Raw genomic sequence first — 57,671 nt, 5'->3', positions numbered from 1 at the left:
CGAGACCCTGAACCGCTCCAGCCTCGGCGCGCTCACCGTCGGCTCCCGCGTCAACCTGGAGCGCCCCATGGCCGTGGGCGCGCGCCTCGGCGGGCACATCGTGCAGGGCCATGTCGACGGCACCGGTGCGGTGCTGGAGCGCAAGCCCTCCGAGAACTGGGAGATCGTGAAGATCTCGCTCCCCGCGGACCTCGCCCGCTATGTGGTCGAGAAGGGCTCCATCACCGTCGACGGCATCAGCCTCACCGTCGTGGAAGCCGGCCCGGACCACTTCTCCGTCAGCCTCATTCCGACCACCCTCGACCTGACCACACTCGGCGTGAAGCAGCCCGGCGACCCGGTCAACCTTGAGGTCGACGTCGTTGCCAAGTACGTCGAGCGCCTCCTCGGCGACCGCGCCCAGGGAGCGGGCAAGTGAACTGGCTGAACTCCGAGGCCTTCACCCTCTTCGGCCAGCGCATCATCTGGTCGGACATGGTGGGCAACATCCTCGGCCTGATCACCCTCGCCCTCGGCTGGCGCCGCTCCCTGTGGACCTGGCCCGTGCAGTTCCTCTCCGGGCTGGTCCTCTTCGCCGCCTTCTACGGCCATCTGACCGGCAGCGCCGGCAAGCAGACCGTCGTCATGGCCGTAGCGCTGTACGGCTGGTGGCAGTGGCAGCGCAGCAAGGGCGGTTCCGCCGACGGCCACATCGCCCCCCGCTTCGCCACCTGGCGCGAGCGCGCGGCGATGCTCGGCACGGCCGCCGCCGGCACGGTCGCGGTGGCCCTGCTCTTCACGGCCTACCCGTCCCTGTCCTGGGACCCCTGGCCCGACGCCTACATCTTCGTCGGCACCGTCGTCGCCATGTACGCCCAGGCCAAGGGCATGGTCGAGTTCTGGATCGCCTGGCTGCTCGTCGACCTCGTCGGCGTCCCCCTCAACTTCGCCAACGGCTACGCCTTCTCCGGCTTTGTCTACGTCATCTACGGCGCACTCGTCCTGTGGGGCATGCGCGACTGGTGGCTGCGCTCCCGCCGGAGCCCGCAGCCCGTCCTGGAAGGAGCCCCGGCATGACCTCGGCACCGCCCCTGTACGCCACGGACACCATCGAGAACTTCGGGCTCGACCCCGTCGAGCAGGCCATCGCCGACATCGCGGCCGGCCGCCCGGTCGTCGTCGTGGACGACGAGGACCGGGAGAACGAGGGCGACCTCGTCGTCGCCGCCGAGAAGGCGACCCCCGAGATCGTCGCCTTCATGATGAGCGAGTGCCGGGGACTCATCTGCGCCCCCATGGAGGGCCCGGAACTGGACCGGCTGCGGCTGCCGCAGATGGTCGAGGACAACACCGAGTCGATGAAGACCGCGTTCACGGTGTCGGTCGACGCCTCCGCCGCGCACGGCGTGAGCACCGGCATCTCGGCCGCCGACCGCGCCACCACGCTCCAGCTGCTCGCGAGCGGCACGGCCGAGCCGACGGACTTCGTCCGCCCCGGCCATGTCTTCCCGCTGCGGGCCAGGTCCGGCGGTGTCCTCGTCCGCAACGGCCACACCGAGGCCGCCGTGGACCTCGCCCGGCTCGCGGGGCTCCGCCCGGCCGGTGCCATCGTGGAGATCGCCGGCGAGGACGGCCGGATGCTCCGGCTGCCCGAGCTGATCCCGTTCGCCCGCAAGCACGGCCTGACGATCATCTCCATCGAGGACCTGATCGCCTACCGCCGCAGCAGCGAGCCCACCGTCCGCCGCGAGGCCGAGACCCGACTGCCCACCCGGCACGGCACGTTCACCGCCTACGGCTACCGCTCCACCGTCGACGGCGTCGAGCATGTCGCCCTGGTCCACGGCGAGATCGCCGACGGCGAGGACGTCCTGGTCCGGGTCCACTCCGAATGCCTCACCGGCGACGTCTTCGGCTCCCTGCGCTGCGACTGCGGCCCCCAGCTGGACACCGCCCTGGCACGCATCCAGGACGAGGGCCGCGGCGTGGTGGTCTATCTGCGCGGCCACGAGGGCCGGGGCGTCGGCCTGCTGTCCAAGCTCCGGGCGTACGAGCTCCAGGAACAGGGCCGCGACACCCTCGACGCCAACCTCGAACTCGGCCTGCCCGCCGACGCCCGCGACTACGGCGCCGGCGCGCAGATCCTCGCCGACCTCGGCGTGCGCAGCGTCCGGCTGATGACCAACAACCCCGACAAGACCGACGCGCTGCTTCGCCACGGCCTCAAGGTCACCGGCCGCGAGCCCATGCCGATCCAGGCCGGCGAGCACAATCTCCGGTATCTGCGCACCAAGCGCGACCGGATGGGGCACGACCTGCCCTGGCTGGACACGCCTGCCGTGACCGCCTCCGCGGCCGCGGTCGCGGCCACCTGCGGCAACAAGTAGGCAGTAAGCAGTAAGCAAGAAAGCACAAAGGCACGAAGGAGACACGTGAGCGGCAAGGGTGCACCGGAGCTGTCCGTACGCAACGCGAGCGACCTCAGGGTCGCCGTCATCGCGGCGCAGTGGCACGTGCAGGTGATGGACGGTCTGGTGAACGGCGCCCTGCGCGCCCTGCACGACCTGGGGATCGACGAGCCGACCCTGATCCGGGTCCCCGGCAGCTTCGAACTGCCGGTCGCCGCCAAGGCGCTGGCCGGGCGCGGCTACGACGCCGTGGTCGCCCTCGGCGTGGTCATCCGCGGCGGCACCCCCCACTTCGACTACGTGTGCCAGGGCGTCACCCATGGCCTCACCCAGGTCAGTGTCGAGACCGGCGTCCCCGTCGGCTTCGGCGTGCTCACCTGCGACACCGAGGAGCAGGCCCTGGACCGGGCCGGCCTGGAGGGCTCGAACGAGGACAAGGGCCACGAGGCGGTGACCGCCGCTGTCGCGACCGCCGCCACGCTCCGCTCAGTATCTGAACCCTGGCACTGAGGTACGGACCGGAGCGCGTAGGGTAAGGACCACCATGTCCAAGAAGACGTTCGAGGAGCTCTTCACCGAGCTCCAGCAGAAGGCCGCCCACGGCGATCCCGCCACCTCCCGCACCGCAGAGCTGGTCGGCAAGGGTGTCCATGCCATCGGCAAGAAGGTCGTCGAAGAGGCCGCAGAGGTCTGGATGGCCGCCGAGTACGAGGGCAAGGAGGCGGCGGCCGAGGAGATCTCCCAGCTGCTGTACCACGTCCAGGTGATGATGGTCGCCCGCGGGATCTCCCTGGACGACGTCTACGCCCATCTGTGAACCGCCCGCTGTGCAAGCCGTACGAGCCGTAGAAACCCCTTCACGCAAAGGAAGCCGACCTCATGCTGCGCATCGCCGTCCCCAACAAGGGTTCACTGTCCGGCCCTGCGGCGGACATGCTGCATGAGGCCGGCTACCAGCAGCGCCGCGAGTCCAAGGAACTGCGGATCGTCGACCCGGAGAACCAGGTCGAGTTCTTCTACCTCCGCCCCCGCGACATCGCGATCTACGTCGCCTCCGGCCGCCTCGACATGGGCATCACCGGCCGCGACCTGCTGATCGACTCCGGCGCCGACGCCGAGGAGATCCTGCCGCTCGGGTTCGCCCGCTCCACCTTCCGCTTCGCCGCCAAGCCGAACACCGCGAACGGCATCCAGGACCTCAAGGGCAAGACGGTCGCCACCTCCTACGAGGGCATCGTCGCCGGGCACCTCGCCGACAGCGGCATCGACGCCTCCGTCGTCCACCTGGACGGCGCCGTGGAGACCGCGATCGAGCTGGGCGTCGCCGAGGTCATCGCCGACGTCGTGGAGACCGGCACCAGCCTGCGCAACGCCGGCCTGGAGGTCTTCGGCGAGCCGATCATGAAGTCCGAGGCGGTCGTCATCCGCCGCAGCGGCGCCGACACCGAGGAACCGAAGGTCCAGCAGTTCCTGCGCCGCCTCCAGGGCGTCCTGGTCGCCCGGACGTACGTGATGATGGACTACGACTGCCGCGTCGAGCAGCTGGAGAAGGCCGTCGCGCTCACCCCCGGCCTGGAGTCCCCGACCGTCTCCCCGCTGCACAACGAGGGCTGGGTCGCGGTCCGCGCCATGGTCCCCGCCAAGGAGGCGCAGCGGATCATGGACGACCTGTACGCCATCGGTGCCCGCGCCATCCTCACCACGGCCATCCACGCCTGCCGCCTGTAAGGGACACGCACAAGATGTCCGAGACTCCCACCCTTCCCGTCACCTTCCGGCCGGGCCACACCCGGGCGATCCTGCTCACCGCCGGCGTCGTGATCTTCCTGACCGTCTCCTCGATCGGTCTGCTGCTGGAGCAGCTCGGCCCGGGGGAGCGGGCGAGCTTCGCCGTCACCGGAGCGCTGATCTTCTGGGTCCTGGCCCTGCTGGCCCGGGTGAAGGTCGTCGCCGACGAGTCCGGCGTCACCGTGGTGAACATCGCCAGCAAGCGGCACCTGGACTGGGCGGAGATCCTCCAGGTGAACCTCCGTCCGGGCGATCCCTGGGTGTTCCTCAACCTCAGCGACGGCACCAGCCTGCCCGCGCTCGGCATCCAGCCGGGCCTCGCCAAGCAGCGCGCCATCGCCGACGCGCAGGCCCTGCGGGCCCTCGCCGACGCCCGCTCCACGGCCCGTCCGACGGAAGATCAGGGCTGACTGGGGGGTGCCTACCCTGCCCGAGCGGCCCGTGTCTTGATTAATCTGGTGGCGGAGGCCCTTTCGCTGCGCCTCCGCCCCTTGACGCCACCCGGTGCACAGGGGTTCCTGCTACCCGAGGAGTGACTCCCTCCAGCGATGGACGGATCGTCCTGTAGTACCTGCGCCGCCCCGACCCGACATACCGGGAAGGCGGTGGCAGCGTGACCATCTCCCTGCTGCTCCTCGGAGCAGCTTTCCTGTTGATCCTCGCCAACGGCTTCTTCGTGGCGGCCGAGTTCGGCCTGGTGACGGTCGAGTCGACGGACGCCGAGCAGGCCGCCGCCGACGGCGACCGACGGGCCCGCCGGGTCGCCGAGTCGCTCAAGGAGCTGTCCTTCCAGCTCTCCGGCACCCAGCTCGGTATCACCATCACCTCCCTCGTCGTCGGTATGCTCGCCGAACCGGCGCTGGCCCGGCTGCTGCGCGGCCCGTTCGCCGCCCTCGGCATCCCCGACGGAGCCGTCTCCGGCATCGCCGTGGTCGTCGGCATGCTGCTGGCCTCCGCCGTCCAGATGGTGGTCGGCGAGCTCGTGCCGAAGAACTGGGCGGTGTCCAAGCCACTGCAGGTCGCCCGGTTCGTGGCCGGCCCGCAGCACCACTTCTCCCGGCTGTTCCGCCCGGTGATCGCCGCGCTCAACACGGTCGCCAACCGGCTGGTGCGCGCGCTCGGAGTCGAGCCGGCCGTGGAACTGGCCTCCGCCCGTACCCCCGGCGAACTGGTGTCCCTCGCCCGGCACTCCGCCCAGGCCGGTGCCCTGGAGCAGGACACGGCCGACCTGTTCGTACGCACCCTGTCCCTGGGCGAGCTGACCGCGCAGCACGTCATGACCCCGCGGGTGAAGGTCAGTGCCCTGCAGGACTCGGCCACCGCCGAGGACGTCGTGAACCTCACCCGGGCCACCGGACTGTCCCGCTTCCCCGTCTACCGGGAGAAGATCGACGAGATCGTCGGCATGGCCCACCTCAAGGACGCCCTCGCCGTCCCGGTGCACGACCGGCTGCGCACCCCGGTGACCCGTATCGCCCGCAAGGCACTGCTGGTCCCCGAGACCCTGCCGGTCCAGCCCCTGCTCGCCCGGCTCCGCTCCGAGCAGCCCATCGCCGTCGTCGTCGACGAGTACGGCGGCACGGCGGGCGTGGTCACCCTGGAGGACATCGTCGAGGAACTCGTCGGCGAGGTCCGCGACGAGCACGACGCCACGGACGTCCCCGAGCTGGCCGCCGCCCCGCCCGAGGACGGCAGGCCCGCCTGGGACGTCGACGGCAGCTGTCGCGTCGACATCCTCCAGCGCATAGGCCTCGACGTACCCGAGGGACCTTACGAGACGGTCGCCGGACTCGTCGCCGACGTACTGGGCCGCATCCCGGCCCCCGGCGACCGGGCCGAACTGCCCGGCTGGCGGCTCTCGGTCCGCCAGGTCGGCCACTACCGCGCCGAACGGGTCCGCCTGGTCAGGACGGCCCCGGCGGCGAACGTGATGGAGGCCGCCCGATGAGCGTCCTCCAACTGGTCTTCGCCGCACTGCTCGTGCTCGCCAACGGCTTCTTCGTCGGCGCCGAGTTCGCGCTCGTCTCCGTCCGCCGCAGCCAGATCGAACCGCTGGGCACGGCGCGGGCCCGCCAGGTCCTCTACGGCCTGCAGCGCCTGCCCCAGATGATGGCCGCGGCCCAGTTCGGCATCACCGTGTGCTCCCTGACGCTCGGCGCGGTCGCCGAGCCGACGGTGGCCCATCTGCTGGAGCCGGCATTCGAGGCGGTCCACCTCCCGGACGGCATGGTCCACCCGCTCGGGTATGTGATCGCGCTGGCAGCGGTGGTCTTCTTCCACCTGGTCATCGGCGAGATGGTGCCGAAGAACCTGGCGATGGCGGCACCCGAGAAGGCCGCGCTCTGGCTGAGCCCCGGCCTGGTGGCGTTCGCCCGCCTGTGCAAGCCGATCACGGTGGCCCTCGGCGCCTGCGCCCAGGCCATCCTGCGCCTCTTCCGGGTCGAGCCCAAGGACGAGGTCGAGGCCGTCGTCACCAGCGAGCAGCTCAACCGTCTGCTGGAGGACTCCGGCCAGGCGGGTCTGCTCGACCCCGAGGAGCGGGAGCGCCTGGAGGACGCCCTGGAGCTGGGCTCCCGCCCGGTGACGGACGTTCTGCTGCGCCGCGAGTCCCTGGTCACCGTGACCCCTTCGGTCACCCCGGGCGAGATCGTCGCGCTGACGGCCCGCACGGGGTACTCCCGCTTCCCGGTCGCCGCGACGGACAAGGGCCCCTTCATGGGGTACGTCCACGTCAAGGACGTCCTGGACCTGGAGGAGTCGGACCGCGCCGTCCCGCAGCACGTCTGGCGCCCCATGGCGACCCTCCGGGCCGAGCTTCCGCTCGACGACGCCCTGACCGTCATGCGCCGAGCGGCCACGCACCTGGCCCAGGTCGCCGGCAGCTCCGGCAAGGTCCTGGGCCTGGTCGCCCTGGAGGACGTCCTGGAGCTGCTGGTCGGAGAGGTCCGAGACCCGGCCCACCGGGCGACGGCGGACGTGACGGTGGCGGAGCCGAGGGTGAGCGGCGAGCCGGAGGAGGCGCTGGCCACGTAGACCGTTGTCGCCTGCGGGTGCGTGGGGGGCTGGTCGAGCCCGTGCGGCGGAGCCGCATATCGATACAGCCCCGCGCCCCCCGGGGGGTGCTGCCCGCCCCCTACATCGCCGACGGATCCTGGGGCCCCCGCCCCGACAGCACTTCCCCGTACGCCTGCATCAGGTCCGGCAACCGAAGCGTGGCCAAGTCCTCCCTGGACAGGGAACCCGCATAAGTGGACAGCCGAAGATCCCGATACGCACAGCTCTTCTCGTACAGCGTCCGCAGAAACCGCCCGTTGCCCAACTCGTCGATCCACCCCTGCTCGACCACATGCCCGGCGATCGAGCGCAGCTCGTCCTGTGCCTCCTCGTCCCAGACGTCCCCGTTCTCCGCCGCCAGCACCTTCCCGATCTCGGTGAGTTCCTGCGGCCGGTAGGAAGGGAAGTCGACGCGGGTGGTGAAACGCGAGGACAGCCCGGGGTTGGCGGCGAGCAGCCGGTCCATGCCCTCCGGATAGCCGGCCAGGATCACCACCAGATGGTCCCGGTTGTCCTCGGCCCGCTTCAGCAGCACCTGCAAGGCCTCGTCGCCGTACGCGTCGCCCTTGCCGTACCCGGAGTTGGACAGCGAGTACGCCTCGTCCACGAACAGCACCCCGCCGATCGCGGAGTCGATCAGCTCATTGGCCTTCACGGCCGTCTGCCCGAGATACTCGCCGACCAGATCGGCCCGCTGGGCCTCCACCAGGTGGTCCCCGCCGAGCAGGCCCAGCGCGTAGAAGACCCGGCCGAGGATCCGGGCCACCGTGGTCTTCCCCGTCCCCGACGGCCCCGAGAAGACGAAGTGCCGTTTCGGCGGCTGTACCGGCAGCCCCTGCCCGGCCCGCAACCGGGCCATGTTCAACTGCGCGGACAACGCCTTGACCTGGCGTTTCACCGGCTCCAGCCCCACCATGCGCTCCAGCTCGGCGAGCGCCTCCTCCAGCAGGGCGGGATCGGTCGGTCCGGCCGGGATCGGCGACGAGGAGGTCCCGGTCTTCAGCCGTACCGTCGGGTCCGCCACCGACGGCAGCGGTCCGGTCGGCAGATCCGGCTCCGGCAGCCGCAGATCACGGCCCTCGGTGCCGAAGAGCGGATCGAAGCCGTCCGGCCCGTCCACGCTGTCCTGCCCGGCACCGGTCAGGGTGATCGCGGCGAGGTCGGCGGTGTCGTCGTACCCGTCGCCCTCGGCGATCGCCGCCAGCCGCGCCGAGGTGTCCATGAAGGCGGGGTCGACGCGGTGCACGGCCCGGTACAGGGGGAGCGCGGCCGCCGAGCGCCCCGTGCCCTCGTGCGCCCGGGCCAGCCAGTAGCGCAGTTCCTTGCGCTGCGGCTGCTCGCTGCGGCAGCGCATCAGTGCCGCCGAGAGCAGCGGCTCGGCCTGGCCGTACATCTCCAGCCGGACTCGGGCCATGCCACCGAACAGACCCGCCTCGATGCCGAGCATGGCGTCGTCCAGCAGCGGGTCGGTGTGCCGTACCAGCTGCTCCCAGTCCTTGACCAGATAGGCGCGGCAGGCGTGCAGGAAGCGCACCTGGGGGTCGGTGTCCACCGGCGGGAGTCCGGCCAGGGCGCGGTCCAGCTCCGGTACGTGCCGGCCGTCCAGCCAGTGCGAGGCGTGCGCGAGTAACAGATCACGTGGGCTCTCCAGCACCGGCTGCACCCACCAGCCCAGCCAGTACCAGGAGTTGAGCGTCCTGCGGTGCCGGGCGCGCTGTTCGCCGAAGCGATCTCGGTGCCGGAACATCCTGAGCAGCGAGGTCGTCGTGTCGACCCGCAGCGCGTGCAGCCCGAGCCAGCCGTCCGCCATCCCCGGATCCATCCGCACCGCGGCGCGGAACTCCTCCTCCGCCTGCGGATAGGCGCCCATCGTGTAGGCGTCCACCCCCCGCAGCCAGGCCAGGTCGGCCGGGGCCTCGGGGCCCTGCGTGCCGAAGTCCATCCCGTCCCCCCACAGACCGTGCCCCCGTGGTTCACCACCGGGCGATCGCCCGGCTGCCGCCGCGGCCGAACCACCGTGCCGCGGACCGGAGTTACCGGTGCAAGGCATTCTCGAAGGTCGCACCGAGGGCATCGTACCCGCGCGACGACCACGTGCCGAAGGGGGCCGCACAGGCCGTTTGACGAGGTGGGAGCAGACGGGGCGCGCGCCGCTTCGTGACCCAGGGTGAGCGGATCGGTGCGGGGGGCGCCTGGAAAAGTGCGGACAAGCAGAACGAAGCCCCCGATCACGGGGGAACAACCGGGGGCTTCGCGTCTTTGGGCGGCTCCGAATCACCGCACATTGAGAACGTAAGACCTGTACGGCCCCCGGGTCAAGCCGAGTTGGAGCACTCGGAGAAGTTCCCCCACAAGGGTCTTCACAACTTCACCACAACGGGGAGGGTCCGTCACTCTGGGTCACGCTTTGGTTCGAACCAGGGGTTGACCCGGGCCCCGGAAGCACCTCGTACCCCGTCGATGTCTGCAGCACCAGGAGATCGGCATGGGGGCGCGAGGGGTCCGAGGAGAAGTGTGCGCGCTCCGCCGCGACCCATCCGTCCCAGAACTCCCGCTGCTCCGCCCCGTCCCGCGACTGCCCCCGCGTCCAGGACTCCTCCCGGGGCAGCTCCATCCACAGCAGCAGGGCCAGATACGGCCGCAGTGCCCGGCGGCCGGCGCCGACGCCCTCGACGAGGACCACGGGTGCGGCCGGCAGCGGGCGCGGGGCGGTGAACCTGCGGGCACGCCAGTCGTAGGGCGTGTAGTGCGCGCTCACGCCGCGGGCGAGCGGCCGGATCGCCTGGGCCGTGAGCCGGTCGGTCCACGTGAAGAGCTGCTCGTGGCTGGCGATGTCGTCGAGATGCAGCACCGGAGCCCCGCCGAGGGCCGCGGCCAGGTGCCCGGCGAAGGTGGACTTTCCCGAGCCGGCGTGCCCGTCGACGCCGATCAGCCGGACCGGCCCGAGGGAGGGGGGAAGCCCGCGCAGCCGGGCGGCGAGGTCGCGAATGGTGGTTCCCCAGGGGTGGGTCGATGCGGGCGGTTTTCCGGAAACAGTGTAGTGGTGGCCCATAGCGGCAGGGCCGTGCGGGCCGGCGGGCCGGAAAGGTCGTGGTTTGAATCATCGGCTGGCAGCCAGTCAATCGCACGGATAAACATTCGCGAATCCCCTGACCGATATGTCGAATTCGGCGTTCCGGGGCTGCCCGCCGCTGAGTATGGTGCCTCCAGCGCAACTGCTGTGCGTCGTACGGGGACTGGCAGGGGGACATGGTCGCGGAGTTATTCGAAGGGCACTATGTGTGGCATCCGGCGGCCGACGACCGTGTCCTGGCGAGCGTATGCGTCGATGTGCGCGCCGGACGTTATCGATACGCGCACGAGGCGCTCGCCGAGACGCGTTCCGACTTCGCCCTGCGCGCGCATCGCTCGCTGGTCCTCGCCTCCGAGGCGGCCGGCACCGATCTCGTCGAGCGCTGGCTCACCGAGGAGCCGACGCCCGAGGCCGCGCTGATGTGGGCCCGGGTCGCGGTGCAGCGCGCGCTGCGGGCCGCCGACGCGCGCGACGAGCGGGCCGAGGCGCTGGAGCGGATCGCGCTGACCGCCTGTGACCGGGCCGCCGCCATGGCCCCCGAGGACCCCACGCCCTGGGTCGCCAAGCTCGCCATGGCCCGGTTGCACCGGCTGCGCGACCCGGCTCCGCAGGGCCTGCTCACCGCCCCGCCCGGCCCCTGGCGGCTGTTCTCGCACATCCTGTCGCTGGACCCGTGGCACCGTGAGGGCCACCACCGCTTCCTGTCGTGCTTCTTCACGCGGTACGGCGGCTCGGTCAACGCGGCCTGGGACGTGGCCGCCTTCCTCAGCCAGCGGGCGCCCGCCGACTGCCCCCTCCGGCTGCTGCCCCTGGTGGCCCTGGTGGAGAGCTACAACCCCACCCAGCTGCTCGCCGACCGCATCTGGGAACAGCCGCAGTGGCGCTCGACCGCGCTGGCGATCTACCAGAACTGGCTGCCCGCGGTGGCCGATTATCGCTTCACTCCGGTGCTCGACCTGGCCTACCTGGCGCATGCGCTGGTCATGGCCCAGCGCGAGTTCGAGGCCCGGGCGGTGTTCATGGCGATGGGTCCGTACGCCTCGCGCATGCCCTGGAGCGCCTTCGGTGATCCGGCCGAGCAGCTCTCCCGGGCCCGGCGCGCCTGTGGCCTGCCCGTCCCGCGCCCGGACTGACCCCTGTTCGTCCCTTTTTCCACCCCCCTCGAGAGAAAGGCCGATCTGTGTCGGAACGGATGTCGACCCCACGGGCGAAGGCCCGCGCGGGAGAAGGCGCGGTCGTGCTGGACGACGACGCGACCCTGCACGCGATGGGCTATCCGCGGAAACTCACCCGGCGCTTCCAGGCGTTCGACAATTTCGCGATCTCCTTCACCATCATCAATATCCTCTCGGGTATTTTCTCGTCCTTCGGATTCGGTATGAATGCGGGTGGACCCCGCATTCTCGTATTCGGCTGGATCGGTGTCTGCGTCATGGTGCTGCTCATCGGTGCGGCCATGGCGGAAGTCGCCTCGGCCTTTCCGACGAGCGGCGCCCTGTATTTCTCCGCCGGTAAACTTGCAAAGCGGCACAAGGGTGCCTGGTCCTGGTTCACGGGCTGGCTGAACTTCGTCGGCCAGATCGGCGGCACCGCGGCCACCGGGTATGCGGCCGCCACCTTCATCCAGGCCTTCATGCATCTGCAGTGGCCCTCCTACCAGCCGACCGCGCACCAGACGGTGCTGATCACGGCCCTGATCATCGTCGTGCAGGGCCTTGCCAACACCTACACCGTCCAGCTCGTCGCCGTACTGAACCGCATTTCCGTGTGGTGGCTGCTGATCGGACTCGTCGTGATCGTGGGCGCACTCATAGTGATGCCCGATCACCATCAGCCTGCGTCGTTCGTGACCCATTTCGAGAACAACACCGGCTTCACGAGCGGGCTTTACGGCGGCATGCTCGGCCTGCTGGTCACGAGCTGGACGTTCACCGGGTTCGACGGCAGCTTCCACATGTCCGAGGAAACGGTCCACGCGACGGTCAACGCGCCCAAGGGGATCACGCGGGCCATCGGCTATTCGGCGATCACCGGCCTGATCCTGATGCTGGCATTGGTCTACAGCATTGGCGACTACGCCAAGGTGGCCGGTTCGGACGCGCCGCCGGTCCAGATTCTCATCGACGGCCTCGGACTCGGCACGGCGAAGGTGATGCTGCTCATCGTCATCGGCGCGATGCTCTTCTGCGGTCTCGCCAATCTCACCAGCAACACCCGGCAGATCTTCGCGTTCTCCCGCGACGGTGCCATGCCCGGCTCCCGCTGGTGGCACTCGGTCTCGCCGCGTACCCGTACACCCGTGAAGGCGGTGTGGCTCGCCGTGGTGTGCTCGCTGGCCCTGGTCGTGCCGGGCTGGTGGTCCCACACCGCCTTCACCGCGATCGTCAGCGTCAACGTGGTCGGCCTCTTCCTCGCCTACGCCGTGCCGATCTTCCTGCGGCTGCGGCTCGGTGACGAGTTCCAGCCCGGGCCGTGGCACCTGGGCCGCTGGGGCCGGCCGGTCGGCTGGCTCGCGGTGATCTGGATCGTGCTCAGCAGCGTCCTGTTCATGCTGCCACAGGCCTCGCCGATCACCGTCGACTCCTTCAACTACGCGCCGATCGCGCTGGCCGCGGTCCTGGTCGTGGCCACGGTGTGGTGGTTCGCCACGGCCCGCCGCCGCTTCCAGGGGCCGATCAGCTATGGCCGCCCCGACGAGGTCGCGGCGATGGATCTCATCTGACAGCGCCGCTGCCGCCGCGGGCGGTCGTGCCTCCCCCAGTGCCTCAAGGGCCTGGGGTACCCCCTCTGGGGGAGGCACCCTGCCCGCGCCGGCCAGCGATCCGACCCCGGTCGGTATCCGGACGGGGCTCCTTCCAGTGGCCCAGACCAATATTCATCGCGCCGCATGTGCCGAAGTGCTGGCAGGGCCATGCTGCCTGCTCCATAGTTGGCGCAAAACCGTGCAGCAGCTCAGCCCCGACCCGGACACCTGGGGGTATTCGCGCCCATGAGCAGAGCCCAACAGCCGTCCCGCAGAACCGTCCTCGCCGTCGCCGTCGCCGCGGCGGTGGCCGGCGGAACGGCCCCCGCTGCCGCCACCGCGCAGCGCCCCGCCACCGACGCCGACGACCCCGCCCCGGCGCAGGCCCGCCCGATCGACTACCACGCCTGGACCACGTACCGCGAGTGGCGCCTCGGCACCGCCCAGGGCACCCGCGCCGTCTCCGGCGCACGCCCCGGCGTGGTCATCGGCGCCCCCGCCGGCCGCAGCGACTACACCGACCCGCACACCGGTACCACCGCCACCTGGGAGTACGCCGTCTGGACCTCCCCGGTGCACCGCCTCACCGTCCCCGCCACCGAGGTCGTCGCCTCCTGGAACGCGCACACTCCCGACGGCTCCTGGCTCCAGGTCGAGCTGCGGGGCACGTACTCCGACGGCACCGAGACCCCCTGGTACGTGATGGGCCGCTGGGCGGCCGGTGACCAGGACATCAAGCGGACCTCGGTGGACGGCCAGAGCGACGGCAAGAGCGCCATCTCGACCGACACCTTCGCCATCGACGACGCGAGCACCGGCCTGCGCCTGGCGTCGTACCGGCTGCGCCTCACCCTCTATCGCAAGCCCGGCACCCGTCTGACCCCCACCGTGTGGCGGCTCGGCGCGATGGGTTCCGACGTCCCCGACCGCTTCACCGTGCCCGCCTCCGTCCCCGGCCTCGCCCAGGAACTGTCCGTCCCGCGCTACTCGCAGGAGATCCACAAGGGCCAGTACCCGCAGTACGACAACGGCGGCGAGGCCTGGTGCAGCCCCACTTCCTCGCAGATGATCGTCGAGTACTGGGGCGGCCGGCTCACCCCCGGGCAACTCGCCTGGGTGGACCCCTCCTACGCCGACCCGCAGGTCGACAACGCCGCTCGCTTCACCTACGACTACCAGTACGAGGGCTGCGGCAACTGGCCGTTCAACGCGGCCTACGCGGCCACGTTCCAGGGACTCCAGGGCGTGGTCACCCGGCTCGCCTCGCTCACCGACCTGGAGACGCTGATCGCGGCCGGCATCCCCGCCATAACGTCCCAGTCGTTCCTGAAGACGGAGCTGACCGGTGCCGGCTACGGCACCGCGGGCCATCTGATGACCGTGATCGGCTTCACCGCCGACGGCGACGTGATCGCCAACGACCCGGCCTCGCCGAACGACGACGCGGTACGGCGGGTCTATCTGCGGCGGGAGTTCGAAAACATCTGGCTGCGCACCAAGCGGTACAACGCCTCCGGCAAGGTCGTCTCCGGCACCGGGGGAGTCTGCTACCTCTACTTCCCGGCCCACCCGAGCCCGCGCCAGCGCAAGGCGCTCGCGGCGGTGGGTGTGCGCTGACCGTGTGAGCAAGCTCATCGCCGCAAAAGGCGCCGAGGGTGGCAAGGTGGACAAACGGGTGGGGCCCGCTCCGTACATCCGACGGATGGGGGTCCGCTCCGTGCATCCGATCCGTACACGCGTTCCGTACGTCCGACCTCTGCGAGTGACACCATGACCGCACACCCGGCCACCGCCACCCGCGCCCGCACCGGCGGCCCTCAGGAAGACGGCCCGAAGATCATCGAGCACGTCATGGGCTGGGTCCTCGTGGCGGTCCTCGCGATGCTCGTGACCCGGCTCGGCCTGCTCTGACTCCGCTGCTCGCGCGACCGCTCACGTGTGCGGCATGTTCTGACATACTGCGGATGTCCCGCCGACCGCCTGGAACAGGGTCGAAATTGAACATGCCGCATCAGCGTGCCGCCGTCCGTCCCCGGATGCGCGGCACCGAGCGCTCGATGGCACGTCGCGCCGAACTCATCGCCATCGGGCGGAAGTTGTTCGCCGACACGTCCTACGACGCGCTGTCCATGGACGACATCGCCCGCCAGGCGCATGTCGCCAAGGGGCTGATCTACTACTACTTCCAGTCCAAGCGCGGCTATTACCTGGCGATCGTCCAGGACTCCGTCGCCGATCTGGTCACCTCCGCCGCGAGCGGACTGGAGCTGCCCGCCGTGGACCGTGTCCACCGCACCATCGACGGCTATCTGCGCTACGCCGAGCACCACCAGGCCGCCTACCGCACCATCGTCAGCGGTGGTGTCGGCTTCGACGCCGAGGTGCACTCGATCCGGGACGGCGTGCGCGAGGCGATCATCGCCACGATCGCCGAAGGTGCCTACGGCCGCAGTGACATCGCTCCGTTGCCCCGGATGGGCCTGCTCTCCTGGGTGTGCGGCGTCGAGGGCGCGACCCTGGACTGGATCGACCGCCCCGAGCTGTCCCGCGACGCCATGCGCGACCTGCTGGTGAAGACACTCGGCGGAGCCCTGCGCGCCGTCGAGGAACTGGACCCGGCCTACCCGGCGCCACAGCCGGCCCGCCGCGACGGCTGACACACCTGGGAGCGGGGGCTCGTGGTTCCCCGCTCCCAGGTCCTCCACCGCCTCAAGGGCGTGGGGCCCCCGGCGCCACCGCTCACCTGCGCTGATGAGGCGTCACCGATGCCCTGCGACCTGATCCGCCGGACAGGCCCTAGCCGATGGCCTTGATCAGCTCACCGTTCGCGGTGTCGCCGCTCAGCTCCCAGAAGAAGGTGCCGCCGAGGCCCTGCTGGTTCTTGTACGTCATCTTCGTGGCGATGGTCGCCGGAGTGTCGTAACTCCACCAGTCGCTGCCGCACTTGGCGTAGGCCGTGCCGCCCACGGTGCCGGTCGCCGGGCACTTGGTCCTGAGCACCTTGTAGTCGTCGATGCCCTGCTCGTACGTCCCCGCCGCCGGGCCGGTGGCGGTGCCGCCGGGTGCCGCCTGGGTGACCCCGGTCCAGCCGCGGCCGTAGAAGCCGATGCCGAGCAGCAGCTTGGACGCCGGGACGCCGAGGCCCTTGAGCTTGGCGATGGTCGACGAGGTGTTGAAGTCGGCTTTCGGGATGCCCGAGTAGGAGGTCAGCGGGGAGTGCGGCGCGGTCGGGCCGCTCGCGTCCCAGGCGCCGAAGTAGTCGTACGTCATCGGGTTGTACCAGTCGACGTACTGGGCGGCGCCCGCGTAGTCCGCCGCGTCGATCTTGCCGCCGCTGGAGGCGTCCGCCGTGATCGCGGCCGTGACCAGCTTGCCGGAGCCGAACTTCTGCCGCAGTGCGGCCATGACGTTCTTGAACGCGTCCCGGCCGCTGGTGTCACAGCTGTTGCCGCAGGCGTTCGGGTACTCCCAGTCGATGTCGATGCCGTCGAACAGCCCAGCCCACTTGGAGTTGCTCACCAGGTCGTAGCAGGACTGGGCGAATGCGGCCGGGTTCTTTGCGGCCTCACCGAAGCCGCTGGACCAGGTCCAGCCGCCGAAGGACCACAGGATCTTCAGGCCCGGGTGCTTCTTCCTCAGCTTCAGCAACTGGTTGAAGTTGCCGCGCAGCGGCTGGTCCCAGGTGTCGGCGGTGCCGTCGACGGACTCGTCGGCGGTGTAGGCGCGGTCGGTGGCCGCGTAGGAGTCGCCCATGGCGCACTTGCCGCCGGTGACGTTGCCGAAGGCGTAGTTGATGTGGGTCAGCCTGGCCGCCGAGCCCGAGGTCTCGATGTTCTTGGCGTAGTACTTGCGGTCGTAGGTGCCCCATTCGGTGAAGTAGCCGACGACCTTCGAGCCGGCCTTGACCTGCGGTGCGGCCGGTGCGGCCGCGGTGGCCGTGCCCGCGCCGGCCAGCAGCCCGGCGCCGAGGGCGGTGGTACACGCGGCGGCCAGGAGCGCCCGGAGCCGGGAGCGGTGGGGAGAGTGCATCGGGTGTCTCCTCGTGGGGGGAGGGGAACGCGCGCCGATTGGCATGAACGCGGTAAAGCGTTGGTCATGCACAGTAGGAGGACTAGACCACTCCGTCAATGGTTCGGACCAATTTCGGTGGCGACTCCGGCGGTGATTCCGGTAGCTCGGAAGGTTCCGGCTGGATTCTTGAAGTAAGCGGTCGTTAACTGGTGACTGGAGGTCGCTGATCGGGCATACTCACAGCGCACAGCCGCTGGTCAGCCGCTTCCGAGACCCGGGAGCGGGCGCCTTCGGCCATCCGGAAAGACCAGGCGGAGCCGCCCCCACCCGATGGGCCAGACCGCCGGTGCCCGACCAGGGAGGAGACCCGACGCCATGTCCGACCGCGACCCGCAGCCGGTGGAGCGTCAGCTGCCGACGGAGGAGGCGCGGGATCTGCTCGCCCTCGTCCGCGACATCGCCCAGCGCGAGATAGCGCCGAAGGCCGCCGAGGAGGAGGACGCGGGCCGCTTTCCGCGCGAGGTCTTCACCCTGCTCTCCGAGTCCGGCCTGCTCGGCCTGCCGTACGACTCCGAGTACGGCGGCGGCGACCAGCCCTATGAGGTCTACCTCCAGGTCCTGGAGGAGCTGGCCGCGGCACGGCTCACCGTGGGCCTCGGCGTCAGCGTGCACACGCTCGCCTCCTACGCCCTCGCCACCTACGGCACCAAGCAGCAGCAGGTCGAGCATCTGCCCGCCATGCTCGGCGGCGGCCTCCTCGGCGCGTACTGCCTCTCCGAGCCGTCCTCCGGCTCCGACGCGGCCTCCCTGCGGACGAAGGCCGTCCGGGACGATGGGGGCCCCTCCCGCGCGAGCGAAGCCGAGCGTGGGGGTGGGTGGGTGATCAACGGCACCAAGGCCTGGATCACGCACGGCGGCATCGCCGACTTCTACACCGTCATGGCCCGCACCGGTGAGGACGGCCCGCGCGGGATCACCGCCTTCCTGGTCCCCGGTGACGCGCCGGGGCTGAGCGGGGCGGCGCCCGAGAAGAAGATGGGCATGAAGGGCTCACCCACCGCCCAGGTCCACTTCGACGGCGTCCGCGTCGGCGACGAACGGCGGATCGGCGAGGAGGGCCAGGGCTTCTTCATCGCCCTGTCCGCCCTGGACTCCGGGCGGCTCGGCATCGCCGCCTGCGCGATCGGCCTCGCCCAGGCCGCGCTGGACGAGGCGGTCGGCTACGCCACCCAGCGCCGGCAGTTCGGCCGTCCCATCGCCGACTTCCAGGGGCTGCGCTTCATGATCGCCGACATGGCCACCCAGATCGAGGCCGGCCGGGCCCTCTATCTCGCCGCGGCCCGGCTGCGCGACGCCGGCAAGCCGTTCGCCAAGCAGGCCGCCATGGCCAAGCTGCACTGCACCGACGCGGCCATGAAGGTCACGACGGACGCCGTGCAGATACTCGGCGGATACGGCTACACCGCCGACTTCCCGGCCGAGCGCTATATGCGCGAGGCCAAGGTCCTGCAGATCGTCGAGGGCACCAACCAGATCCAGCGGATGGTCATCGCCCGTCACGTGGCGGGACCCGAAACTCGCTGAACTGCCCCGTGCGGACCGTCGGGGCCGCCAGCCTGATCCACTCCGGGTCGTGGCGGCCCGGCAGGGTCCGGCCGCGGTCGGCCCAGGTCCGCATGAGATCGAGGTAGATGGGCGGGTCCTGCGGCACGGGCGGCGGAAGCGATTCTGCGGGGCGGGGGACGAAGACGCGGCTCTGACGCCCGGTGGCCCAGTACGTGGGGGTCATACCTGGGCAACGCGGAACCGGTCGGACAGGTCACCGTCTGCCGGAATCGGGCGTCAGTTCAGGCGCATCCCGTCCGTGCTCTGGCCCCCTGAGGTCAACTGACGTACCGTCAGCCGACCATCGCTCAGGGGGTGCCCGTGGCCGACGACCGTCCCGTACCGCTCGACGAGTACCCGGTGCACCAGGTGCCGCTGTCCATGAAGCACGTGGCGACCGGCGACCGCAACGCCTACGACCGCTGCATCTTCCACGTCTTCGACCACACCGGCCGCGCCCTGCTCATCCTCGGCCTCGGCGTCTACCCCAACCTGGGTGTGATCGACGCCTACGCCACCCTGCGCACCGGGGACACCCTGCACGCCGTCCGCGCCTCGGACGCCCTGGGCGAGGACCGGCTGCGGCTCGCCGTCGGCCCGCTGCGCATCGAGGTGCCGCGGCCGCTCGAGAAGCTGCGCCTGATCTGCGAGGACGAGCAGCTGTCGTACGACCTCACCTGGACGGCCGCCTTCCCCGCCCTCTGGGAGCCGCACCATCTGCAGCGCCGGGGCGACCGGCTCACCCTGGAGGGCCGCCGCTTCGTCCAGGCCGGCACCGCCGAGGGCGTGATCCGGGCCGGGGGAGCGGAGTTGCGGGTCACCGCGGACGACTGGACCGGCACCCGGGACCGCAGCTGGGGTGTGCGGCCGGTGCCGGGTGAGGACGGCGGGCGGCTCGCCGCCGACCATCCCGCCGAGGGCTTCCACTGGATCTGGTGTCCGGTCCGCTTCACGGACCGCTTCCTGATGGTCATCACCCAGGAGGACGCCGACGGCTACCGCTCCCTGAACGACGCCACCCTGGTCCGTCCCGGCCACCGCGACCGCCAACTGGGCTGGCCCCAGTCCGAGATCGACTACCGCTCCGGCACCCGCCACCCGGAACGGGCGGTCATCCATCTGGGGGACCCCCTGGGGCCGCGGAAACTGGACGTCGAGATCCTGGCCTCCTCGCCGCTCGCGCTCGGCGCGGGCTATCCGCCGGCGGACGACTGGCAGCACGGGACCTGGCGGGGCCCCGGCTGGACCGACCGCCGCACCTACGACCTGACCCTGCCCCACCCCCTGGCCGGCTACGGCGTCACCGACCACTCCGCCCGCTTCCGGCTCGACGGGCAGACCGGTCACGGCATCTTCGAGCACGGCTCGTTCGGCCGGCACGACCCGAGCGGCTTCACCGGATTCGACTCGGTCGCGCCCTGAGGGAGGAGCCCGCCATGGCCACGGCACCCCGTCCCCGCACCACGACCCGGGATCCCGGGGAACTGTCCCGCCGGCTCACCGCCTGGCTCGGCACCCGACTGCCCGGCGCCAGGGCCACCGGCGTCACCGTCCCGGCCTCCAACGGCATGTCCAGCGAGACCCTGCTGTTCGACATCGAGCACCCCGAAGCGCCATGGCGGGCCTGCGCGTTGCGGCTGGCGGCGGACCCGGCGGCGTACACCGTCTTCCCCGCGTACGACATGGCCCGCCAGTACCGCACCCTGCGGCTGGTCGCCGAGCACACGGACGTGCCCGTGCCCCGCGTCCTGTGGCTGGAGGAGGATCCGGGCCCGCTCGGGGCGCCGTTCTTCGTCATGGAGCGGGTCGCCGGGCGTGTGCCGCCGGACGTCATGCCGTACACCTACGAGGGCAGCTGGCTGCACGCGGCGAGCGACGCCGAGCGCGCACACCTGGAGGCCGCGACCGTCGCGCTGCTGGCCCGTCTGCACGACCAAGTGCCGCCCGCGCAGGCCGAGTTCCTCGCACCACCCGGTGCCGGGGACACCCTGCGCCGGCACGTCACGGCCCAACGCGCCTACTACGCCTGGGTGATCGACGGGCTGCCCCGCTCACCCCTCATCGAGGCCGCCTTCGACCGGCTGGAACAGCTGTGGCCGAGCGATCCCGGCGCACCCGTCCTCAGCTGGGGTGACGCACGCATCGGCAACATCGTCTACGACGGGTTCGACCCCGTAGCCGTCCTGGACTGGGAGATGGCGGCACTGGCCCCGCGCGAGGTCGACCTCGGCTGGGCCGTCTATCTGCACCGCTTCTTCCACGACCTCACGGTCGCCTCCGGACAGCGCGGACTGCCGGACTTCCTGCGCCGCGACCGGGTCGAGGCCCGCTACGCCCGCCTGACCGGCCACACCCCGCGCGACATGGACTTCCACACCCTCTACGCCGCCCTGCGGCACGCGATCGTCATGCTGCGCATCGCCTACCGCCAGGCGTACTTCGGGGAGGTCGCCGTCCCGGCGGACCCGGACACACTGATCCTGCACCATGACAGCCTGCGCGCCATGGTGCGGGGCACGTACTGGGATTGAGCCGGGCCCTGTCGGGCGGGGCTCAGGCGGCGGCCTGGCCGCGCATCGCCGGTACGCGCATCGGGCGCGAGCCCGGGCCGCCGACGTGCGAGAACGGCTGCGTGCGCCAGTTCAGACCCTGGGGGAGCGTCAGCAGCAGGGCCATGTCCTGCTCCTGCGGTTCGGCGGACTCGTCCGCGGGGCGGGCCGCGGTGGCCGAACGGCCCGTGCCGGCACAGACCGTGAGTCCGAACGGGTTCCACGGCGAGGCGCACAGCGCGTGCTCCGGCAGGACCTCCTCGTCCGCCAGCAGCGCGATCGGCTGCGCGCAGTCCGGGCAGATCACCCGGTACCCCTCGAAGGTGTCGTAGGCGTCCAGTTCGTCGTCGAGGGCGTCGGGTTCGACACCCTCCGGTTCGGGCTCGACGGCCTGCTGCTGGCGCTTGGACGTGGATCGACCAGGGTGATGGACAGTCTGCATGGGATTCTCCCCCTAAGGCTGGGCCGTGAAGGCACTGCGGCCTCGACCACAGCAAGCACTTCCCGTCCGCTCTCGGCGGTAATCACGAGAACATCACGGAGGCCGTTCGGGGTGTGTGTCGTTCGTCACATGCCGTATGCAGGTGCGCGGTGCGGGCCTTATGCGGCGCTTTTTGTATCGAACCGGCTATGACCTGCGCTCTCGGCTATCCCAGGGGATCAAGCGCACTGTAGGTTTTGGCGCCATGGAGGAGCTGGACCGACAGATCGTGCAGCTGCTCGTCAAGGACGGGCGGATGAGCTACACAGACCTGGGCAAGGCCACGGGCCTGTCCACGTCGGCCGTGCACCAGCGGGTGCGCCGGCTGGAACAGCGTGGCGTCATCCGCGGCTACGCCGCGGTGGTCGACCCGGAGGCCGTCGGGCTGCCGCTCACCGCGTTCATCTCGGTGAAACCGTTCGACCCCAGCGCCCCCGACGACATCGCGGACCGCCTCGCCGACGTCCCGGAGATCGAGGCCTGCCACAGCGTCGCCGGCGACGAGAACTACATCCTCAAGGTCCGCGTGGCGACCCCGCACGAGCTGGAGGAACTCCTGGCCCGGCTGCGATCCCTGGCGGGCGTCTCGACCCGGACCACGGTCGTGCTGTCGACACCGTACGAGGCCCGCCCGCCGCGGATCTGACCACCGCTGTGGGCAGCCTCGGGTGCCTCTTCGAAACGCCCCAGGTGCAGCCGGCTCCCGGCGGCGAGGGAAACTGTCCGCCATGAGCGACCGCACCGCCGACCCCGAGCCCCCCAAGACCGTCCTCCTGCGCCGAGGAGAGGTGCACAGCCCCGCCGACCCGTTCGCCACGGCGATGGTGGTGGAGCGCGGCCAAGTCGCCTGGGTCGGCTCGGAGGGCGCCGCCGACGCCTTCGCCGACGGCGTGGACGACGTGATCGACCTCGACGGCGCCCTGGTCACCCCGGCCTTCACCGACGCCCATGTGCACACCACCGCCACCGGTCTCGCCCTGACCGGCCTGGACCTGTCGACTGCCCCCTCGCTGGACGCGGCCCTCGCCCTGGTCCGCGACTTCGCCGCCGCCCGCCCGGACGACCGCGTTCTGCTGGGCCACGGCTGGGACGCCGCCCGCTGGCCCGGCGGCCGCCCGCCGACGCGCGCCGAACTCGACGAGGCGACCGGCGGCCGTCCGCTGTACCTCTCCCGTATCGACGTGCACTCGGCGGTCGTCACCACCGCCCTGCTGGACCTGGTCGCCGGCGATGTCCCGCGCACGGACGCCCCGCTCACCAAGGACGACCACCACGCCGTACGCCAGGCCGCGCTCGCCGCGATCACCCCGGCCCAGCGCGCCGAGGCCCAGCGCACCGCCCTCGCCCACGCGGCCTCCCTCGGCATCGGCTCGGTGCACGAGTGCGGCGGCCCGCGGATCTCCTCCGAGGACGACTTCACCGGTCTGCTCAGGCTCGCCGCCGAGGCGCCCGGCCCCCGAGTGGTCGGCTACTGGGCCGAGCAGAACGTCGACAAGGCACGGGAACTGGGCGCCGTGGGCGCCGCGGGCGACCTGTTCGCCGACGGCGCCCTCGGCTCGCACACCGCCTGCCTGCATGAGCCGTACGCCGACGCCGACCACTCCGGCACCGCCTACCTGGACGCCGAGGCCGTCGCGGCCCATGTCGTCGCCTGCACGGAGGCGGGCCTGCAGGCCGGCTTCCACGCCATCGGCGACGCCGCCGTGAGCGCCGTCGTGGAGGGCGTGCGCGCCGCCGCCGAGAAGCTCGGTCTCGCCCGGATCCGTGCCGCCCGCCATCGCGTCGAGCACGCCGAGATGCTGACCCCCGAGACGGTCGCCGGCTTCGCCGAGCTGGGCCTGATCGCCTCCGTGCAGCCCGCCTTCGACGCGCTGTGGGGCGGCGAGGACGGCATGTACGCCCGGCGGCTGGGCGCAGAGCGGGCCCATACCCTCAACCCCTTCGCGGCCCTGCTGCGCGCGGGCGTGCCCCTCGCCTTCGGCTCCGACAGTCCGGTCACCCCGCTCGACCCGTGGGGCACGGTCCGCGCCGCCGCCTTCCATCACACGCCCGAGCACCGGGTCTCCGTCCGGGCCGCCTTCACGGCGCACACACGCGGCGGCTGGCGGGCCGTGGGACGGGACGACGCGGGCATCCTGGTGCCGGGCGCACCCGCCGACTACGCCGTCTGGCGCACCGACGAACTGGTGGTCCAGGCCCCCGACGACCGGGTGGCCCGCTGGTCGACCGACCCGCGCTCCGGCACGCCCGGCCTGCCCGACCTCACCCCGGGCCACGACCTGCCGGTCTGCCTGCGCACCGTGGTGGGCGGACGGACGGTGTTCGTAGGGCCGGGCGAGTGATCTACGGGCGGGGCGCGGTGGCGATCGGCCGCCGGTGCCCCGCCGCCCGACCTGCGCATCCTCGCCGACGAACCCGGTTTCTGGGCCGTCGTAGCAGCTCAGAGGGCTGTTGACAGTCGACGGCCGAGGGCCGGTAGGTTCGGCCGGGTCCACCACCGGACGCCCGACCGGGGAGCGTTCGTGCAACTCGTCGCAGCGCCGCTGGGTCAGGGACGGTGTGCCGCACCGGGGCACCGTCGCTGGGAGCCAGGCTCAGCGCCCGCGCCGCCGAGGGAACGTTCCGGCCCGGCAAGGTGTGACCCGGGTGGGGCCCGTGCGCTCAGTAGACAACGGCTTTCGGTCGATCCGCAGCCAGCGGGTCCCAGGTCGGCCCGAAGGGCGCCGGGCCCCCATCCGCCGTGGCGGCGCAACCACAACGGCACGCTGCGGAGGAGCCGAAACACGCATTCTTACCCCTCTCTTGCGTAATCGACACCGCTATACGACCGAGTCGGTACGTCATGCCAGGCCGCGACCACTATGGTGGACCCCTGCGTACGACCAGAAGGGGCAGCAGTGAACGACGGCGACGGGACCCTGGCGGCCAACGATCAGGGGAGGCAGTTCGGTCCGCTCGGCACGGCCTTGGTGATCATTCCGACCTACAACGAGGCGGAGAACATCAAGACCATCGTCGGCCGGGTGCGCAAGGCCGTCCCTGAGGCGCACGTACTCATCGCGGACGACAACAGTCCCGACGGCACCGGCAAGCTCGCCGACGAACTGGCCGCCGAGGACGAGAACGTCCAGGTCATGCACCGCAAGGGCAAGGAGGGCCTCGGCGCCGCCTACCTCGCGGGCTTCCGCTGGGGCCTTGAGAACGGCTACGGCGTGCTGGTCGAGATGGACGCCGACGGCTCCCACCAGCCCGAGGAACTGCCCCGGCTGCTCACCGCCCTCAAGAGCGCCGACCTGGTGCTCGGCTCCCGCTGGGTGCCCGGCGGCCGCGTGGTGAACTGGCCCAAGTCCCGCGAGTTCATCTCCCGCGGTGGCAGCCTCTACTCCCGGCTCGCCCTTGACCTGCCTCTGCGCGACATCACCGGCGGATACCGCGCGTTCCGCCGTGAGACCCTGCAGGGCCTGGGCCTGGACGAGGTCGCTTCCCAGGGCTACTGCTTCCAGGTCGACCTGGCCCGCCGTGCGGTCAAGGCCGGCTTCCATGTGGTCGAGGTCCCGATCACCTTCGTCGAGCGCGAACTCGGCGACTCCAAGATGAGCAAGAACATCCTCGTCGAGGCGCTGTGGCGGGTCACCGCCTGGGGCGCCGCGGAGCGTGTCGCCAAGCTCAAGAGTCTGGGCGGCGGCCGGGCCGCCAAGCAGGCCTAGGGTCTGTCCGGCGGATCCTGTCGCAGACGCGGGGGTCGGCACGCCCGTCCGGTGGTGTTGCCGACGCTCCCCGTCGGCGCCCTCCTCCGCCTTGCGGCTGAACGCTCCTCACGCCCGGATACGCTCGCGCGGGGACACCTCCAGGACCCGCGCTCACCCGCGCCCATGAGGCGTCGCCCCTTATCCCGCGCTGAGCCGCTGCCAGGCACACTGGGAGCATGACGACTGGCGCTCCGACCTCTCCGCACCCCACCACCCGGCCCCGGCGCTCCCGGCTGCGCAGGTATCTGCCGCTGGGGGTCGCAGGCTGGCTGGTGCTGGAGATCTGGCTGCTGACCCTGGTCGCGGGCGCGGCCGGCGGGTTCGCCGTGTTCCTGTTGCTCGTCGCGGGCTTCGTGGCCGGCTCCGTGGTCATCAAGCGGGCCGGCCGCCGGGCCTTCCAGAGCCTGAACGAGGCGCTGCAGCGGGGCGGTTCGCCGGAGCGCGGCGGTGGCAACGGCCTGATGATGCTCGGCGGCCTGCTGCTGATGATCCCCGGTCTGGTCTCCGACGTGGCGGGCCTGCTTCTGCTCGTCCCGCCGGTCCAGAAGGCCGTGAGCCGGTACGCCGAGAACGCCCTGGACAAGAGGCTGCGCACGGCGGCTCCGGGCAGCTTCGGCGACGCCTTCCAGCAGGCCCGTATCCACCGCCCCGACGGCAAGGTCGTCCAGGGCGAGGTCATCAGGGAGGACGACCGGCCGGAGCCGGGGGAGCAGTACCCGCCGCTGACGCGCTGAGCGTGTTTCGGACACACAAACCGCGGGCGCCGTACGTGGATCACGTACGGCGCCCGCGGTTGTTCAATGTGCGCTGTATCCCGGCCCAGCCCCGCAGGGACTAGGCCGACTTGCGGCTGTCCCGGGGGTGAACCGCGATGTTCATCGCCCCCGAGCGCAGAACCGCCAGGCGCTCCTCAAGGACCTCTTCGAGTTCCTCACGGGTGCGCCGCTCCATCAGCATGTCCCAGTGGGTACGCGCGGGCTTGGCCTTCTTCTCCTCAGGGCCGTCACCGTCGACGAGGAGTGCCTGGGCCCCGCAGACCTTGCACTCCCACTCCGGCGGGATCTCCGCCTCGACGGAGAAGGGCATCTCGAAACGGTGCCCCTTCTCACATGCGTACTCCACGGCCTGGCGCGGGGCCAGGTCGATACCGCGGTCCGTCTCGTAGCTGGTCACCACGAGGCGCGTACCGCGAAGAGCTCGCTCACTCATGAATCGTGCCTCCCGGGCTTGTCGCCCACAGGACAGGTGTCGCTGTCGTCGTCATCCGGTCAACGTCCGGTCGGCGGTAAAGATTCCCGTTCCGTGTCCCGTTCCGGGTCATGCGTCGCCGTCGTAGCCGCAGCCTTGCTGACAAATGTCGTACCCACCGGCGCCCGGTTTGTCACATCTGCTAGCAGATGTCACCCAGCGTTTCGGCATCTTTGACGCGCAGTAACGGTACGCCTGGCAGGCCAAAGGCGTACACTACCGCCCTTTCGGGTTGAGCGCTAAATCGATGCTAAATCTTCTCGGGTACCGGGTTGCCCGCCTCGGCGATCGCCCGGCGCACCGGGACCCGCGCGAGCAGGGCGAATCCGATGACGAAGAAGGCCACCAGCGAGATGATCGCGGACCGGTAGCTCCCGGTCAGCTGGTAGGTCACGCCGAACAGCAGCGGTCCGAGCCAGCTCATCCCGCGGTCGCTCATCTCGTACGCCGAGAAGTATTCGGCCTCCTTGCCGGGCGGCACGAGGTGCGAGAACAGCGAGCGGGACAGGGCCTGGCTGCCGCCGAGAACCAGGCCGATCCCGGCGGCCAGCACGAAGAAGAACACCGGCGCCTTCGCGGGGAGGAAGTATCCGGCCGCCAGGGTGACCGTCCAGGCGACCAGCGAGCCCAGGATCGTGCGCTGGGCGCCGTACGTCCGGGCCAGCCGGCCCATCGCCAGTGCACCGGCCACAGCCAGCACCTGCACCAGCAGCACGGCCACGATGAGCGTCGACTGCCCGAGGCCCAGTTCCTGTGAGCCGTAGACGGAGGCCTGGGAGATCACCGTCTGGATGCCGTCGTTGTAGATGAGGTACGCCAGCAGGAAGCCGAGCGTCAGCGGGTACCGGCGCAGGTCCCGGACCGTCGCCGCGAGCTGCCGGAGCCCGGGTGCCGTGGTGCGCTCCACGCGCGCGTGCCGGTCGCGCAGCCTGCGCAGCGGTATGAGCGTGAAGGCTCCCCACCACAGGCCCGCCGAGGCCAGGCAGATACGGACCGCGGCCGCCTCGGTCAGGCCGAAGGAGCCGTGCGCCGAGTACAGGACCAGGTTGGCGACGAGGACCGTGGAGCCCGCCGCGTAGCCGAAGGCCCAGCCCCGCGACGAGACCGCGTCGCGCTGCTCGGGCGGGGCGATCTGCGGCAGATAGGAGTTGTAGAGCATCATCCCGACCGACTGCGCGGCGTTGGCCACCACCAGCAGTACCCCGCCGAGCAGATACCGGTCGCCGTCCAGGAAGAACATGCCCGTGGTCGCGGCGGCCCCGGTGTACGCCGCCGCCGCGAGCAGCGGCTTCTTGCGGCCCGTGCGGTCGGCCGCGCTGCCCACGAGCGGCATCACCACGACGGCGAGGATCACCGACAGGGACACCGAGTAGGCGAAGAAGGAGCCCGCCCGGACCGGGACGCCCAGCGGATGCACATAGCCGTCGGCGTCCGCGGCCCGCTCGGCGACGGCCGTGAGGTAAGGCCCCAAGAAGACCGTCAACACGCTCGTCGAATAGACCGAGCAGGCCCAGTCGTAGAAGTACCAGCCGCGCTGCTCGCGGCGCAGGCCGGCGGTCTCGTCCGCCGTCTGTGTCCGCACGGTGTCGGTTCCCACCCGTGCCCTCGCTTCCCCGTTCAACTGCGAAGGCTCGGGCCCGGCCGCCGGGTCGTCAGACCCAGGCGCCGCGGTCTTCCATGACCTTGCGCAACGTGTCGATGTGATCGGTCATGATGCCATCGACTCCCAGGTCCAGAAGCCGGTGCATCCGTTCCGGCTCGTTGATCGTCCACACGTGCACCTGCAGCCCGAGCGCGTGGGCGGCGCGGACGAAGCGCTGGTCGACCACCGGGACTCCCGACTGGGCCTCGGGCACCTGCGCCGCGACGGCGGACCGGCGCACGGCGGCCGGCAGTCCCCACGAGCGCAGGCGCAGACTCAGTACGCCGCGCGTGCCGAACGAGGTGGCCAGCCGCGGCCCGGCCAGCCGCTGGGCGCGCAGCACCCGGGCCTCGGAGAACGAGCCCACACAGACCCGGTCCCAGGCGTTGGTGCGCTCGATCAGGTCGAGCGTGGGGCGCAGAGCGGGCTCGGCCTTGATGTCGACGTTCCAGCGGACCTCGGGGAAGGTCTCCAGCAACTCCTCGAACAGCGGCACCGGTTCACGGCCGCCCACGCGCGCCTGCCGAACGTCCTCCCACGGCAGATCCGCGATCCGGCCCGCCCCGTCGGTGACCCGGTCCAGCGACGAGTCGTGGAAGGCGACGAGCCGGCCGTCGGCCGTGGCGTGCACATCGGTCTCGATGTACCGGTAGCCCATGTCCACCGCGCGCCGGAACTGCGTCACGGTGTTCTCGATCCCGTCGGCGGCCCCTCCCCGGTGGGCGAAGGCTATGGGGCCCGGGTGGTCGAGGTACGGGTGGCGCTTGGGCGGTGTCGTGAGGCTCACGAACGCAGTATCGCCCGTTCCGGTGTCGCTTCGGCAACGACCGTGCTTCGGCTCGATGCCGCCGGGACGGCGAACACCCGCAGGAACAGCTGCGCCAGCGGCCCGATGGACACGGCGTACAGCACGGTGCCGACACCGATCGTGCCCCCCAGCAGGAAGCCGGTGACCACCACCGCCACCTCGATCCCGGTCCGTATCAGCCGGATCGAGCGGCCGGAGCGCCGGTGCAGGCCCGTCATGAGCCCGTCGCGCGGACCCGGGCCGAAACGCGCCGAGATGTACAGGCCGGTCGCCACGCCGTTCAGCACGATGCCCGCGAGCAGCAACGGCACGCGTACGGCCAGGGAGTGCGCGTCCGGGACGAGCGCGAGCGTGCCGTCCATCGCGAGGCCGACGACGAAGACGTTCGAGACCGTGCCGAGCCCCGGGCGCTGGCGCAGTGGGATCCACAGAAGCAGCACCGCCGCTCCCACGATGATCGACACGACCCCGATGGTCAGCCCGGTCAGCTCCGCGAGCCCCTGGTGCAGTACGCCCCAGGGCTCCATGCCCAGGCCCGCCCGCAGGAGCAGCGCGGCACTCGCACCGTAGAGCGCGAGCCCGGCGTACAGCTGGATCAGCCGTCGTACGAGATGACTGCGAGCGGACATGAGATACCCCCCTGGGTGGTGGCGGTGGCCTGACGCATGTCACTCTGTGGCTTGGGATGGAACGTCATCCATGGCCAATTCGGGGAAGGTGGACTGATCGTCATGGCGCAGTGGACCTCTGCGATGGGGGCCGCTCAGCTGGCCCGGCTCCTCAACTCCCAGCAGGAGCGTCCGGCGGGCCCCGGCACCCGCCGTCCGCCTGCCTATCGCGCCCTCGCCGACGGCATCCGGCTGCTGGTGCTCGAAGGGCGCGTCCCGGTGGCCGCCCGGCTGCCCGCCGAACGCGAACTCGCCCTCGCCCTCTCCGTGAGCCGCACCACCGTCGCGGCCGCGTACGAGGCGCTGCGCACCGAGGGCTTTTTGGAGTCCCGGCGCGGAGCCGGCAGCTGGACCGCCGTACCGGCGGGCAACCCGCTGCCCGCCCGGGGCCTCGAACCCCTGCCCCCCGAGGCCCTGGGCTCGGTGATCGACCTGGGCTGCGCCTCGCTGCCGGCCCCCGAACCGTGGCTCACCCGCGCCGTGCAGGGCGCCCTGGAGGAGCTGCCGCCGTACGCCCATACGCACGGCGACTACCCGGCGGGCCTGCCCGCGCTGCGCTCGATGATCGCCGAGCGCTACACCGCCGCCGGGATCCCCACGATGCCCGAGCAGATCATGGTGACGACCGGCGCGATGGGCGCCATCGACGCGATCTGTCACCTCTTCGCGGGCCGCGGTGAACGCATCGCCGTCGAATCGCCGTCCTACGCCAACATCCTGCAGCTGATGCGCGAGGCGGGCGCGCGTCTGGTCCCCGTCGCGATGGCCGAGGGCCTGTCCGGCTGGGACATGGACCGCTGGCGCCAGGTCCTGCGCGAGGCCGCGCCCCGGCTCGCCTATGTGGTCGCCGACTTCCACAACCCCACCGGTGCGCTCGCCGACGAGGACCAGCGGCGCCGGCTGGTGGACGCGGCACGCTCGGCCGGCACGGTGCTCGTCGCCGACGAGACGATGACCGAGCTGTGGGTGGACGAGGAGTGCGCGGGCGCCATGCCTCGCCGGGTCTGCGCCTTCGACCCGGCCGGCTCGACCGTCATCACGGTCGGCTCGGCCAGCAAGGCGTTCTGGGCGGGCATGCGCATCGGCTGGGTGCGGGCGGCACCGGACGTCATCCGCAGTCTGGTCGCCGCGCGGGCATACGCCGACCTGGGTACGCCGGTGCTGGAGCAGCTCGCCGTCAACTGGCTCTTCAGCACGGGCGGTTGGGATCAGGCGGTCGAGTTGCGCCGGATTCAGGCCCGCGAGAACCGGGACGCGCTGGTGGCGGCGATCCGGCGCGAACTGCCCACCTGGGAGTTCGAGATCCCGAAGGGCGGGCTGACCCTGTGGGTCCGGGCCGGCGGCCTGTCCGGCTCCCGGCTCGCCGAAGCGGGCGAGCGAACCGGCGTCCGCGTCCCTTCCGGCCCTCGCTTCGGCGTCGACGGCGCCTTCGAGGGCTATGTCCGGCTTCCGTTCACGGTGGGGGGCGCGGTGGCGGAGGAGGCGGCGGTCCGGCTGGCCGCGGCGGCTCGGCTGGTGGAGACCGGCGGCGGTACGGGGGGCACGGAGGCGCCGCGTACGTTTGTGGCGTAGGCGGGGCGCGTGACGGCTCGGCGCGCTGCGGTGCGGCGAGGGCGGGTGCGTGCTGGGTTGCCCGCGCCGGCGCGGGGCGTCCTACGAAGGCTCGGCAACCACCGCTTCCGCAGACATCGTCCGCTTCGTCAGATCCGTCGGCGCGGACGCGTTCGGCTCCACCGGAGCCGTCCGGGCCGGCAGCAACTCCAGCACCGCCTGCCGGTCCGCGTCACTCGTCGCGTCGTCGTACGGATCCGGTGTACGCGGCACCTGAAGCCGGTGCACCGGCCCGGCCCCCAGCCGCGCATACCCCCGCCCCGGCGGCACCTGCCCCGGCGGCGTGGTGTGCGGCGGAGCCCCGAGCACCGCCTCCACCTGCCGAGCCGTCGCGGGCCCGAGCACGACACGCGCGCGTGTGTGCTGCCGTACCGCGTCGCCGAGCGCTTCCGCGCCGTCGAACTGCTCGGCCACCACGACCGTCACGTTCGCCGCGCGCCCGTGCCGCAGCGGCACCTGGAGCAGCTCCTGTGGGTCCTTGCGGCCGTCCGCCGCGGCGAGGTGGGTGAAGACGGACGGGCGGTCCACCAGGATCCACAGCGCGCGCCGGGCGTCGGCCGGTGGCGGATCGCCCGCCTGCCGGGCCAGGTTGATGGCGATGAGGCGCCGCTCGGTCTCCTGCGCGGCCCATTCCAGGCTCGCCAGCGCCCCGGGCAGCGCGCACTCCACGGTCAGCACCCCGTTCCGGCCGGTCAGGCAGGCGTACTCGCCGGTGCCGCCGCCGTCGACGAACAGCACGTCGCCGTACTGGAGGGCCTGCAGGGCGATGGAGCGCAGCAGGGTCGAGGTGCCGGTGCCGGGGTGGCCCATGGCCAGCAGGTGCGGTTCGGTGGAGCGGATGCCGGTGCGCCAGACGACCGGCGGTACGTCGATCTGTTCCTCTCCGTAGGAGAGGGGGAGCGTGCGCTGGATCTCGCTCGGGTCGGTGAAGCCGAGGACGGTCTCGCCGGGCGCGGTGACGAAGTGCTGGGCCGGGATGTCGGCGGGCAGCGGGGGAAGCGCGGTGACGGTGAGCTGGTTGCCCTCCTCGTCCCATGCGAAGTGGTACTCGCGGCCCCGCCCGGCCTTCGCGGTGAGCAGCTGCTCGATCCGCGCGCGGGCCTCGTGCTCGGCGTCCGTGAAGTAGGCGGGGTAGCGGATGACGAGATGAGCGACGCGGCCGTCGTCGTCGAACTCGTGGTCGGGGACGGCTTTCTCCCACTCCCCGCCGTGCGTGTAGAGCGGTGCCGGGTCCTCGGGGGCGGAGAAGTACGGCACCAGGGCCTCATAGAGGGTCTGGAGCCGTTCGGTCTGGGACTCGTCGGGCCCTTCGGGGGCCGGCGGGGTGCGGTCGCGGCCCTGCCAGGCCGCCGTCGCCATCACGGTGATGACGGCAAGCAGCGGCCCGTACGGCAGCAGTGCCACGGCCAGGATCAGGGAGGCCACCAGGAACAGCAGCGGCCCGCGCTTGTCCTTGGGGGTGTCCGCCCATCTGCGCTGCCCGGACGCGGCCAGCAGGCGCAGTCCGCGCGTGACGGTGATCAGCGGGTGGAGGACGTCGGTGGCGCTGTCGGCCGCCGTCCGGGCCAGTTCCCTGCTCCGGGCGATCTGCATCCGGGCGATCTGGGCGCTGTCCTTGCTCAGGATGCGGGGGAGGGGACGCCGGGCCACTGCGGTCTCCTGATGGTGCGTGCGGGCGGGGTCAGAACTTGATGCCGCCGAGGAGGCTCGCCAGACTCTCGCCGCCGGCCTTGATGCTGGGGGCGATGCCCGTGCTGGCCAGGTAGAAGCCGAACAGGGCCGACGTGCATGCGTGCGAGCCCTTGAGGCCGTCCTTGCGGAAGAAGAGGAAGACGACGACGCCGAGCAGCATGACGCCTGAGACGGAGAGGATCATTTCGGGCCTCCTGGTGTCGAAGGTGGGGGACAGTCACCATGAGTTCTTCCAGGATCACAGGATGTATCCATACTATTAAAGGTGCAACTGGGTGAATTTCGGCCTATTTCGCTCACTTCGCGTAGTGGTTTCGGCCCGGTCGCGACGGGGTCTTGCCTCCGGTGGCGGCTGATGCTGATCTTTACCTCGGGCACATCGGGTCATGTGCCGCGTGAGCCAGTACGCTGGCGATTCACTCGTACGGCCGTGTTCCGCTCGGTGCCGTACGCTCCCCGAAGTCCCCGAAGTTTCCAGGAGAGGCGGTCCGGCCGATGAGTGAAGCCCCCGACCCCGAGGTCGTGGAGCTGGCGACCAAGATCTTCGATCTGGCCCGGCAGGGGCAGACCGAGGCGCTGGTGGCATACGTCGACGCCGGCGTTCCGGCCAACCTCACCAACGACCGCGGTGACTCCCTGGTGATGCTCGCCGCCTACCACGGCCACGCCGAGGCGGTGCGCGCCCTGCTCGCCCGGGGCGCCGCGGCGGACCAGATCAACGACCGAGGCCAGACCCCGCTCGCGGGTGCGGTCTTCAAGGGCGAGACGGAAGTGATCAAGGCACTCCTGGAGGGTGGCGCCGACCCTGCGGCGGGGACGCCGTCGGCCGTCGACACCGCCCGGATGTTCGGCAAGACGGAACTCCTGGAGCTGTTCGGCGCGCACTGACGCGCATGTCCTGAGCAGGTACGACACGGAAAACGGGGGAGGCGGTAAAGGGCCGCCGGAAATACGGTCGCGGCAGCACACACCGCGGGTCATCATGACGACGTGATTCACGGACGCGATGGCTGGGCAGGTGTTGCCGCACCGCGCGGGCCGTGATGCGGTCCGCATGGGCCACAGACGAGAGGCAGAGAGAGATGGTCTACAGCAAGCAAGAGACGGCGGGCGCTCCGACGTTGTGTCACGCGGCCAGGTAGTGCGTGTTCTCCGGTTGCGTCGACGCTTGATGTGAGGCTGTTTCCCATGTTCGATCCGGTCATAGCGCCCAGCGGTACGCTGCTCGGCCTGCTCCAGCGGGGCCGCGGCGACGGCACGCTGCACGCGCTCACCGCCCCGCGCGCCGAGGCGCTCGCGGCCCTGAACCACTGTGTGCTGCGCGATCCCCGCCACGACTGGCAGGTGGAGAACCGCTCCCTCTACTACGCCCGGCTCTACCTCGACCTGAACGGCGAGCTGGACGCCATCGAGGCGCACCTCTTCGACCCCGAGGACGTCCTCGACACCGACGAGTCCCGCACCGGCCTCGCACTGGCCGTGCTCGGGCACCTCGCCTCCTACGGCAGGCAGGACGCGCTCGACCTGCTGCGCAGGTACGCCGCCCGCGGCTCCAACTGGGCCTGGGCCCTGGACGAGCTGGCCCTCAGGGACGACGACGCGGGCCTGCGCGCTCTCGCCGTGCCCGTTCTGGCCCGCTTCGCCACCGACCCCGAGGGCGAGGCCGAGCTGGCCGCCGCCGTACGCGACGCCTTCGAGCCGAGGCCCTGGCGCCTGTGGGCCGAGGATCCGCGCGCAGCGATCGCCACACGCGTGCGTGCCGCACAGGAGACCGGCTGTTTCGACCGCTGGCAGCGCCAGATGCGGCCGACCGGCCCACGGCCCGGCTGGAGCGTGCGCGCCGTCTTCGAATGGGCCCAGCAGGGCATCGAGCGCGGCGCCGCCCTCCATGTGCCGGCCGCCCGCTGCCTGGTCGCCGTGGCCGGCCCCGAGGACCGGCCGGAGATCGTCCAGGCCGCCCGGACCGGCATCGACGGCGCCCGTTGCACCGCGCTGCGCTACCTCGCCGACAGCAACGACCCGGACGCGCTCGACCTGATCGAGGCCGCCGTCATCGACGGCACGACCGTCGTCGTGGAGGCGGCCGTCGACGCCTTCGAACGGATGCGCAGTATCGCCGCCGTCGACCGCGCGCGCCGCTGGGCCCAGCGCCCCGACGCGCTCGGGGCCGCCGCCGGACGCATGCTCGCCTGCCGCGGCGGCGCCCAGGACCGTGACCTCGTCCTCGGCGCCCTCCGCGAGGCCGTACGCGGCGAAGGACCCGACGCGCCCACGCTGTGGACCCTCGTCGACGGCACCGGCCGCCTCGGCATCGCCTGCGCCGCCCCCGTCCTGCGCCACATCTACCGCGAGACGGCCTCCTCCCATCTCCGCGGCCGCGCCGCCCGCGCCCTGGCCGCCACCGACCCCTCCTTCGCCACCGGCTTCGCCGTCGAATGCCTGTGGGACTGCGAGGAGACCACCCGCGAACTCGCCGCCCGGCACGCCGAGACCGGCGACACCCGGGTCGTGGAGCGGCTGCGCCGCCTGGCCGCCGATCCGGCCGAGGAGGCGGAGGTGCAGACGGCGGTCCGCAGCCGCTTCGGACCCGACGCCGCCCTCGGCTGACCTCGCGCACGCACCCGGCGGGCGGACGACCGCCCGCCCGGTGAACACCGGGTGTCCCGCAGGTCAGGCGGTCATGACGGTCGTCTGACCTGCTCGGGTGTGCAGCCCAACGCTCATGGGACGTTCCCCGGGCGGAAAGATCGAAGTCGACGCGGCCACGTCCTGCGCGGCGACAACACCCGTATGCGTGTCGTCATCGTGACCGAATCCTTTCCCCCCGATGTGAACGGCGTGGCCCACTGCGCGCTCCAGACCGCCCGGCACCTCGTAGATCGCGGTCACCATCCGCTCGTCGTCGCCCCCGCCCCCGCTCCGGGCAGCGGACCGGACACGGACGCCCCGTGCCCGGTCGTCCGGATCCCCTCCCTCCCGCTCCCCGGCTACCCCCAGGTCCGCGTCGCCCTCCCCAGCCGGCGCCTCGCCGCGGCGCTCGTCGAGCACCGCGCCGACCTGGTCCATCTCGCCAGCCCCTTCGTCCTCGGCGTCCGCGGCATGGCCGCCGCCGCCAAGCTCGGCATCCCCGCCGTCGCCGTCTACCAGACCGACCTGGCCGGATACGCCCGCACCTACATGGGCGCCGGCGAGGCGGCCGCCTGGCGGCGGATCCGCTCCGTGCACGCCGCCGCCGACCGCACCCTCGCCCCCTCCAGCGCCGCCCTCGGCGACCTGGAGGCGCACGGCGTGCCCCGGGTCCGGCTGTGGCCGCGGGGCGTGGACACCGTACGTTTCCGGCCAGACCTCCGTGACGAAGCCCTGCGCCGCGAACTCGCCCCCAACGGCGAGGCCATCGTCGGTTACGTCGGCCGGCTCGCCCCCGAGAAGCACGTCGAACTCCTCGCCGGAGCGTGCGGCCTGCCGGGCGTCAAGGTCGTGATCGTCGGCGACGGGCCCAGCCACGCCCACCTCACCGAGGCCCTGCCCGGTGCCGTCTTCCTCGGCCGCCGCACCGGCGGCGACCTCGCGCGGATCTTCGCCTCGCTGGACCTGTTCGCGCACACCGGCCCCTTCGAGACGTTCTGCCAGACCGTCCAGGAGGCCATGGCCAGCGGGGTCCCGGTCGTCGCACCCGCCGCCGGCGGCCCGCTCGACCTGGTAGCCCACGGCCGCACCGGACTGCTCGTCCCACCGGGCGACGTCACCGCCGTGACGGAGGCCGTCCGCGAACTGGCCGCCGACCCGGCGCGGCGGACCGCCTACGGCACCGCCGCGCGCACCATGGTCGAGGGCCGCACCTGGGCCGCCGTCGGCGACCAGCTGATCGCCCACTACGGCGACGTCCTCGCGGCCCGCAGGACGGCGGTGGCGGCATGACCGGCAAGTCCCTGCGTATCGTCCGGCTCGCCAACTTCGTCGCCCCGGCCTCCGGTGGCCTGCGCACCGCCCTGCGCGAGCTGGGCAAGGGCTTCCAGGCAGCCGGCCATGAACCGGTGCTCATCGTGCCCGGCGAACGGCACACCGACCGCGACACCGAGCAGGGCCGGGTCATCACCCTGCCCGGCCCGCTGCTGCCCGGCACCGGCGGCTACCGCGTCCTCACCGACAAGCGGCGGGTGGCCGCCCTCCTGGAGGAGCTGGCCCCGGACCGCCTGGAGGTCTCCGACCGTACGACCCTGCGCTGGACCGGCCGCTGGGCCCGCCGCGCGCGCGTGCCCGCCGTGATGGTCTCCCACGAGACCGCCGACGGCGTGCTGCGCACCTGGGGTCTGTCCGAGAACCTCTCCCGCCGGGCCGCCGATGCCCTCAACACCCGTACCGCGCACGTCTACTCGCGGGTGGTGTGCACGACCGAGTTCGCCGAGCGCGAGTTCGTGCGCATCGGCGCGCGCAATGTCGTACGCGCCCCCCTCGGCGTCGACCTGATGGAACGGCACCCCGCGCTGCACGACCCGGGCCTGCGCACCCTCCACGCGCGCGGTGGCGAGGCGCTGCTCGTCATGTGCTCGCGGCTGTCGGTGGAGAAGCGGCCCGGGACGGCCCTGGACGCCCTGGAGGCGCTGCTGCGCCGTGGGCGGCGGGCGGTGCTCGTGGTGGCCGGAGACGGGCCGCTCAAGCCCCGCCTGGAACAGCGCGCGCGGGAGCTGGGGCTGCCGGTGACGTTCCTCGGGCACGTCGCCGACCGGGCCGCGCTCGGCGCGCTCCAGGCCACCGCGGACGTCGCCCTCGCGCCCGGGCCTGCCGAGACCTTCGGGCTCGCCGCCCTGGAGGCCATGGCGTGCGGTACGCCCGTCGTGGCGAGCGCCTCCTCCGCGCTGCCCGAGGTCATCGGCTCCGCCGGGGCCACGGCCGCGGACCGCGGCGAGGCGTTCGCCGACGCCGTTGAAATGCTCCTCGACCGCGGTGAACCGGAGCGGCGCGAGGCGGCACGCGCGCGTGCAGAGTGCTTCGGCTGGGGAACGGCCGTCGAATCGTTTCTGGCGGCCCATGACGCCGAGGTGCTCCGCCCCACCGGCGTCCGGCGCTCCGTCGCGGAGGGCGTGGCATGACGCACGGTGCCGGAGGGCGTGGCATGAGACCCGTCCGCTTCGTCGCCCTCGGGGACTCGCTGACCCAGGGTGTGGGCGACCCCGCCGGGGACGGCTGGCGGGGCTGGGCCGCGCTGCTCGCGCCCTCCCTCGCCGAGACCGCCGACGGCGTGCGGTTCACCAACCTCGCGGTCAGCGGCGCACAGACCCGTGACGTCATGGAGCGGCAGGCGCCGGCCGCCCTCGAACTCCGTCCCGACGTGGTCGCGGTGGTGATCGGCGTCAACGACACTCTGCGCCGCACCTTCGACATCCAGGCGGTCGCCGCGCACCTCGACGAGGTCTACGCGACCTTCACGCGCGCGGGCACCACCGTGCTCACCGCCTGCCTGCCCGACCCCGGTGCGATGCTGGGCCTGCCGGGCGCGCTGGCCCGCCCGCTGGCCCGCCGGCAACGGGCTGTCAACACGATCGTCCACGCGCTCTCCGAACGCTACGGCGCCATCCACCTGCACGCCGCGGACGGAACCTGGATCACCGACCGGGCCCTGTGGAGCGCGGACCGGCTGCACCCGGGCGAGCGCGGGCACCGGCAGCTCGCCGTCCGCTTCCACGCCCTGCTCGCCGAGGCGGGCCGCGCGACGGGGCAGCCGCCGTCGCCCGAGCCGGAGTTCCCCGCGCCGACCAAGGCGGCGAGCCTGCTGTGGCTGGCCACGGCCGGCACCGGCTGGGTGGTCCGGCGCTGCAACGATCTGCTGCCGCAGCTGATCCGCCTGGCGGCCGACGAACTGCGCCACCGGGCCCGGGGCACCAGTGCCCGCCTCGACCTGAGTGCCTCGGCGGCGGTGTCCGCGGCCCTGGCCGCCCTGACGGAGGGCACCAGAGAGGGCGCCGAAGCTCAGCGGCGCCCTGCCGGTACGAACCCGACGGTGATCCCGGCTCCCGCGCGAGCGGTCACGACGGGAGGCTCCGTCCGCGCTGCCGCGAGGGCGGACACGGCCCGCGAGGCCACCGTGCCGGACACGGCCTGCGCGGGGGTCGGGACGCCGGCGGCACCGACCTCCGCGATCACCGGGTAGCGTCCGGCGGCCGGGGGGTCCGACCGCGAGACCGCCGGACGCCCTTCCGGCGGGCCTGGACCGCGCCTGGGACCAGGCTCCGCCGAGGAGTTCACCGGGCCGGGCCCGCGCCGGAGCGGGCCCCCCGGTGGTCGACGGCCGCCCGAGGATCGTGGTGGACGGCAGCGGATCCAAGGATCGTTCAACGATCCTTCAATACGCATGTTGTCTCGTCCCGATGCGTGCGATTGAATTCCGGGCATGGCAGAGCAGTTGACGGCACTGGCCGGCGATCGTGCGCTCCTAGGGCGCACGAGCACGGCGGAGCGGGTGTCGGACATCCTCCGGACCCGCATCGCCGACGGGTACTTCCCGCCCGGCACCCGGCTGTCGGAGGACGGCATCGGCGGGGCCCTCGGGGTGTCCCGCAACACCCTGCGCGAGGCGTTCCGGCTGCTCACGCACGAACGCCTGCTGGTCCATGAACTCAACCGCGGTGTGTTCGTACGGGTCCTGACCGTCGAGGACGTCGAGGACATCTACCGCACGCGCTCCCTGGTCGAGTGCGCCGTCGTCCGTGGGCTCGGCGAGCCTCCGTACCGGCTGGAGGGAGTGGCCGCGGCGGTGGCCGAGGGAGACTCGGCGGCCGCCGAGAACGACTGGAACGTGCTGGGCACCGCCAACATCCACTTCCATCGGGAACTGGTCGCCCTCGCCGGCAGCGAACGCACCGACGAACTGATGCGCAGCGTCTTCGCCGAGCTGCGGCTCGCCTTCCACGTCGTCGACGACCCGCGCCGGCTGCACGAGCCCTACCTCGCCCGCAACCGCGAGATCCTGCGCGCGCTGCGGGCCGGCGACAGGCGCGAGGCCGAGCGGCTGCTGGAGACGTACCTCAGGGACTCGCTGGAGCGGATGGTGGAGGTGTACCGGCGGCGGGTCGCCCCGTAAGCGGCGCGGTGCCGTATCGGCGGTGCGCTGTATCGGCGCGGTGCCGTATCGATGACAACGCCCGGCGGCTCCGCCGGCCAAACGCGGCGGAGCCGCTCGTTTGGGTCGATGTCAGACCGAGGACCTAGTCTGTGCACCGTGACTTCGCCTGCATCGACGGACAGTGTTCCGCCCCAGCTCAGCGCGGGGCCGCGCCCGGCACCGGGCCCGGCCGCCGACGAGGGGCTGGCGCGGCGGCTGCGCGCGCTCGCCTGCACCGCGCCGCTGCACGACCTCGACGCGCGCAAGGCCAACCTGGCCGGTGAGTACTCGGTGTACGGCATGGCCGAGGTGGCTCTCGCCGCCATCGACCTGGTCACCCTCAACATGGACTTCGACACCGGCGCCGACCACGAGCAGATCGTGGCCCGGCTCGTCCCGCGCATCGCCGCCCAGGCCCCGCACCGGCCCACCGCCGAGCACGAGCGCGTGGCCCGCTGGGTCCTGGAGAACCTGATCAACGTCGGCAGCGTCGACCGCGGCTTCCGCGCCGTCTACGGCACCTTCGCCCCGGACGGCACATACATCCGCAGGGACTACGACTTCAAACTGATCGAAGAGGTCCCGGGGCCCGGCGGCACGGTCTATCTGCGCACGACGGACGAGGCGGTCAACGTCCTGGTCGGCGCCCTCGACACCGACGTCACCAGCGCCCAGATCGCCGCCGAGGTCAAGCTGGAGGTGCTGATCAGCCGCGGCCGGCTGGCCGACGCCCAGCTCGCCGCCGAGCAGGCCCGCTACCGCACGGTGCAGTACTCGGAGACCCTGCGCCGCGCCCTGGAGGCCACCCGGCGCAACGTCCGCGCGGTCGACTGGCTGGGCGCCGTGCCCGACATGATCGCCGAGGCCCTGGACCACGTGGCCGACCGCTACCGCCACGAGAACGCGATCCTCACCAACATCCGCAAGGCCCGCGACGAGACCGAGGAGCCCGAGCACAAGCGGCGCGCCGCCGAGCTGGTCGACATCGTCAAGGACTGCATCCGGCGGCACACCCAGCTCCAGTCGCGGTTGCTGGAGGCGGGGCCGCTGTTCCGCGCCGAACAGGACCGGCAGGCCTTCGCCACACCGGCGACGACCTCCGGGACGGACCTGTACGGCCATCTCCTCGCCCCCGTCCTGCCGTTGCCGCTGGAGCAGGCGACCCGGGTCACGGACGCGTTCTTCGCGAACGGCACGGGATTGCGTACCCCGGTGTCGGTGCGGGTCGGCGACCTCGTCGAGATCCTGCTGACGCCGCCGGTGGAGCGGGAGCATCTGGGCGCGGAGATGCCGGAGCCCGATCTGATCGCCACGCCGGACGACAGCCGGTTCAGCGAGGAGCAACTGGCCGCCGCAATGGAGCTGTTGGACCTTCCGGCCGATGCGCCGCGCAGGCTGTCGGGCCTGCTGGCCGAGGCGCGGCGGACGGGGGATCCCGATCTGGCCTATCTGGTGGCCCTGTTGGCGGTCCACGCGGCCAGTCCCGCGGTCGGCACGGCCTATCGGCAGGGCGAGGAGAAGCTGTTGTTCGCCGTGGACGACGGGACCGAGCTGGACGATCCCGAGTTCGGCGGGGCCGATCTGATCGTGGGGACCGCGTTGCTGGATGCGGCGGGGATGGCTGCGGACCGGACGGAAGCAGCATGAGCAAGCGACAACGCGACAAGGAGCCGAAGCCGTGACCGAGCACGTCGACTGGAGTGAGCCCGAGCCCGCCGCCGCGCCGGCCGGTTCCGCCGTCACCCCCGCCGACGCCGCCGACGCGGCTCGGCTCGTCGCCTTCGGGCTGCAGCCCAAGCTGCAGCCCGCGCGGGACCAGGAGTACACGGAACTGCTGCGCCGCTACCGGGACGACCCGGCGTTCGCCCGGCTCGCCGACGCCGTCGCCGCCGGTCTGGGGCTCGTCGTGCTGGAGGTGTCCCCGCGCGCGGGGATGGCCGTCACGGCCGCCGAGGACTCGGTGTTCGCCGTCCGCATGGGTGACTACGCGCGTCGCACCGCCGCCGACTCGGGCGACCGCTTCCTGCACGGCCTCGCCCATCTGGCCGCCGCCGCACTGGCGTTCCCGCGCCCGGAGGACCTGGCCGACGACACCTACATCGGCCGCGTCACCGTCAACGGCGTCGACGCGTTCGTACGGCAGGCCTGCCGGCGCCTGGAGGAGCGGGCCGAGGAACTGGGCGAGAACACCGACCCGGCGACCGACGCACCCGGCCTTGAGGCCGCCTGGCGGATCTGGGCCAGACGCAGCGCCACCGGAGCCACCAAGGACGCCCGCCGGCCGGCCGCCTCCACCACCGGCATCGTCGCCAAGGCCCTGGCCTTCCTCACCGACTCGGGCTTTCTGCAGCGCACCGGCGACGACAGCGGCGGCACGTACCGCACCACGGCCCGCTACCAGCTCCAGGTCCGGGACATGGCGGGCAGCGCGGCCCTGGCCGAACTGCTTGAGCTGGGCGTCGTACCGGTGACCGACGGGACGGCCAGTCTGCTGCCCGCCGACGACACCGAGGACCTGGAGCTGGCGGCCGACGCCGGGCTGCCGTTCCACTCCTGAGGCGCACCAGCGCCACCAGCCCCTGAACCACCGCACTTTTCACCAGACTTACGAGAGTCCGCCATGTACGAGCTGTCCCGGGTCCGCCTCTACTCCATCGGTCCCGCCGGTGCGCGCTATGCCGACACCGTGCTTGACCTGCGGGGTGTCGGCGAGCCCGTGCCCGACCCGGCGCCCACGCAGGCGGAGTTCTTCGAGGAGGAGCCGTCCGGCCCGCCGCGCCGGCCCGCGCCCGCCGGCGTGCTCTTCCTGGAGAACGGCGGTGGCAAGTCCGTGCTGCTGAAGCTGATCTTCTCGGTCATGCTGCCGGGCCACCGCAACACCCTCGGCGGTGCCAGCTCCGGTGTGCTGCGCAAGTTCCTGTTGGCCGACGACTGCGGGCACGTGGCGCTGGAGTGGCAGCATGTGCAGACCGGCGAGTGCGTCGTCGTCGGCAAGGTGAGCGAGTGGCGCGGGCGGCAGGTGTCCAACGACCCACGGAAGTTCGCCGAGGCCTGGTACTCGTTCCGGCCCGGCCCCGGCCTGAGCCTGGACAATCTGCCGGTCGCCGAGGCCACCGCCGTGCGGCCGACCGTCGAGGGCACCTCGGGCGCCCAGGGCCGGCGCCGCACCATGAAGGGCTTTCGCGACGCCCTCACGGAGGCGGGCAAGGCCTACCCGCATCTGGAGGTGCACTGGGAGGAGATCCACGACCGCTGGATCGAGCACCTCGGCGACCTCGGCCTGGACCCCGAACTCTTCCGCTACCAGCGGGAGATGAACGCCGACGAGGGCGAGGCGGCCGGTCTCTTCGCGGTGAAGAAGGACTCCGACTTCACCGACCTGCTGCTGCGCGCCGTCACCGACACCCGGGACACCGACGGTCTCGCCGACCTCGTCAGCGGCTTCGGCAACAAGCTGGGCCGGCGCGCCGAGCTGATCGCCGAACGGGACTTCACCGCAGGCTCGGTCGACCTGCTCGGGCGGATCGTCGAGGCCGCCGAAGCCCGTTCACGCGCGCGTGATGTCCACGCCGGCGCCGAGCGCCGTACCCGCACCCTCGTCCGGCGGCTGTCCGCGCGGGCGGTACGGGAGCGGGTGCGGGCCGCGGACCTCGCCCAGCGGGTCACGGCCGCCGCCTACGCCGTCACCCACTCCGAGGGCGCCCGCGAACGCAGCGCCCTGATCGCCGCCGAACTCGCCTACCGGCACGCCTCGTTGGCGCTCGCCGCCGCCGAGAAGTCCGCCGCCGCGCAGAAGCGCGAACTGGCCGACGCGCGCACCCTGCACTCGGCCTGGCAGGCCGCCGAGGCCGTGCTGCGGCACCGCGCCGCCGCCGACCGCGTCGCGCGTGTCTCCGCCGCCATCCAGGAGGCGGAGCGGGACGCCGCGCCCGCGCTCGCAGCGCGCGCCAAGGCCGCCGTGGACCTCGTACGGGCCCTGCACACGGCCGCCGAGAGCGCCGAGGCGCTCGCCAACGAGGAGGAGGAGCGCTCCGCCGCGCTGCAGGAGGTCAGCGACTCCGCCTACGGGGACTCCACCGCCGCCGCGACCGAGGCGCAGCGCGCCCGCAGCGAGACCGGGCATCTGCGCCAGCGCCTCGCCGAGGTCGAGCAGGAGACCGCCGAGGCGGTCCGCGCGGGCTGGCTCGACGACAGCGCACCGGACGCCGACCCCGCGCGTGCCGCGCTCGCCGCCAGCGATGCCGAGAAGACCGCCGTCGCCGCCTGGGACGCGGCCCGTGAGGCCGCCCGCAAGGTCAGCGAGCACGCGCGCGAGGCGGCTTCCGCGGAGTCCCGGGCGGAACTGACCGCGGCCCGCGCGGCGGACGCCGCGGCGGCGGCCGAGCGCGCCCACGAGGCCGAGCGGCGCCTCGCCGAGTCCCTGGCCGCCGAGGAGCGGCTCGCGGAACTGCTCAGCCTGCCGGGTGCGCCGGGCTGGGCGCGGGTGCCCGCCCCGAGGGCGGACATGGACGACGACACACGCGCGGGATCCGCGGCGGACCCGGCTGTCCCCGCCGACGGTCCGCTCGCCTTCGAGGAACTCGACCGCTTCGCCGACGAGTTGCGCGAGCTGCTGGACGACGCCGTGTCGACCGCCGAACGGCACCTGTTCGAGCTGCGCACCGCCGCCGCCGACGACTCCCGTATCCTCGGCGCCCTCGGTGACGGCGGACTGCTGCCGCCCGGCCCCGACGTCCTGGCCACCGTGGAGTTCCTCGGCGAGCACGGCATCCCGGCGCTGCCCGGCTGGCGCTATCTCGCCCAGGCCGTCGACCCCGCCGACCACGCGCGTGTGCTCGCCGCCCGCCCGGAACTCGTCGACGGTGTGATCATCACCGACCCGGACACGCACGCGCGTGCCCGCGAGGCGCTCGGCGACGCCGCCCTGCTGCCCCGCTCCGCCGTCGCCGTGGGCACGGCCGCCGCCCTCCTCGCCCCGCCGCCCGCCGACAGCGCCGCCCCCGGTGACGTCTTCCTCGTGCCGCCGAACCCGGCCATGCACGACGAGCACGCCGCCGACGAGGAACGGCAGGCGCTGCGCGCGCGGGCGACCGAGCGCGACGAGGAGATCCGCACCCTCGCCGCCCGGCTCGGCAAGGACCGCGAGCTGGCCGCCCGGCTCGCCTCCTGGCGCACCGGCTGCCCGGCCGGCCGTCTCACCGAGCTGGCCCAGACCGCGGAGGAGACCCGCGCGTTCGCCGAGGAGGCCGAGGCCGAGCTGGCCGAGGCACGCGCCCTGCGCACGGAGGCCGACGAGGCCGCCGCCGAGGCCGCACAGGTCCGCGACGAACGGCAGGAGGCCGCCCAGAAGGCCCGCCGCGCCGCCGACGCCCTCGCCGGACTCGCCTACCGGCTGCGCGAACGCGCCGGCTGGCAGGCCCGGCTGCGTGAACTCGCCGACGAGGCGACGGAGTCCGAGGCGCGCGCGCAGGCCTGCCTGGAACGCGCCCGCGCCGCCGACGAGGACCGCCGCGCCGCCCAGCGCGCCGCCGACGACGCCCGCCGCACCGCCCGTGCCCTGCGCGCCGAGCGCTCCGAGATCGCCGGCGCCCCGGACGACGTACCGGTCGAGGACGCGGTCGCCCCCAAGGCGTCCCTGCCCGCCCTCCGCGAGGCCTACCGGGCCGCCTCCCAGGTGTACGAGAAGGTCGGCGTCGGCGCCGACCTGCGCGCCGAGCAGGCCCGCGCGGAGAGCGACGAGAGCGCCGCCCGTGCCGAGCTGGACCGGCTCAGCAACAAGGTCCGCACCCGCGCGGAGCAGCTGCTCCAGTCGCCCGACGGCTCCGACGGCCCCTCCCGGCAGGCGGCCGCCGCCCGCGCGGAGGAACTGGTGCAGCTTCTGGAGACCCGCATGTCGACGGCGAGCGAGCAGCTCGGCCGGCTGCGCGGCGAGGCCGAACGGCACGCCCCCGAGGACGGCGAGGCGCACACGGAACTGCCCGGGGAACTGCTCCCGCGCGATGCCGAGCACGCCCAGGCGCTGCTGCGCACCGCGACCGGCGAACTCGCCTCCCGTACCGAGGCGCTGGCCGAGGCCCGAGAGGCCCACGCCGAGCTGCTGGATGCCCACCGGGCCGCCGAGGACGCGGCCGGCGGCTTCGACGAGATCGCCGCGATGCTCCGGGACCTGCTGCGCGAGCACGCCCCCGAGGAGGAGCAGGAGGAGCCGGAGCCGTACCCCGGCAGCCTGGAGGAGGCCCGGCACTCCGCGGCCGAGGCCCGCCGCTCGCTGCGCGGCTGCGCCGCCGACCTGTCCGCCGCCGAGGCGGCCGTGCGCGAGGCGAGCGACGTCCTGGTCCGGCACGCCAACTCCACGCGCTACGAGCAGGTCCGCACCCCGGCTCGGCAGCAGATCCGCGAACTGCCCGCGTCGGCGCTGCCGGAGCACGCGCAGAAGTGGGCGGACGCCTTCGCACCCCGGCTGCGCGTCCTGACGGACGAGTTGGCCCAGCTGGAGCGCAACCGCGACTCGATCGTGGACCGCCTGCGCGGTCTGGTCGAGTCCGCCCTCGCCACCCTGCGCTCCGCCCAGCGGCTCTCCCGCCTCCCCGAAGGCCTCGGCGAATGGTCCGGGCAGGAGTTCCTGCGCATCCGCTTCGAGGAGCCCGACCAGGCCACGCTCACCGAGCGGCTCGGCGAGGTCATCGACGAGGCCACGCGCGCGGCCGTGAAGAAGAACTCCGACCTGCGCCGCGACGGCATGTCCCTGCTGCTGCGGGGCGTCGCGGCCGCCCTTCAGCCGAAGGGTGTCGCGGTCGAGATCCTCAAGCCGGACGCCGTACTGCGCGCGGAACGCGTCCCGGTCGGTCAGATGGGCGACGTGTTCTCCGGCGGCCAGCTGCTCACCGCAGCCATCGCGCTGTACTGCACGATGGCCGCCCTGCGTTCGAACGACCGAGGGCGGGACAAGCAGCGGCACGCCGGCACGCTCTTCCTGGACAACCCCATCGGCCGCGCCAACGCCACGTACCTGCTGGAGCTGCAGCGAGCCGTGTCGGACGCGCTCGGCGTGCAGCTCCTGTACACCACCGGCCTGTTCGACACGACCGCGCTCGCGGAGTTCCCGCTGGTCATCCGGCTGCGCAACGACGCCGACCTCAGGGCGGGCCTGAAGTACATCAGCGTGGAGGAGCACCTCCGGCCCGGTCTGCCGCAGCAGGCCCAGGCCGGAGAGGCGGTGCACAGCGAGATCACGGCGACGAGGATGTTCAAGAAGCCCGCGTGACGCTCACGCGTCCTCTTTCACGAGGTCCGCGCACTTCTCGCCGATCATCATCGTCGTGATGCACGGATTGACGGCGATCAGGTCCGGCATCACCGAACCGTCGGCCACCCGCAGCCCCTCGACCCCCTTGACCCGCAGCCGCGGGTCGAGGGGGGCCGCGCGGTCGTCGTCGGCGCCCATCTTCACCGTGCAGGACGGGTGATAGACGGTGTTGTGCGTCTTGTGGATGTACTCCAGCAACTCGTCGTCCGTCCGGACGTCCGGACCCGGAGCCAGTTCCGCGCCCGTCCAGCCGCTGAGCGCGGGCTGTGCGGCGATGCGGCGCGCCAGCTTCAGCCCGTACGTCATCACCCGCACATCGTGCTCGTGCGTGAAGTACCGCGGGTCCACTTTCGGTTTGTCCCGGAAGTCGCGGGTCCGCAGCCGTACCGTGCCGCGCGACCTCGCCTTCGTCACATTGGGCGTCAGACAGAACGCGTTCTCGGAGGTGGGGTAGCCCCAGCGGGCGGTGTTCATGTCGAACGGCACGGACCCGTAGTGGAACATCAGGTCGGGCCGGTCCAGGCCGGGCTCGGTGTCGTAGAAGATGCCCGCCTCCCACCACTGGCTCGACAGGGTGGGCATGGGCTGCTTCGCCTCCCACATGATCACGCCCTCGGGGTGGTCCTGGAGGTTCTCGCCGACGCCGGGGGAGTCGACGACGACGTCCACTCCGACGTCGCGCAGTTGCCCGGCCGGGCCGATGCCGGACAGCATCAGCAGCTTGGGGGAGTCGATCGAGCCGCACGAGACGATGACCTCGCGCCGGGCCCGTACCGTGCGGGTGTGCACCAGGTCGGGGTCCAGGTACTCGGCGCCCGCACACCGGCGGCCCTCCAGCACCAGCCGTTTCGCGCGCACCCCGGTTCGGACGTCTAGATTTGGACGTTTGCCCATCACGGGGTGCAGATAGGCGACGGACGACGACTGGCGGATGTTGTTCTCGTCGGAGTTGATCTGGAACCAGTTGGCCCCGCGCACCACCGTCGTCCCGGTGTTGAACGGGACCGTGGGTATCCCGGCCTGCGCACACGCCTCCAGCAGGGAGGCACCGCACGGATCGGCGCCCTTCAGCGTGCGCAGCCTCACCGGGCCGGTGCGGCCGTGGTGGTCGCCGGGCGCGTCGTTGTTCTCCAGCCGCCGGTACAGCGGGAACAATTCGGCCGCGCTCCAGCCCGTACAGCCCCGGGCGGCCCAGTCGTCCAGATCCTCCGCCGGCGCCCAGAAGGCGATGGCGGAATTGTGCGAGGAACAGCCGCCCAGCACTTTGGCGCGCGCGTGCCGCATAAAACTGTTGCCGGTGGCCTGTGGTTCGACCGGGTAGTCCCAGTCGTAGCCGGACTCCAGCAGACCCATCCAGCGCTCCAGCCGGAGAACGTCGTCGTCGCCGACGTCGCTCGGCCCCGCCTCCAGCACACACACCGTCACGGACGGGTCCTCGGAGAGCCGGGCCGCCACCACGTTGCCCGCCGTGCCGCCGCCGACCACCACGTAGTCGAACTCATCGATGCTCATGTGACCTCCTTGCCTGACAGAACAGGTGGATTCGGGCGGTGTCAGTCGGCCGCCGGAGCGCTGAGGGGAGCCGACGAGGCGGCGGACGCCGTCTCCAGCCGGTGTTCGGCGAGCACGCCGGTGCGGTGGCGCTGCACGAACCAGTAGTAGGCGAAGCCGCCGCCCGCGATGACCGCGACGAACAGCACCGCGCCCCAGCGCAGATACCAGTGGTACGGCGCGCTCGCGTTGTAGACCGCGGCGCGCGGCCAGATGAGGTTGACCGTCATTGCCGCGCCCCACACGACCGCGACGATGTTGACGAGCAGCCCCCAGCGGCCCAGTGAGAACCTGCCCCCGCCGGCCGGCTGCCACTTCCCGCGCAGCCGGGCCACCAGCATGGGCGCGGTGACGCCCAGGTAGGCGAGGTAGATCATGATGATGCCGATGCTGGTGACGACCGTGAAGATCTGCGGCTGGCGGATGTTGACCACGAGGATCGCCAGCGCCAGCACGCCGATGATCACGGCCGGCAGGACGGGGGTCTGAAAGCGCGGGCTGACCCTGGCCAGCAGCGAGGACGCGGGCAGGTTGTTGTCCCGGGCCATCGCGAACGCCAGCCGGATCGCCGCCGTGTGCACGGCCAGCGCGCACACCGTGACCGCGATCAGCACGCACCACAGCATCGCCTTGCCGGCAGTCGGACCGAGGACGTCGAGCACCACGTACTGCAGGCCGTCCGTGGACAGCTTGTCGCTCTTGAGGCTGGAGACGCTCATCAGCGCCAGCAGGAGCACCAGGCCGCCGAGGATGAAGGAGGCGACGATCGCGCGGATGATGGCGCGCGGGGCGTTCCGGGACGGGTCCAGGGACTCCTCGCCGAGCGAGGCGGCGGTGTCGAAGCCGTACATGACGTACGCCGAGGCCAGCGACGCCACCAGGAACGCGCCGAGATAGCCGGTCGAGTAGCCCGCGCCCGTGTGGTTCGTCTGCATGACGACCTGAGGGCCGCGGGTGATGTGGACGGCGAACAGGATGATCAATACAACGGTCGCGATCAACTCGATGAAGACACCGGCTGTGTTGATCGTGGCCATCAACTTCACGCCGAACGCATTGATCAACGTGGTGAACAGAATCAACACGCCTGCCAGGACCACCGCGTTCGTCGCCACGTCGTACTTCCCGGTGCCGTCCCCGACGAACTGGAACGTGGACGAGATCTGCGGCAGCGTCAACTGGTAGGCCAGCGCGACCGCCGAGATGGACACGATGGACGCGATCAACATCATCCACCCGGCCAGCCAGCCGAGGTGCGGATTGCCGATCTTCTTCGACCAGTTGTAGACCGAGCCGGCCACCGGGTAGCGGGCGGCGAGTTCGGCGAAGCACAGGGCGACCATGAACTGGCCGACGAACACCATCGGCCACGACCACCAGTAGGCCGGACCGCCGCTGCCGTAGCCGAAGTAGAACAGCTGGAAGGTGCCGGTCAGGATCGAGATGTAGCTGATCCCGGCGGCGAAGGTGTGGAAGTTGCCGAGCGTACGCTTGAGTTCGGGTTTGTAGCCGAACTCGGCGAGTTCGGCGTCGTCGTGGTGGTGTGGGCCTGGCGATTGCTCCGTGGCTGTCATGAACGGACTCCTCTGGCTGTCAGTCGAACCAGCCCTGTGGTTCCGGCGCGGTGGTGCGCCAGATGTGTTTCGTCTCGCGGTACTCGGCGAGCCCCGCAGGTCCGAGTTCACGCCCGCACCCGGACTGCTTGTAACCACCCCATTCGGCCTGCGGCACATACGGGTGGTAGTCGTTGATCCATACCGTGCCGAGACGCAGGTCCGCCGCGACCCGGGCGGCCCTGGCCTCGTCGCCGGTCCACACGGCGCCTGCGAGGCCGTAGATCGTGTCGTTGGCGAGCTGCACGGCCTCGTCCTCGGAGGTGAAACGCTCGACGGTCAGCACCGGCCCGAAGGACTCCTCCCGGACCACCGACATGCCGCTGGTGCACGCGTCCAGGACGGTCGGGAGGTAGTAGAAGCCCTCGTCGTAGCCGGGGCCGGCGGGCCGGGCGCCGCCGCAGCGCAGCACCGCGCCCTCCTCGATGCCCCGGGCCACATAGGCCTCGACCTTCCCCCGGTGGGCCGCCGAGATCAGCGGCCCGGTCTGCGCGCGTTCGTCGAACGGGCCGCCCAGCCGGATCAGTTGTGCCCGGCGTACGACCTCGTCCACGAACCGGTCGTGCAGCGCGTCCTCGACCAGCAGCCGGGCCCCGGCCGAGCAGACCTGCCCGGAGTGCAGGAAGACCGCCGTGAGCGCCATGTCGACGGCCGCCTCGAAGCCGGCGTCCGCGAAGACGATGTTGGGGTTCTTCCCGCCGAGTTCGAGCGCGACCTTCTTCACCGTGCCGGCCGCCGCGGCCATCAGCCTGCGGCCGGTCAGCAGACCGCCGGTGAAGGAGACCAGGTCGACGTCCGGATGATCGCCGAGCGGGGCGCCCGCCTCCGGACCCGCGCCCAGCACCAGGTTGGCCACGCCGGGCGGCAGCCCCGCCTCCGCCAGCAGCCGCATCAGGTGGATCGCGGTGTGCGGGGTCAGTTCGCTCGGTTTCAGCACGAAGGTGTTGCCCGCCGCGAGGGCCGGGGCGACCTTCCATGCGGTCTGCAGCAGCGGATAGTTCCACGGCGTGATCAGGGCGCAGACACCGACCGGTTCGTACACCACCCGGCTGTCGACGCCCTCCCGGCCGGTGTCGACCACCCGCCCGGTCTCGCTCGCCACCAGCCGCCCGAAGTACCGGAAACAGTTGACGACATCGTCAATGTCGTACACGCTCTCCGCCAGTCTCTTGCCGGTGTCAAGAGACTCGGTGCGGGCCAGGACGTCCCGGTCGCGGACGAGGAGGTCCGCGACCCGCAGCAGCAGGTCCCCGCGCTCCTGTGCCGGTGTGCGCGGCCAGGGTCCGGTGTCGAAGGCCCGCCGGGCCGCCGCGATCGCCTCCACGGTGTCCTTGCCGCCGGCCTCGTCGACGACGCCGACCAGGGAGCCGTCGGCGGGACAGCGGATCTCCCGGGTGCGCTCGTCCAGGGCGCCCCGCCACGCGCCGCCGATGTAGAGGTCAGGCATCGGCGTCTCCCAGCCGGCCGAGCAGCCACTCGTGGAAGATCCCGATGTGGTGCTCGTTGGGGACCAGGACCCCGCCGCTGCGGTACGCGCGCGAGGACATCGCCGGCTGGGTGCGCTCGCACGCCTCGAAGTCCTGCAGATTGACCCGGTGGAACAGCTCCACGGAGTGCGACACGTCCGCGCCCGACGCCACCACCTCCGGCGCGTACAGCCAGTCGCACTCCACGACGGTGCGGTCCTCGGCCAGCGGGAACATCCGGTGCAGGATGACGTGGTCGGGGACGAGGTTGACGAACACGGTCGGCCTGACCGTGATGGCGTAGTAGCGGCGGTCCTGGTCCGCGCCGACCTCGGGGAGCTTGGCGAAGCCCGCGCTGCCGTCGACCGTGAACCCCTTGATCCCGGCGCCGAACTCCGCTCCGTGCCCGACGTAGTACTGGGCGGCGTATCCGTCGGCGAACTCCGGCAGCACCTCGACGAGTTCGGGGTGGATCGTCGCGCAGTGGTAGCACTCCATGAAGTTCTCGACGATCAGTTTCCAGTTGGCCCGCACGTCGTAGGTGATGCGTCTGCCGAGGGCCAGTTGCTCGGTGCCGTAGTGCTCGATGGCGGCCGCGTCGCCGAGCCGCTCCACGGCCGCGTACATCACGCTGTCCTCGAAGGAGGGCGGTTCGTCGGCGAGGCACACCCACGCGTAGCCGAGCCATTCGCGCAGGGCCACCTTGATCAACCCGTACGCGACTCGATCAATGTCCGGCATCTTGATCAAGTTGGGTGCTGCGATCAACTTGCCGTCAAGGTCGTACGTCCATGCGTGGTACGGGCACTGCAGAGTGCGGCGCACCTCGCCGGACTCCTCGGTGCACAGCCGTGCGCCCCGGTGCCGGCACACGTTCAGGAAGGCGCGCAGCTCACCCGTACGTGCGCGGGTGATGATGACGTTCTCGCGGCCCACCTGGACCGTGCGGAACGCGCCCGGCCGGTCCAGGTCGGCGCTGCGGACCGCGCAGAACCACAGGGACTCGAAGATGGTCTCCTGCTCCTTGCGGAAGACGTCCGGGTCGGTGTAGTAGCGGCCCGGAAGCGTCGCGATGAGGCTCGGGGAGATCGGTGTCGTCGTCACGGGTTGCTCCTCAGACTAACGGCGGATCCGGGTCATCTTGGGGTCGAACAGCGGTTCCTCGGCGACGGTGGCCGGCACCTTCTCGCCGAAGTACTCGATGTGCACGCCGACGCCGGTGGTGAGGCCCGCCGGGAGCCAGGCGTAGGCGATGCAACGGCCCAGCGTGTAGCCGTACGACGCGCTGGTCACGTAGCCGGCCGGGGCGCCGTCGACAAAGACCGGCTCCTTGCCGAGGACCACCGCGGCGGGGTCGTCGAGGAGGAGCGGGGTGAGCCGGCGGGACGGCTCTCCGGCCCGCTCCAGTGCCGCCTTGCCGACGAAGTCCTCCTTGTCCATGCGCACCGCGAAGCCGAGGCCCGCCTCGAAGGGGGTGTGCTCGTCGGTCATGTCGGTGCCCCAGGCGCGGTAACCCTTCTCCAGGCGCAGGGAGTTGAAGGCGGAGCGCCCGGCGGCGACCACGCCGAGGCCCTGCCCCGCCTGCCACAGCGTGTCCCAGAGCCGGAGGCCCAGGTCGGCGGTGGTGTACAGCTCCCAGCCCAGTTCGCCGACGTACGACAGCCGCATGGCGGTGACCGGCACGTGCCCGATGTACGTCTCCTTCGCACGGAAATAGCCGAAGCCCTCGTGGGAGAAGTCGTCGCGGGTCAGCGGCTGGACGAGATCGCGGGCGAGAGGGCCCCAGACGCCGATGCAGCAGGTGCCGGCGGTGATGTCCCGGATATGGACGTCGGCCGGGGCGTGGCGCAGCAGCCGGTCGAGGTCGGCGGGGGAGTTGGCGCCGGCCTGGAAGCGGTCGGGGGCGAGCCGGGCGACGGTGAGGTCGGAGCGGATGCCGCCCGTCTCGTCCAGAAGGAGGGTGTACGTGACCGCGCCCGGCTTCTTGCGGAGGTTGTTGCTGGTCATGCGGTCCAGGAAGGCGAGCGCGCCGGGGCCGGTCACCTCCAGGCGGCGCAGCGGGGTCATGTCGTACAGCGCGACTCTCTCGCGGGTCGTCCTCGCCTCGGCGGCGGCGATGGGGGACCAGTAGCGGGCCGACCAGGCATCGCGCTCGGGCAGGTCGCCGAGCGTGTCGACGAGCGGGGCATTCGCCTCGTACCAGTGCGGACGCTCCCAGCCGGTGCCCTCCAGGAAGAAGGCGCCGAGCTGCTGCTGGCGGGCGTGGAAGGGGCTGACCCGCAGGGGGCGCGGCTGTTCCATCGGCTGCAGGGGGTGCAGGACGTCGTACACCTCGACGAACTGCTGTGAACCGCGTTCACGGATGTACGCCGGTGAGCGCTGCGCCTCCTCGAACCGCGTGAGGTCGCACTCGTGCAGGTCGAGAGAGGGCCGCCCGTCGACCATCCACTCGGCCACCGCCCGCGCCACCCCGGCGGAGTGCGTCACCCAGACCGCCTCGGCCAGCCAGAAGCCCCGCAGCTGCCGGGTTTCACCGAGGACCGGCATGCCGTCCGGGGTGAAGGAGAACACGCCGTTGAACCCGGTCTCGATCTCCGTCTCGCCCAGCGCGGGCAGCAGCCGGCGGCAGTCCTCCCAGCTCGGCGCCCAGTCCTCGACGGTGAACGGGTACGAGGACGGCATCTCCATGTCCCGGGCGCGCGCATCGTCGTACGCCAGGATCGCGAACGGGTCCACCGGCAGCGGCCGGTGTGCGTAGGAGCCGATGCCGATGCGGTCGGTGTGCTCACGGAAGTACAGATCCCGGTCCTGGAAGCGGAGGATCGGCTTCGAGGCCTCGGCCGTGGCACCGCTCAGCTCGGGAAGCGGCCTGGTCTTCGCGTACTGGTGCGCGAGCGGTTGCAGCGGTATGTCGATCCCGGCCATGCGGCCGATGACCGGCCCCCAGAATCCGGCCGCGGAGACCACCCGGTCGGCGGGGAAGGTGCCGCGGTCGGTGACCACGGCGGTGACCCGGCCGTCCTCCTGCTCGATGCCGGTGACCGTGTGACGGTCCAGGAAGCGGGCGCCGCGCGAGGTCGCTCGTTCCATCTGGGCGCGGGCCGCGAGCAGGGCGCGGGCCAGGCCGTCGTCGGGGGTGTGGAAGCCGCCGAGGACGACCGACTCGTCCAGCAGTGGCCAGAGTTCCTTGCAGCGGGCCGTGCTCACGACCTCACCGCGGATGCCCCAGGAGGCGGCCCAACCGGCTCTGCGGTGCAGGTCGGCCAGGCGCTCGGGGGTGGTCGCGAGCTCCAGGCCGCCGACCTGGTCGAAGCAGGAGACGCCGTCGGCATCGAGGGAGCGGAACTTCTCGACCGTGTACTTGGCGAACTCGGTGAGGGTCTTGGACGGGCTGGTCTGGAAGACGAGCCCGGGGGCGTGCGAGGTGGAGCCGCCGGGGGCGGGCAGGGGGCCCTGTTCGAGGACGGTGACGTCGGTCCAGCCGCGGGCGGTCAGCTCGTCGGCGAGGGAGCAGCCGACGATGCCGGCGCCGATGACGACGACGCGCGGGCCCTGGGCCTGGTGGGTGGGCGTGCTGGTCATGCCCCTCCTTGTGGTGGCGGGGATGGCAGGTGCGGGAGAGCCGCTCAGGCGGTGGGGACGTTCGGCCGCTCGGCGGCGATCGTCGTGTCCGGGCCGTGCCCGGTGTGGACCACGGTGTCGCCCGGCAGGGTCAGCAGCCGGGCGCGGACGGACGCCTCGATGGCCGGGCGGTCGGAGTACGAGCGCCCGGTGGCGCCCGGACCGCCGTGGAAGAGGGTGTCGCCGGTGAACACGGCGTCGAGGAACGGGACATACAGGCAGCAGCTGCCCCAGGTGTGGCCGGGGGTGTGGATGACCTGGAGTTCGATGCCGGCGACCGTGAGGATGCGGCCGTCTGCCAGCTCGCCGTCCGGCTTGCGGGCGGGGTGGGTGTGGGACCACAGCTCGTGGTCGTCCGGGTGGAGCAGGACGGGCGCTCCGGTGCGGGTGGCGAGCGCGTCCGCCGCGTCGATGTGGTCGTCGTGGGCATGGGTGCAGACGACGGCGGTGACCCGGCGGCCCGCCGTGGCGCGGTGGATCGCCTCGGCGTCGTGCGCCGCGTCCACGACCAGCACCTCCTCGTCGTCACCGACCAGCCAGATGTTGTTGTCGACGTCGAAGGTGTCGCCGTCGAGGCTGAACGTGCCGTGGGTGACGACGCGTTCGATCCGTACGGCGCCCTTCACAGCACCACCACCGAGCGCAGCACCTCGCCCCGGTGCATCTTGCCGAACGCCTCCTCCACCTGGTCCAGGGCGATCGTCTCGGACACGAACGCGTTGAGGTCGAGCAGGCCGTACAAATACTGGTCGATCAGGAAGGGGAAGTCCCGGCTCGGCAGACAGTCGCCGTACCAGGAGGACTTGATCGCGCCACCGCGTGAGAAGACGTCGATCAGCGGGAGTTCGACCGTCATCCCGGGCGATGGCACACCGACCTGGACCAGCAGACCGGCGTGGTCGCGCATGTAGAAGGCCTGCTTGAAGGTCTCGGGCCGGCCGACCGCGTCGATGGCGATGTCCACGCCGTAACCGTCGGTGAGTTCCCGTACCGCCTCGATCGGGTCGGTTCCACGGGAGTTGACGGTGTGGGTGGCGCCGAACCTCTCCGCCTGGTCCAGCTTCTTGTCGTCGATGTCCACGGCGATGACCTTCATGGCGCCGTTCAGACAGGCGCCCGCGATGGCCGCGTTGCCGACGCCGCCGCAGCCGATGACGGCGACCGAGTCACCGCGGCCGACATTGCCGGTGTTGACGGCGGCGCCGTAACCGGCCATCACCCCGCAGCCGATGAGACCGGCCGCCTCGGGCCGCGCAGCGGGGTCGATCTTCACCGCCTGACCGGCCGCGACCAGCGTCTTCTCGGCGAAGGCGCCGATGCCGAGGGCGTTGCTGAGCGGGGTGCCGTCCTGCAGGGTCATCGGCTGTGCGGCATTGCGGGAGTCGAAGCAGTACCAGGGCCGGCCACGCCGACAGGAACGGCAGCTGCCGCAGGGTGCCCGCCAGGCCAGCACCACGTAGTCGCCGGGCTTGAGGTCGGTGACACCCGGGCCGACCGCCTCGATCGTGCCGGCCGCCTCATGGCCCAGCAGGAACGGGAAGTCGTCGTTGATCGCACCCTCCCGGTAGTGGAGATCCGTGTGGCACACCCCGCAGGCCTGCACCTCCACCAGGACCTCACCGGGACCCGGATCGGGGACGACGATCGTCCGCACCTCCACGGGTGCGCCCTTCTTCACTGCGACTACGGCACGGACCTCGTGTGGCACGAGAAGCTCCTCTGCTGTTGCGCATTGCACGATGGGTTGCGCGATGGGGAACATATTGAGAACGGCGTCACGGAGCCGTCAAGAGGTGCGCGTTAACCCTTGGCAAAAGGCGTCTGTGGGGCGAAACCTGTCGGACACATGGCTCGGACACGGCTCGGTCGCGGCTTGGACACACGACGGCGCGGGACCGGGAACTTC

At 71.8% G+C, this 57,671-nt stretch carries 47 protein-coding genes and 1 pseudogene (1 of these 48 only partly in view); 31 read left to right on the top strand and 17 right to left on the bottom strand.

Annotated elements, in window-relative coordinates; genetic code table 11:
- From AV521_RS28930 to AV521_RS28890, 9 genes are all read left to right on the top strand, one after another.
- Nucleotides 1-418 carry the 3' portion of a riboflavin synthase gene (locus AV521_RS28930; RefSeq protein WP_076092270.1) on the top strand. Its footprint begins 191 nt before the window's first position, so only the last 418 of its 609 coding nucleotides appear in the window; its start codon lies off the left edge, out of view; its stop codon occupies nucleotides 416-418.
- Complete coding sequence (locus AV521_RS28925; protein ID WP_076092268.1) at nucleotides 415-1,056, top strand: nicotinamide mononucleotide transporter family protein; 642 nt, start codon at nucleotides 415-417, stop codon at nucleotides 1,054-1,056. The genes AV521_RS28930 and AV521_RS28925 overlap by 4 nt, the downstream gene beginning before the upstream one ends.
- Nucleotides 1,053-2,366, top strand: coding sequence for a bifunctional 3,4-dihydroxy-2-butanone-4-phosphate synthase/GTP cyclohydrolase II (locus AV521_RS28920; protein ID WP_076092266.1), 1,314 nt, complete (start codon nucleotides 1,053-1,055; stop codon nucleotides 2,364-2,366). Before AV521_RS28925 ends, AV521_RS28920 begins: the two co-directional genes overlap by 4 nt.
- 45 nt (nucleotides 2,367-2,411) lie before the next feature.
- Nucleotides 2,412-2,897, top strand: coding sequence for a 6,7-dimethyl-8-ribityllumazine synthase (gene ribH, locus AV521_RS28915; protein WP_023552152.1), 486 nt, complete (start codon nucleotides 2,412-2,414; stop codon nucleotides 2,895-2,897).
- A gap of 34 nt (nucleotides 2,898-2,931) precedes the next feature.
- On the top strand, nucleotides 2,932-3,204 hold the full coding sequence (locus AV521_RS28910; RefSeq protein ID WP_023552153.1) for a phosphoribosyl-ATP diphosphatase: 273 nt from the start codon (nucleotides 2,932-2,934) through the stop codon (nucleotides 3,202-3,204).
- A 62-nt stretch (nucleotides 3,205-3,266) separates the two neighbouring features.
- A complete protein-coding gene (gene hisG, locus AV521_RS28905) occupies nucleotides 3,267-4,115 on the top strand; it encodes an ATP phosphoribosyltransferase (RefSeq protein WP_076092264.1) in 849 nt (282 codons plus the stop codon).
- A gap of 14 nt (nucleotides 4,116-4,129) precedes the next feature.
- Nucleotides 4,130-4,585, top strand: coding sequence for a PH domain-containing protein (locus tag AV521_RS28900; RefSeq protein WP_076092262.1), 456 nt, complete (start codon nucleotides 4,130-4,132; stop codon nucleotides 4,583-4,585).
- Nucleotides 4,586-4,788: 203 nt separating this feature from the next.
- The gene (locus AV521_RS28895) at nucleotides 4,789-6,123 is read left to right on the top strand and encodes a hemolysin family protein (protein WP_076092260.1); all 1,335 of its coding nucleotides are present in this window, start codon (nucleotides 4,789-4,791) and stop codon (nucleotides 6,121-6,123) included.
- On the top strand, nucleotides 6,120-7,208 hold the full coding sequence (locus AV521_RS28890; RefSeq protein ID WP_076092258.1) for a hemolysin family protein: 1,089 nt from the start codon (nucleotides 6,120-6,122) through the stop codon (nucleotides 7,206-7,208). Before AV521_RS28895 ends, AV521_RS28890 begins: the two co-directional genes overlap by 4 nt.
- Before the next feature lie 100 nt (nucleotides 7,209-7,308).
- Here the strand turns inward: AV521_RS28890 and AV521_RS28885 are convergent, their stop codons facing one another.
- Nucleotides 7,309-9,171 carry an AAA family ATPase gene (locus AV521_RS28885; RefSeq protein WP_076092256.1) on the bottom strand — a complete coding sequence of 621 codons (1,863 nt, stop codon included), beginning with the start codon at nucleotides 9,169-9,171 and terminating at the stop codon, nucleotides 7,309-7,311.
- A gap of 426 nt (nucleotides 9,172-9,597) precedes the next feature.
- Nucleotides 9,598-10,281, bottom strand: a complete 684-nt coding sequence (locus tag AV521_RS28880; RefSeq protein WP_256725711.1) for a uridine kinase — start codon at nucleotides 10,279-10,281, stop codon at nucleotides 9,598-9,600.
- 197 nt (nucleotides 10,282-10,478) lie between these two features.
- Here AV521_RS28880 and AV521_RS28875 point away from each other — a divergent pair, with 197 nt between their 5' ends.
- The 5 genes from AV521_RS28875 to AV521_RS28860 all read left to right on the top strand — a co-directional run bounded on the left by AV521_RS28875 (nucleotide 10,479) and on the right by AV521_RS28860 (nucleotide 15,702).
- Complete coding sequence (locus tag AV521_RS28875) at nucleotides 10,479-11,435, top strand: hypothetical protein (protein WP_179023454.1); 957 nt, start codon at nucleotides 10,479-10,481, stop codon at nucleotides 11,433-11,435.
- 47 nt (nucleotides 11,436-11,482) lie between these two features.
- Nucleotides 11,483-13,024 (top strand): amino acid permease, encoded by a 1,542-nt coding sequence (locus tag AV521_RS28870; RefSeq protein WP_076092252.1) that lies wholly within the window; start codon nucleotides 11,483-11,485, stop codon nucleotides 13,022-13,024.
- A gap of 267 nt (nucleotides 13,025-13,291) precedes the next feature.
- Complete coding sequence (locus AV521_RS28865) at nucleotides 13,292-14,662, top strand: peptidase C39 family protein (protein ID WP_076092250.1); 1,371 nt, start codon at nucleotides 13,292-13,294, stop codon at nucleotides 14,660-14,662.
- A 153-nt stretch (nucleotides 14,663-14,815) separates the two neighbouring features.
- Nucleotides 14,816-14,956, top strand: coding sequence for an SCO1431 family membrane protein (locus AV521_RS47895; protein WP_107481052.1), 141 nt, complete (start codon nucleotides 14,816-14,818; stop codon nucleotides 14,954-14,956).
- Between the two features lie 92 nt (nucleotides 14,957-15,048).
- Nucleotides 15,049-15,702 (top strand): TetR/AcrR family transcriptional regulator, encoded by a 654-nt coding sequence (locus AV521_RS28860; protein ID WP_076092248.1) that lies wholly within the window; start codon nucleotides 15,049-15,051, stop codon nucleotides 15,700-15,702.
- A gap of 139 nt (nucleotides 15,703-15,841) precedes the next feature.
- Here AV521_RS28860 and AV521_RS28855 read toward each other — a convergent pair whose 3' ends face one another.
- Nucleotides 15,842-17,074 carry a glycoside hydrolase family 18 protein gene (locus tag AV521_RS28855; protein ID WP_076092246.1) on the bottom strand — a complete coding sequence of 411 codons (1,233 nt, stop codon included), beginning with the start codon at nucleotides 17,072-17,074 and terminating at the stop codon, nucleotides 15,842-15,844.
- 357 nt (nucleotides 17,075-17,431) lie between these two features.
- On the opposite strand from AV521_RS28855, the gene AV521_RS28850 reads away from it, so the two are divergent.
- The 3 genes from AV521_RS28850 to AV521_RS28835 all read left to right on the top strand — a co-directional run bounded on the left by AV521_RS28850 (nucleotide 17,432) and on the right by AV521_RS28835 (nucleotide 21,192).
- Complete coding sequence (locus AV521_RS28850; RefSeq protein WP_076092244.1) at nucleotides 17,432-18,640, top strand: acyl-CoA dehydrogenase family protein; 1,209 nt, start codon at nucleotides 17,432-17,434, stop codon at nucleotides 18,638-18,640.
- Between the two features lie 342 nt (nucleotides 18,641-18,982).
- The gene (locus AV521_RS28840; protein WP_076092411.1) at nucleotides 18,983-20,083 is read left to right on the top strand and encodes a hypothetical protein; all 1,101 of its coding nucleotides are present in this window, start codon (nucleotides 18,983-18,985) and stop codon (nucleotides 20,081-20,083) included.
- Nucleotides 20,084-20,097: 14 nt separating this feature from the next.
- A complete protein-coding gene (locus AV521_RS28835) occupies nucleotides 20,098-21,192 on the top strand; it encodes a phosphotransferase family protein (protein ID WP_076092240.1) in 1,095 nt (364 codons plus the stop codon).
- 22 nt (nucleotides 21,193-21,214) lie between these two features.
- On the opposite strand, the gene AV521_RS28830 is transcribed toward AV521_RS28835, so the two are convergent.
- The gene (locus AV521_RS28830; protein ID WP_076092238.1) at nucleotides 21,215-21,652 is read right to left on the bottom strand and encodes a hypothetical protein; all 438 of its coding nucleotides are present in this window, start codon (nucleotides 21,650-21,652) and stop codon (nucleotides 21,215-21,217) included.
- A gap of 244 nt (nucleotides 21,653-21,896) precedes the next feature.
- On the opposite strand from AV521_RS28830, the gene AV521_RS28825 reads away from it, so the two are divergent.
- From AV521_RS28825 to fxsA, 4 genes are all read left to right on the top strand, one after another.
- A complete protein-coding gene (locus AV521_RS28825) occupies nucleotides 21,897-22,337 on the top strand; it encodes an Lrp/AsnC family transcriptional regulator (protein ID WP_076092236.1) in 441 nt (146 codons plus the stop codon).
- An 82-nt stretch (nucleotides 22,338-22,419) separates the two neighbouring features.
- Nucleotides 22,420-24,033: an amidohydrolase gene (locus tag AV521_RS28820; protein ID WP_076092234.1), complete on the top strand. Its 1,614-nt coding sequence runs from the start codon at nucleotides 22,420-22,422 to the stop codon at nucleotides 24,031-24,033.
- Nucleotides 24,034-24,588: 555 nt separating this feature from the next.
- Nucleotides 24,589-25,398, top strand: coding sequence for a polyprenol monophosphomannose synthase (locus tag AV521_RS28815; protein ID WP_076092232.1), 810 nt, complete (start codon nucleotides 24,589-24,591; stop codon nucleotides 25,396-25,398).
- A gap of 218 nt (nucleotides 25,399-25,616) precedes the next feature.
- Nucleotides 25,617-26,174 carry an FxsA family membrane protein gene (fxsA, locus tag AV521_RS28810; protein ID WP_076092230.1) on the top strand — a complete coding sequence of 186 codons (558 nt, stop codon included), beginning with the start codon at nucleotides 25,617-25,619 and terminating at the stop codon, nucleotides 26,172-26,174.
- 100 nt (nucleotides 26,175-26,274) lie between these two features.
- Here fxsA and AV521_RS28805 read toward each other — a convergent pair whose 3' ends face one another.
- The 4 genes from AV521_RS28805 to AV521_RS28790 form a co-directional block, all read right to left on the bottom strand.
- On the bottom strand, nucleotides 26,275-26,649 hold the full coding sequence (locus AV521_RS28805) for an RNA polymerase-binding protein RbpA (RefSeq protein WP_003977404.1): 375 nt from the start codon (nucleotides 26,647-26,649) through the stop codon (nucleotides 26,275-26,277).
- 289 nt (nucleotides 26,650-26,938) lie between these two features.
- On the bottom strand, nucleotides 26,939-28,285 hold the full coding sequence (locus AV521_RS28800) for an MFS transporter (protein WP_076092228.1): 1,347 nt from the start codon (nucleotides 28,283-28,285) through the stop codon (nucleotides 26,939-26,941).
- A 55-nt stretch (nucleotides 28,286-28,340) separates the two neighbouring features.
- Complete coding sequence (locus AV521_RS28795) at nucleotides 28,341-29,117, bottom strand: glycerophosphodiester phosphodiesterase (RefSeq protein WP_076092226.1); 777 nt, start codon at nucleotides 29,115-29,117, stop codon at nucleotides 28,341-28,343.
- The gene (locus AV521_RS28790; protein WP_076092224.1) at nucleotides 29,114-29,767 is read right to left on the bottom strand and encodes a YitT family protein; all 654 of its coding nucleotides are present in this window, start codon (nucleotides 29,765-29,767) and stop codon (nucleotides 29,114-29,116) included. The genes AV521_RS28795 and AV521_RS28790 overlap by 4 nt, the downstream gene beginning before the upstream one ends.
- A 102-nt stretch (nucleotides 29,768-29,869) precedes the next feature.
- Here AV521_RS28790 and AV521_RS28785 point away from each other — a divergent pair, with 102 nt between their 5' ends.
- Entirely contained in the window at nucleotides 29,870-31,378 is a 1,509-nt protein-coding gene (locus AV521_RS28785; RefSeq protein ID WP_076092222.1) for a PLP-dependent aminotransferase family protein, read from the top strand.
- Nucleotides 31,379-31,459: 81 nt separating this feature from the next.
- Here AV521_RS28785 and AV521_RS28780 read toward each other — a convergent pair whose 3' ends face one another.
- Entirely contained in the window at nucleotides 31,460-33,067 is a 1,608-nt protein-coding gene (locus AV521_RS28780) for a hypothetical protein (protein ID WP_076092220.1), read from the bottom strand.
- Between the two features lie 31 nt (nucleotides 33,068-33,098).
- On the bottom strand, nucleotides 33,099-33,293 hold the full coding sequence (locus AV521_RS28775) for a hypothetical protein (RefSeq protein ID WP_067046482.1): 195 nt from the start codon (nucleotides 33,291-33,293) through the stop codon (nucleotides 33,099-33,101).
- Between the two features lie 311 nt (nucleotides 33,294-33,604).
- Between AV521_RS28775 and AV521_RS28770 the strand changes: the two genes are divergently transcribed.
- From AV521_RS28770 to AV521_RS28730, 9 genes and pseudogenes are all read left to right on the top strand, one after another.
- A complete protein-coding gene (locus AV521_RS28770) occupies nucleotides 33,605-33,997 on the top strand; it encodes an ankyrin repeat domain-containing protein (protein ID WP_076092218.1) in 393 nt (130 codons plus the stop codon).
- A 300-nt stretch (nucleotides 33,998-34,297) separates the two neighbouring features.
- A complete protein-coding gene (locus AV521_RS28765) occupies nucleotides 34,298-35,716 on the top strand; it encodes a hypothetical protein (RefSeq protein WP_076092409.1) in 1,419 nt (472 codons plus the stop codon).
- Between the two features lie 183 nt (nucleotides 35,717-35,899).
- Nucleotides 35,900-37,027, top strand: a complete 1,128-nt coding sequence (locus AV521_RS28760) for a glycosyltransferase family 1 protein (protein ID WP_076092216.1) — start codon at nucleotides 35,900-35,902, stop codon at nucleotides 37,025-37,027.
- Nucleotides 37,024-38,199, top strand: coding sequence for a glycosyltransferase (locus AV521_RS28755; RefSeq protein ID WP_076092214.1), 1,176 nt, complete (start codon nucleotides 37,024-37,026; stop codon nucleotides 38,197-38,199). Before AV521_RS28760 ends, AV521_RS28755 begins: the two co-directional genes overlap by 4 nt.
- Before the next feature lie 23 nt (nucleotides 38,200-38,222).
- Nucleotides 38,223-39,050, top strand: a pseudogene (locus AV521_RS28750) (SGNH/GDSL hydrolase family protein); the annotation flags it as partial.
- 447 nt (nucleotides 39,051-39,497) lie between these two features.
- Complete coding sequence (locus AV521_RS28745; RefSeq protein ID WP_076092212.1) at nucleotides 39,498-40,187, top strand: GntR family transcriptional regulator; 690 nt, start codon at nucleotides 39,498-39,500, stop codon at nucleotides 40,185-40,187.
- 138 nt (nucleotides 40,188-40,325) lie between these two features.
- Entirely contained in the window at nucleotides 40,326-41,855 is a 1,530-nt protein-coding gene (locus tag AV521_RS28740) for a hypothetical protein (protein WP_076092210.1), read from the top strand.
- Nucleotides 41,856-41,886: 31 nt separating this feature from the next.
- Nucleotides 41,887-42,765 carry a hypothetical protein gene (locus AV521_RS28735; protein ID WP_076092208.1) on the top strand — a complete coding sequence of 293 codons (879 nt, stop codon included), beginning with the start codon at nucleotides 41,887-41,889 and terminating at the stop codon, nucleotides 42,763-42,765.
- Nucleotides 42,766-42,828: 63 nt separating this feature from the next.
- Nucleotides 42,829-47,472 (top strand): hypothetical protein, encoded by a 4,644-nt coding sequence (locus tag AV521_RS28730; protein ID WP_076092206.1) that lies wholly within the window; start codon nucleotides 42,829-42,831, stop codon nucleotides 47,470-47,472.
- A gap of 3 nt (nucleotides 47,473-47,475) precedes the next feature.
- Here AV521_RS28730 and AV521_RS28725 read toward each other — a convergent pair whose 3' ends face one another.
- Genes AV521_RS28725 through AV521_RS28695 form a run of 7 tightly spaced genes read right to left on the bottom strand, consistent with a single transcriptional unit; the run spans nucleotide 47,476 to nucleotide 57,473 of the window.
- Nucleotides 47,476-49,026 carry a GMC family oxidoreductase gene (locus tag AV521_RS28725; RefSeq protein WP_076092204.1) on the bottom strand — a complete coding sequence of 517 codons (1,551 nt, stop codon included), beginning with the start codon at nucleotides 49,024-49,026 and terminating at the stop codon, nucleotides 47,476-47,478.
- A 41-nt stretch (nucleotides 49,027-49,067) separates the two neighbouring features.
- On the bottom strand, nucleotides 49,068-50,639 hold the full coding sequence (locus AV521_RS28720) for an APC family permease (RefSeq protein WP_076092202.1): 1,572 nt from the start codon (nucleotides 50,637-50,639) through the stop codon (nucleotides 49,068-49,070).
- 19 nt (nucleotides 50,640-50,658) lie between these two features.
- Entirely contained in the window at nucleotides 50,659-52,125 is a 1,467-nt protein-coding gene (locus tag AV521_RS28715; protein ID WP_076092200.1) for an aldehyde dehydrogenase family protein, read from the bottom strand.
- Complete coding sequence (locus tag AV521_RS28710; protein WP_076092198.1) at nucleotides 52,118-53,248, bottom strand: aromatic ring-hydroxylating dioxygenase subunit alpha; 1,131 nt, start codon at nucleotides 53,246-53,248, stop codon at nucleotides 52,118-52,120. Before AV521_RS28710 ends, AV521_RS28715 begins: the two co-directional genes overlap by 8 nt.
- Nucleotides 53,249-53,263: 15 nt before the next feature.
- Nucleotides 53,264-55,726, bottom strand: a complete 2,463-nt coding sequence (locus tag AV521_RS28705; protein ID WP_076092196.1) for an FAD-dependent oxidoreductase — start codon at nucleotides 55,724-55,726, stop codon at nucleotides 53,264-53,266.
- A gap of 44 nt (nucleotides 55,727-55,770) precedes the next feature.
- Nucleotides 55,771-56,391, bottom strand: a complete 621-nt coding sequence (locus tag AV521_RS28700) for an MBL fold metallo-hydrolase (protein WP_076092194.1) — start codon at nucleotides 56,389-56,391, stop codon at nucleotides 55,771-55,773.
- A complete protein-coding gene (locus AV521_RS28695) occupies nucleotides 56,388-57,473 on the bottom strand; it encodes an S-(hydroxymethyl)mycothiol dehydrogenase (protein WP_076092192.1) in 1,086 nt (361 codons plus the stop codon). The genes AV521_RS28700 and AV521_RS28695 overlap by 4 nt, the downstream gene beginning before the upstream one ends.
- Between the last annotated feature and the right edge of the window lie 198 nt (nucleotides 57,474-57,671).

This window comes from Streptomyces sp. IMTB 2501 (assembly GCF_001953885.1).
Classification (GTDB): domain Bacteria; phylum Actinomycetota; class Actinomycetes; order Streptomycetales; family Streptomycetaceae; genus Streptomyces.
Note: the sequence above shows the minus strand (reverse complement) of the source record. Positions and strands in the feature narration are given on the sequence as shown.

Excerpts from the sequence above, each read along its gene's own strand:
- AV521_RS28910 (WP_023552153.1), top strand. The coding sequence starts at position 2,932 with ATGTCCAAGAAGACGTTCGAGGAGCTCTTCACCGAGCTCCAGCAGAAG.
- AV521_RS28770 (WP_076092218.1), top strand. The coding sequence starts at position 33,605 with ATGAGTGAAGCCCCCGACCCCGAGGTCGTGGAGCTGGCGACCAAGATC.
- AV521_RS28920 (WP_076092266.1), top strand. The coding sequence starts at position 1,053 with ATGACCTCGGCACCGCCCCTGTACGCCACGGACACCATCGAGAACTTC.
- AV521_RS28720 (WP_076092202.1), bottom strand. The coding sequence starts at position 50,639 with ATGACAGCCACGGAGCAATCGCCAGGCCCACACCACCACGACGACGCC.
- AV521_RS28900 (WP_076092262.1), top strand. The coding sequence starts at position 4,130 with ATGTCCGAGACTCCCACCCTTCCCGTCACCTTCCGGCCGGGCCACACC.
- AV521_RS28805 (WP_003977404.1), bottom strand. The coding sequence starts at position 26,649 with ATGAGTGAGCGAGCTCTTCGCGGTACGCGCCTCGTGGTGACCAGCTAC.
- AV521_RS28820 (WP_076092234.1), top strand. The coding sequence starts at position 22,420 with ATGAGCGACCGCACCGCCGACCCCGAGCCCCCCAAGACCGTCCTCCTG.
- AV521_RS28880 (WP_256725711.1), bottom strand. The coding sequence starts at position 10,281 with ATGGGCCACCACTACACTGTTTCCGGAAAACCGCCCGCATCGACCCAC.
- AV521_RS28790 (WP_076092224.1), bottom strand. The coding sequence starts at position 29,767 with ATGTCCGCTCGCAGTCATCTCGTACGACGGCTGATCCAGCTGTACGCC.
- AV521_RS28860 (WP_076092248.1), top strand. The coding sequence starts at position 15,049 with ATGCCGCATCAGCGTGCCGCCGTCCGTCCCCGGATGCGCGGCACCGAG.
- AV521_RS28715 (WP_076092200.1), bottom strand. The coding sequence starts at position 52,125 with ATGCCTGACCTCTACATCGGCGGCGCGTGGCGGGGCGCCCTGGACGAG.
- AV521_RS28865 (WP_076092250.1), top strand. The coding sequence starts at position 13,292 with ATGAGCAGAGCCCAACAGCCGTCCCGCAGAACCGTCCTCGCCGTCGCC.
- AV521_RS47895 (WP_107481052.1), top strand. The coding sequence starts at position 14,816 with ATGACCGCACACCCGGCCACCGCCACCCGCGCCCGCACCGGCGGCCCT.
- AV521_RS28855 (WP_076092246.1), bottom strand. The coding sequence starts at position 17,074 with ATGCACTCTCCCCACCGCTCCCGGCTCCGGGCGCTCCTGGCCGCCGCG.
- AV521_RS28890 (WP_076092258.1), top strand. The coding sequence starts at position 6,120 with ATGAGCGTCCTCCAACTGGTCTTCGCCGCACTGCTCGTGCTCGCCAAC.
- AV521_RS28885 (WP_076092256.1), bottom strand. The coding sequence starts at position 9,171 with ATGGACTTCGGCACGCAGGGCCCCGAGGCCCCGGCCGACCTGGCCTGG.
- AV521_RS28830 (WP_076092238.1), bottom strand. The coding sequence starts at position 21,652 with ATGCAGACTGTCCATCACCCTGGTCGATCCACGTCCAAGCGCCAGCAG.
- AV521_RS28785 (WP_076092222.1), top strand. The coding sequence starts at position 29,870 with ATGGCGCAGTGGACCTCTGCGATGGGGGCCGCTCAGCTGGCCCGGCTC.
- AV521_RS28775 (WP_067046482.1), bottom strand. The coding sequence starts at position 33,293 with ATGATCCTCTCCGTCTCAGGCGTCATGCTGCTCGGCGTCGTCGTCTTC.
- AV521_RS28755 (WP_076092214.1), top strand. The coding sequence starts at position 37,024 with ATGACCGGCAAGTCCCTGCGTATCGTCCGGCTCGCCAACTTCGTCGCC.
- AV521_RS28760 (WP_076092216.1), top strand. The coding sequence starts at position 35,900 with ATGCGTGTCGTCATCGTGACCGAATCCTTTCCCCCCGATGTGAACGGC.
- AV521_RS28730 (WP_076092206.1), top strand. The coding sequence starts at position 42,829 with ATGTACGAGCTGTCCCGGGTCCGCCTCTACTCCATCGGTCCCGCCGGT.
- AV521_RS28835 (WP_076092240.1), top strand. The coding sequence starts at position 20,098 with ATGGCCACGGCACCCCGTCCCCGCACCACGACCCGGGATCCCGGGGAA.
- AV521_RS28725 (WP_076092204.1), bottom strand. The coding sequence starts at position 49,026 with ATGAGCATCGATGAGTTCGACTACGTGGTGGTCGGCGGCGGCACGGCG.
- fxsA (WP_076092230.1), top strand. The coding sequence starts at position 25,617 with ATGACGACTGGCGCTCCGACCTCTCCGCACCCCACCACCCGGCCCCGG.
- AV521_RS28825 (WP_076092236.1), top strand. The coding sequence starts at position 21,897 with ATGGAGGAGCTGGACCGACAGATCGTGCAGCTGCTCGTCAAGGACGGG.
- AV521_RS28850 (WP_076092244.1), top strand. The coding sequence starts at position 17,432 with ATGTCCGACCGCGACCCGCAGCCGGTGGAGCGTCAGCTGCCGACGGAG.
- AV521_RS28745 (WP_076092212.1), top strand. The coding sequence starts at position 39,498 with ATGGCAGAGCAGTTGACGGCACTGGCCGGCGATCGTGCGCTCCTAGGG.
- AV521_RS28765 (WP_076092409.1), top strand. The coding sequence starts at position 34,298 with ATGTTCGATCCGGTCATAGCGCCCAGCGGTACGCTGCTCGGCCTGCTC.
- AV521_RS28875 (WP_179023454.1), top strand. The coding sequence starts at position 10,479 with ATGGTCGCGGAGTTATTCGAAGGGCACTATGTGTGGCATCCGGCGGCC.
- AV521_RS28705 (WP_076092196.1), bottom strand. The coding sequence starts at position 55,726 with ATGACCAGCACGCCCACCCACCAGGCCCAGGGCCCGCGCGTCGTCGTC.
- hisG (WP_076092264.1), top strand. The coding sequence starts at position 3,267 with ATGCTGCGCATCGCCGTCCCCAACAAGGGTTCACTGTCCGGCCCTGCG.